The following is a 57,671-nucleotide window of genomic DNA, read 5'->3' on the forward strand; positions in this document are numbered from 1 at the left end:
AAATATGACTCTACAAAAGGGGTAATTTATATATTTGCGTATCGAGAGGATACCAATGCTTTGAAACGAAATACATGCCAATTAGTAAAATTACTTTTAGGAAGATGATACATCTATAGTTTAGTCGAAATATATAAATTTATACTATTTTTTTTTGCTTTTTGAGGGACTTGAAAGAGCCTCAATTTTATCATTTAACTCATCTAATTGCTTTTTAAATTTTTCTTTTACTTTAATAAGTTGTTTTATTTTTGGATCCAAATTTTTTAATAATTTAGTATTATTAGACTGATCATCTTTTAAATTATCTATATCTTCACTAATTGTTTTATAACCAAAATCTAATTCAGAATAGATCTTATCTAGCAATTCAAGTAAATCTTTATCTTCCAATTATAGACACTCCTCTAACTAATAATAAGGCTTATAGTATTAGTATATATTTAATATGTTAAATATAGAATTGAGTTCAATTTTAAGCAACAAATTAATTAAACTTGAATATATAATTATTAAGGAAATTTTTTTACTAAAGAATATACCTTATTATAAACTTTTCACTTTAAGATGTAAGGGGTGAGTCTAATATGGATTTTGTAAGTTTAATTACAGATAATGCACTTATTTTAGTGCCTGCATTATATGTCTTAGGAATGATATTTAAGGGAACTGAAAAGATACAAGATAAATATATACCTTTGATATTATTGCCAATAGGAATAGCTGGTGCAATTGCTTTAATAGGATTTAGTGTACAAGGATTTGTACAAGGGATATTAGTAGTTGGTGCAGCTGTTTATGCTAATCAATTGGTTAAACAATTTAAAAAAGATGAATAATTGGGGAGGATATCCTCCCTTAAACTATGGAATTTTAGTTCTTTATAAAAATATTATTATAATTGACATAAATAATGTTCAAATATTAAAGAGATGAATAATATAGTAGTGAGAATGTATATAAGTATTAAACCTATAAATAAGTTTATAGTAAAAACTTAGGAGGAAAACATGGGAAGAATACTTCTTTTAATAGAAAAAAAAAGATTTGAACTAAATAAAGCTATAGAGATATTTGGGATTAATGATTATAGAGTTTTAATTATAAGTGAAGAGCTTGATAAATTGATAACTATAGAACAACGGATGAGGCTATGGCTAGCATATACTGGATTTTATACTAAAATTAATATGGTAAAATAAAGATACCTTCTTAGCCCTTAGGGGCTATTTTTTTATATACATAATATGGTATAATTAACTTGTTAAGGTGAATAAACTAATTAATTTTGGAGGTGTTATTTATGGATAATCTAAGTACAATAGCAATTTCAAAAATAGCTGATATATTATCAACAGGTGATATACTGGTACCTACAGCAGGGATTTGGGAGAAAATATTTTGCAATTCTGGATTAAGTAGTTATTATGAAGAGAGTAAAGATAATTTAGAGGTTGTTTTTATGAACAATAAATACACACATAATCCTTTATGTTATTCTGAACTTAAGAAAATATTTATAGAATTATATGATAGTAATAATATTATGGAAGTATTACAAAACATAATAGATAAAATAAGTATATATAATGTGTTTCATGAAAATATTAATTTAAAAATGAACATTACGTTTTATATGGTTGATATAGTAGAACATTTAAAGAGAAAGGTGTTAACATATAGATTAAAAATACTTGATAAGTATCCAAGTAAAGAATTTAAAGAATTAAGAAATAATATAAGAGATTTGGGATTTGATTTTATTTTTAAAGAAGGAGAAGATATAAAACTAATTATTGTAGCTAAAGATTTATTACAAGAAAAATTAAATGCAAGTTTAATAAATTCAGCATCCTAATGAAAACATTTACCTATATAAATAGACTAAGAGTACTATAAAAAAGTACTTTTAGTCTATTTTTTTATAATTTAATATATGTGAGTATTTAATTCAATTATGGATAAAATTATATTTAGGAGGTGTTTAAAGTGAAAAAAGAAGAAATTATATCTATTCATATAGATATATTAAGAGAAAGACTTGAGCATTTAATAGAGATAAAGGAAAATAATTTAATAGATGAAGAAGTAATTTATGCTAGTAATCTTTTAAATGAAGCGTTAAATAAATATAATAATTTGGTTCATAACGTAAAGATTTAATTCTGAATAGGTGACGAAATGTTTAAAAATTCATTTAACTTAAGAAAAGTAAAAAAATATAAAGACTTAGGAGCTGGAATAAACCCAAGAAAAGAAGCCTTGAAAATAGCATTAGTTTATTTAATATTAGGAGTATTCTGGATTAAAACATCAGACTTCTTATTAGAAAAACTGGCAAAAGATAATAGAGTTTATTGGGCAATACAAACATATAAAGGGTGGATATATGTCTTAATTACTATGTGCGTAATTTATATTTTAATTGCTAAAAAAATATTGTTATTAGAGAAAGCTTTTGTTGAACTGAATAATAGTAATAGAAAATTAGATAAATTAGCTTATTATGATACCTTAAGTAATCTACCTAATAGTGCTTTTTTTAAACTTACAGTTAATGAGTTAATAAATAATAAAAATATAAAAAACAACAAGTTTGCTTTGGTATATATAGACATTGATGATTTTAAAAACATAAATAATACTTTAGGATACACCTTAGGAGATAAGCTTATAATATATATATCAAATATATTGAAATATCAAGTTAAAGAAGAGGATTTTGCATCTAGGTTTGGTGGAGATGAATTCACAATTCTTTTTACCAATATTGAAAAGAATGTTGATGTTGTTTATAAAATAGAAGAGCTTTTAAATATACTCAGAAGACCTTGGAAACTGGAGGGTCAAGAGTTTTTTATTTCCTATAGCGTAGGAATAGCTATTTATAAAGACCATGGAAGTGACTTTAATGAACTTCTTAAAAATGCTAATACAGCTATGTTTGAAGTAAAGCGTAGAAGTAAAAATGGATATACTTTTTATAATCATGATATGGAAAAAAGAATTTTGGAAAAAATTAATTTAATTAATGAAATGAAACATGCTATTGGTAAGGATGAATTTATGTTGTATTATCAGCCTATAATAAGATTAGAAGACAATACAGTTTATGGTTTTGAAGCCTTAATAAGATGGTATAAACCGAATAAGGGTTTTATATCTCCCATGAATTTTATACCTTTATCTGAAGAGATAGGGTATATAGACCAAATAAGTAGGTGGGTATTAAAGTCAGCTTTTGAGCAAATAAAAGAGTGGAGGGAAAATGGAGTTAGTGGTTTAGTTATAGGAATAAATATATCAGGAAAATTACTAATAAATGATGATATAGTAGATTATATAGCTGAGCTGTTAGATTTATATAAAATAGATAGTAAAAGTATAAAATTAGAGATTACAGAAACGGCAATAATGACTAATTTAGAAGAAGCTATAAAAGTACTTAGAAAAATGAGGTCTATGGGATTACAATTATCTCTTGATGATTTTGGGACAGGATATTCCTCATTAACATATCTAAAAAAGCTACCTATGAATATGGTAAAGCTTGATAAAGAGTTTATTAATAATATTTTTTCAAGTGATCAAGATAAAATAGTTGTAGAGTCTGTAATAAATCTTATAAAGGATTTAAAGTTAAAAATTGTAGCTGAGGGAATAGAGACAAAAGAACAGTTAGATTTTTTGAAGAATAATCAATGTGATTTTGGGCAAGGGTATTATTTTAGTAAACCTGTGCCAAAAGATGAGTGTATACATATTATAACAAACATTAATTGTCTAAAATGATTTTGAGAGACTGCAAGAATTAACTTAGTAGTCTTTTTATTTTTTTCAAAAGATTAATTTTAAAATTTCATAATAAAAACTTAATTTGTCTATATATAATTCGACATTAATTAAAAAGTGCGAATATTAAGCTTAAGCGAAGTGGTTAAAATTTGAGTATTGACTAATTTAAACTAATTGATATATAATAATATTCGTTGATTTTGTTTCTCACACAAATTAAATAGAGTAATTTGTCATATTATGTGTGGAAACACAATATATTAAGAAAAGGGGATTAATAATGGAAAAATTGACTTTAAAGGAAAAGTTTCTTCCTATTTTTACAAATAAGAATGTTGATTTCAAAAAAGAAATAATAGCTGGAATTACAACATTTTTAACAATGGCTTACATAATAGCTGTTAACCCATCTATTTTAAGTGCAACAGGAATGCCTGTAGGGGCATTAGTTACAGCAACTTGTTTAACTGCTGGTGTAACAACTATTTTTATGGGATTATATGCAAATTTACCTTTTGCTTTAGCACCAGGTATGGGGTTAAATGCTTATTTTGCTTTTTCAGTATGTATTACAATGGGAATATCTTGGGAAATAGCATTAACAGCCGTTTTTGTTGAAGGAATTATTTTTATATTTTTATCTTTATTTAAAGTAAGAGAAGCAGTTGTAAATGGTATACCAACTAATCTAAAACATGCAGTTACTGCTGGTATTGGATTATTTATAGCATTTATAGGTTTTACTGGTAGTGGCATTGTTGTGAAAAATGACTCTACATTAGTTGGAATGGGAAGTTTTACAACACCTTCAGTTGTTGTTACCTGTATAGGATTATTAGCTATAGTTATTATACAAAAGAAAAATATTAAAGGAGCAATGCTTCTAGGAATAGTAGTTTCTACAGTGGTTGCATGGGGATATGCATTAATTAATTCAGAAGGTGCCGCTGCATTTAACATATTCTTGCCACAAGGTATCTTTAAGTTTGAATCAATTGCACCAATAGCTGGTAAAGTTGATTTTGGCTACATGATGGATCCAAACAACATTTTAAACTTTGTTGTTATAGTATTTACATTTTTATTTGTAGATTTTTTTGATACAGTTGGAACTTTAGTTGGTGTTGCATCAAGAGCTAAGATGTTAGATAAAGATGGAAACTTACCTAATGCAGGAAGAGCTTTATTAGTGGATGCTATAGGTACTACAGCAGGTGCTTTAGTTGGTACATCTACAGTAACAACATATGTTGAAAGTTCAACTGGAATCAGTGAAGGAGGAAGAACTGGATATACTTCTATAGTAACAGGAGTATTATTCTTAATTGCTATGTTCTTCTCACCATTATTTATAGCGATACCATCTGCTGCTACTGCGCCAGCACTAATTTATGTTGGATTTTTAATGATGGGAGCAGTTAAGGAAATAGAGTTTGATGACTTATCAGAAGGAATACCAGCATTTTTAACTACTGCTTTAATGCCAATGACTTACAGCATAGGTGATGGTTTAACTATAGGTGTTTTAGCTTATGTATTTATAAATGTTTTAGTGAATTTATTTTCTAAAAAAGAAGATAAGAAAAAAGTTTCACCAGTTATGATAGTACTTGCTATAATATTTGTAATAAAATTAACACTTCATTATTTTACTGCAGTATAATACTTAGTAAGTTATTTGATTGGCCATTACATTTTGTGATGGTCAATTTTTTACGAATTTAATTGTAAATTTTCTGTTAACAAACCATTGACCTAAGGTGTCATAAGGGTATATTATCTTAATATAGCTTAATAAACAAACTCTTAAGGGGGATAAAAAATGGCAAGAAGCATGACTGGATTTGGTAGATCCACTAGCGCTGAAGGTAGCGATAAAATATTTACTCTAGAAATGAAAAGTGTAAATCACAGATATTTAGATATAAATATCAGGATGCCTAAGTCTATGATAAGTTTTGAAGATAGAATAAGAAGAATATTATCTCAGAGTTTAAATAGAGGTAAAATTGATTTATTCGTAAATTTAAAAAATTATCATAAAGGAGATCAAGTTACTAAATTTAATGAGAGTTTAGCTGATAGCTATTTTAAATCCTTATTAGAGATAGAAAATAGATACGATGTAAAAAATGATATATCTGTTTCATTAATTGCTAGATTTCCAGATGTTATAATGGTTGAAGAAAAAGAAGAAAACATAGAAGAACTATGGAGATGTCTTGAACCTCTACTTCATGAAGCCGTGACTATGATGGTAGATATGAGGGAAAAAGAAGGAGCTAAGCTTAAGGAAGATATTATCTTAAAAACTAGAGAAATAAAAGAGCTAGTTAAGAGAGTAGAAGATAAATCAGGTACTATTGTTGAAAGTTATAAGATAAAATTGCAAGATAGACTTAAAGAGCTAAAGAATATCGTCGATATTGACGATAGTAGAATAGCGATGGAAATAGCTATCTTTGCTGACAAGGCATCTATTGATGAGGAAATAACTAGACTATATTCCCACATAAATCAAGTTGTTGAAACATTTGATTTAAGTGAACCTATTGGAAGAAAACTAGACTTCATAATTCAAGAAATGAATAGAGAAGCAAATACTATAGCTTCAAAATCATCCGATATTGAAATAACTAACATAGTTATTAATATAAAAAATATAATAGAGAAAATAAGAGAGCAGACTCAAAATATTGAGTAACTAGGAGGAAAGAAATGAGTATTAAATTAATTAATATTGGGTTTGGAAACATAGTTTCTGCTAATAGATTAGTTGCTATAGTTAGCCCAGAATCTGCCCCAATCAAAAGAATCATACAAGAGGCAAGAGATAGGGGTATGTTAATAGATGCTACATACGGAAGAAGAACGAGAGCAGTTATAATTACTGATTCAGATCACGTTATATTATCAGCTGTACAACCAGAAACAGTAGCTCATAGATTATCAGCTAAGGATGAGGTTGTAGATGAGGTTGATGAATAATGACAGAGGTTACTAGAGGTTTGTTAATAGTAATTTCTGGACCGTCAGGAGCTGGGAAAGGTACTATATGTAAGGAATTATTAGATAAAAATGATGATTTATACATATCTGTTTCTGCAACTACACGTAATCCTAGAGATGGGGAAATAGATGGAGTTAATTATTACTTTATAGATAGATCTGAATTTATGAAAAAAATTGAAGCTGATGATTTTTTAGAGTATGCTGAAGTTTATGGTAACTTTTATGGTACTCCAAAATCTAAAGTTGAAGAAATGCTTTTAAGTGGTAAAAATGTTATATTAGAAATTGATATTCAAGGAGCACTTAAAGTAAAAGAAAACTCAAAAGAAGGTATTTTTGTGTTTATTCTTCCTCCATCTATGGAAGAATTAAAACAAAGAATAATAAAAAGAGGTAGTGAAACTACAGAATCTCTTATGACTAGATTTAAATCTGCGTATCAAGAGATTAATTATGTATCAAAATATAATTATGCAGTAGTTAATGACCAAGTAGAAGAAGCAGTTAAAAAGATTGAAGCAATACTTACTGCTGAAAAATGTAGAGTAGACAGAATAAAAGAAAATATATTAGATTCTAAGGAGGGCGTAATCCATGAGCAACTCTATGATTAATCCATCAATAGTAGATTTATTGAAAAAGGTAGATAATAGATATTCACTTGTTATTGTTACTTCAAAAAGAGCTAGACAATTAATAGACGGTCAAGAACCAACTATTAAGGTTGATTCTAAAAAATCACTAACTATTGCTATTAACGAAGTTAATGAAGGTACAATAAGTTTTGAACAAATAAAAGAAGGTTATAAATAAAAATGAATAATAAATGTGTGGTTATTGGAGTTTCAGGAGGGGTAGCAGTATATAAGGCCCTTGAAGTAATATCTAGGTTAAGAAAAAAAGATATTGAAGTTAGAGTAATAATGACTGAATCAGCACAAAAATTTGTAACCCCACTAAGTTTTCAATCTTTAAGTCAAAATATGGTTACTACAGATATGTTTGATGAGCCTAAGGCTTGGGAAATTCAACATATATCTTTAGCTAAAAAAGCAGATCTAATGCTTGTATTACCTGCTACAGCAAATATAATAGGAAAGGTAGCAAATGGAATTGCAGATGATATGTTATCAACTACAATTATGGCCACAAAAGCACCAGTAGTTTTTGCGCCTGCTATGAATACAAATATGTATGAAAATCCTATTGTGCAAAATAATATTGAAAAACTAAAAAGTTTTGGATATGAATTTATTGAACCTGCTTCCGGTAGGCTTGCTTGCGGGGATGTGGGATCTGGAAAACTTGCAGATGTTGAAGATATTTATGAGTTTGTTTTAAAAACTTTATATAAAACTAGCGATTTAGAAGGTAAAAAGGTGTTAATAACAGCTGGACCAACTATATCACCAATAGATCCAGTAAGATTTATTACAAATAGAAGTACTGGAAAAATGGGTTATGCTATAGCTGAGGAAGCAAGAAATAGAGGCGCAGAAGTTACTTTAATTTCTGGACCTACTAATATAAAGCCGCCATATGGAGTAAAGACTATAAAGATTTCTACTAATGAAGAAATGAAAAATGAAGTTTTAAAATATTTTGATAAAGCTGACATAGTTATTAAGTCAGCAGCTGTTGCAGATTATAAAACTTTAACCTATTCAGAGCAGAAAATTAAAAAAGGTGAAGGGAATTTAAACTTGGAATTTACTAGAGATAGTGATATACTTAGTATTCTAGGTGAAAAGAAAACTTCGCAAATATTAGTAGGCTTTGCAGCTGAAAGTAATAACTTAGAAGAAAATGCTACAAGAAAATTAATCAAAAAAAATCTAGATTTAATAGTTGGAAATGATATTACAGCTAAAGAAACTGGATTTGGATCTGATGATAATAAAGTTATATTTATTTCAAAAACAGGAGAGAAAACTGTACTTGATAAGATGACTAAACTGGAAGTAGCAAAGAAACTATTTGATGAAATTATAAAAATTAAGGGTTAGTAAATATTTAAGCTCTCTATGTAACCATAGGGAGTTTTTTTATAAAGGGTGATGAAGTTGTTTGCTCAAGTTGTTATAAATAATGATGCAGTTAGTGTAGATAAGTTATTTACATATAAAATTCCAGAAAAGTTTGTTAATGATATAAAGCTAGGACATAGAGTTCTAGTTCCTTTTGGCATGGGAAATAGGTTTTATGAAGGTTTTGTTATAGGTATTCAGGAGAATAATGAAAGTGGATTTAATAATATTAAGTCTTTAATAAATATTTTAGATAAAGAACCTCTACTAAAAAACGAAAGTCTTCTACTATTTGAATTTCTGGTTAATAGATATCTATGTAAAAAAATAGAAAGTATAAGGCTTCTTATCCCTACAGGAATAATGAGAGGGGTAAAAGAAAAAAAGAAAGAAGTTTTATGCTTTAATAAAGAACTTGACGGCAAATTAGAATCTAAAGATGAATACATAAAAATAGTAGATTTTATAAAAATAAATAATGGGAAATATATGAAAAGTCAGTTAATAAATGACTTTAATTACTCTTCGTATATGATTAATAAACTGATATCTGAAGAATATCTTATTAAATTAGATGAAAAAGTCAATAGATTAGATAATAGAGAATATGACTTTTATGATACTTTTGAGTTAAATGAAGAGCAGCAAAATGCATTTAATAATATAGTTTTTTCAAAAGAAAAGTTATTTTTACTAAAAGGGGTAACTGGAAGCGGAAAAACAGAAGTATATATGAGATTAGCTAAAAAGATGCTTGAAGAAGAAAAAAGCACCTTGATATTGGTTCCAGAAATTTCACTAACTCCTCAAATGATAGAAAGATTTAAAGGAAGATTTGGGAATTCGGTAGCAGTATTTCACTCCAAATTATCTCAAGGAGAAAGATTTGATGAGTGGCACAGGGTATCTGAAGGAAAAGTTAAACTAGTTGTAGGAGCAAGAAGTGCAATATTTCTTCCTTTTAAAAATTTAGGACTTATTGTTGTTGATGAAGAACATGAGGGAACGTATAAATCCGAACAGAACCCTAAATATCATACAAGAGAAGTAGCAGAATATCTTAGTGAGATAAGTGAATGTAAGGTAGTTTTTGCATCTGCAACACCTTCTGTAGAAAGTTATTATTATGGTTTAACTGACAAATATAAATTAATTGAACTTAAAAATAGAGTTGCAAGTAAAAAAATGCCTAAGATGAAGATTATAGATATGAGACAGGAACTTAAAAATAATAATAAGAGCATGTTTTCTAGGGAATTATATGAAAAAATATCTTTGAATCTTAAGGATAAAAATCAAAGTATTATTTTTTTAAATAGAAGAGGACATTCGACTTTCGTGTCTTGTAGGCAATGCGGGTATGTGTATAAATGTCATCATTGTGACATATCTATGACCTATCATAATAATGGATACCTAATATGTCATTACTGTGGAACTGCTAAAAAAATAGATAATAATTGCCCTAAATGCGGTAGTAAGTATATTAAATATTTTGGCGCAGGCACTGAAAAAATTGAAGGTGAAATAAAGAGACTTTTCCCTAAAGCAAGAGTTTTGAGGATGGATGTTGACACTACTAGAAATAAAAATTCTTATGAAAAGATATATAATTCCTTTAAAAATGGAGAAGCAGACATTTTAATAGGAACTCAGATGATAACAAAAGGTTTAGATTTTCCTAATGTTACTTTAGTTGGTGTAATAGCCGCTGATATGTCCTTAAACCTTCCTGATTATAGATCGGCTGAGAGAACTTTTCAGCTTATAACTCAAGTAGGAGGAAGAGCGGGTAGAGGAGATAAAGAAGGAGAAGTTATAGTACAGACTTATACTCCTGAACATTATTCAATTATTCACTCAATGAATAATGACTATGAAGCCTTGTTTAAGGAAGAAATAATAATGAGGAAAGATTTTAATTACCCTCCTTTTGGAAAGATATTTCTTATCCATTGTTCATCAAAAAATGAGGAGCTATTAAAAAACTTTATGAAAGAACTTGGTAATCATCTTAATAAAACTCTAGGAGAATATGACTTAGAAATGCTTGGACCTTGTTCTTCTATAATATCAAAAATTAAAGAGAACTATAGATGGCAGATAGTATTAAAAGGTGATTTACCTGAGGAAACATGTAAATTTATCAAAGATAGGGTTTATGAAATCTACTCTAATGTATATAATGAAATAAGAGTATCTATTGATATAAACCCAAACAGTTTAATATAGGAGGAAATTATGGCTAAAAGAATCATAAGGATAGTCGGAGATGAACTATTAAGAAAAAAAAGTAGAAAAATTGATGAAGTTAATAATAGAATAACTACATTAATTAAAGATATGTTTGAAACCATGTATGCTGCAAATGGAATTGGGCTAGCAGCACCACAAGTAGGTATACTAAAAAGGTTGTTTGTTATAGATATAGGAGAAGGTCCATTAGTTTTTATAAATCCAGAAATATTAAGTACAGAAGGTGCTGTATGTGATATTGAAGGATGTTTATCTATTCCAAATGAGCAGGATGAAGTTGAAAGACCAGAAAAAATAAAAGTTAAAGCTATAAATGAAAAAGGTGAGGCATTCACTTTAGTAGCAGAAGGGCTGTTAGCACGTGCTATATGCCATGAAAATGACCATTTAGATGGTATATTATTTACGGATAAAATTAAAAGTAAGTAGGAGGGAAATAGATGAAAATAGTTTTTATGGGAACACCAGACTTTGCGGTGCCTTCTCTAAAAGCTTTAATAGAAAATCATCAGGTTGAGGCAGTTTTCACTCAACCTGATAAACCAAAAGGAAGAGGAAAAAAACTTTCCTTTTCCCCAGTTAAAGAAGAGGCTTTAAAACATTCTATTAAAGTATATCAACCAGAGAAAATAAAAAATAATGAAGAACATATAAAAGCTCTTAAAGATATTGCTCCAGACTACATAATTGTAGTCGCTTATGGTCAGATATTAACAAAGGAAATACTAGATATACCTAAATATGCCTGTATAAATCTTCATGCATCTATATTACCTAAGTTTAGAGGTGCTGCTCCTATAAACTGGGCAGTTATAAATGGAGAAAAAACTTCAGGAAATACAACAATGCTTATGGATGTGGGATTAGATACAGGAGATATGTTGTTAAAAGATGAGGTGGAAATAACACCTTATATGACATCTGGTGAACTTCATGATATTTTAATGGATAGAGGAGCAGGACTATTATTAGATACAATTAAAGGTTATACTAATAATGAAATTATTCCTATGAAGCAAGATGGTAGCTTAAGTTCCTATGCATCTATGTTAAATAAGGAAATTGCTAAAATAGATTGGAATAAAACTGCTTTAGAAATTCATAACATGATTAGAGGACTAAATCCATGGCCTATAGCATATACAACTTATAAAGAACAAAATATGAAAATCTTTAAAAGTGAAGTATTAGATGAAGATAAAACTTCAGAAGATATAGGTAAGATAATAGATGTAACTAAAGATGGAATAAAGGTTTCTTGTGGAAAAGGAATACTTCTTATAAAAAGAGTTCAATTCCCAAATGGAAAACCACTAGACATAAGTCAATATTTAAATGGAAATGAGATTGAGAAAAATATTATAATAGGAAAATAAGAGGTGATATTTATGTATTGGTTTGATCCAACAATGATTATTTTGTTACCAGCAATAATACTTTCTCTTTGGGCACAAGGAATGGTAACATCAACATTTCAAAAGTATAAAAGAGTAAGGAGCTTTAACGGGCTAACTGGTGCTGACGTTGCTAGAAGTTTATTAGATGCTGCTGGGCTTTTTGATGTAAGAATAGAGCAGGTTCCAGGCTCTTTATCTGATCACTATGACCCTAGAGCTAGAGTTTTAAGATTATCAGGAGATGTTTATGGAAACACATCTGTAGCATCTATAGGTGTTGCAGCTCATGAAGTAGGGCATGCTATTCAACATAACGAAAAATACGCTCCACTATTATTTAGAAATGCTATTGTTCCAGTTGCTAACTTTGGTAACTACTTTTCTTGGATATTAATACTTATAGGGATTTTCTTCTCTATGACTAATTTAATATACTTAGGAATAATATTTTTCCTTGGAGTAGTAATATTTCAATTAGTAACTCTACCAGTAGAGTTTGATGCTTCTAAAAGAGCTATAACTTTATTAGATACAAGAGGTATATTAATAGGTGATGAAGTTAATGGGGCAAGAAAAGTTTTAAAGGCAGCAGCTATGACTTATGTTGCAGCAGCAGCTACAGCTATTATGCAACTAGTAAGACTTTTATATATAGCAAATAGATCGGATGATTGAGGTAAAAATGAATAGTAGAAAAATCGCACTAAAGGTATTAGATGAAGTGCTAAATAAAGGAGCATATTCAAACTTAGCTTTGAATAACGCTTTCAAGGATGCTTCACTAGAACAAAAAGATAGAGGCTTTATTACAGAAATTGTTTATGGAACAATTAAGTATAAAGAATCAATAGACAGCATAATATCCTTGTATGTAAAAGATGTTAATAAGATAGATAGAAGAGTTATAAATATTTTAAGATCTTCTATCTATCAGCTAAAATACTTAGATAAAGTTCCAGAATATGCGGCGGTTAATGAAGCAGTAGGAATTGCAAAGAAATTTTCTCTTTCTACCTCTAAGTTTGTAAACGGAGTGCTTAGGAATTTTATAAGAAACCTAGATAAAGAGCCAGAGTTTAAGAAATTGAACTCAAAACTTGCCTTTAAATACTCATTTCCTTTATGGATGGTAGATTTCTTTATAAGTCAATATGGAAATGAAAAAGCAGAAGAAATCCTAATAGGGCTTAATATGACACCTAAGTTAACCGTTAGAGTTAATAATTTAAAAGGGGATTATCAAGAAGTTTTTGATAGTCTAAAAGAAAAGGGCTACAAAGTAAGTGAAGGATATGCATCGCCAGAAGCTATATCAATAGATCGAGGTAGTTCTATAGAAAATAATGAATTTTTTAAAGAAGGAAAGTTAATAGTTCAAGATGAAAGTGCAATGCTTGTATCTCCACTTCTAGATTTAGAAGAAAATATGACAGTTATGGATTTATGCGCTGCACCAGGGGGGAAGTCTACCCATATCGCAGAACTATTAAATAATAAAGGAAAGGTTTTATCCTTTGATATTCATAAAAATAAGCTTTCCTTAATTAGAGAAAATGCTAAGAGATTAGGAATAAGTATAATTGATGCTAGACAGCAGGATGCTACTAAGTTAAATGAGGACTTAGTTAATACAGCAGATAGAATACTATTAGATGTTCCTTGCTCAGGGCTTGGAATTATTAGAAAAAAACCAGAAATTAAATATCAAAAAACAATAAAAGACTTAAAAGATATAAGAGATATCCAGATAGATATAATGGAAAATGCTTGGAGTTACTTAAAGTCTGGTGGAGTAATGGTTTATTCCACATGTACATTAAATAAAGAAGAAAATGAATATAATGTTAAAGAATTCTTAAGAAAACATGAAAACTGTGAAGTTGAAAAGATATTTATTGGGAATTTACCTAATTTTATTTATAATGAAGATGGAACTTTAACAATATTACCTAATGAATTCATGGATGGATTCTATATGGCTAAGCTTAAGAAAAGGTAGGTGTAAAAATGAAATACCTATTAGATTTTAATCTAGAAGAGTTTAAAGAGGAATTAGTTAAAATAGGAGAAAATTCTTTTAGAGCAAAACAAATATTTCAATGGATATATAAAGAGGTTTATGATTTTGAAAATATGAAAAACATCCCAAGTCCATTGAAAAGTAAGTTAAAAGAGAGTTTTGATTTATCTCTACCTAAAGTAGTTGAAGAATATACATCTTCAAGCGATGGTACAAAAAAGCTTTTAGTTTCACTAAAAGATAACAATCTTATTGAATGTGTTATTATGAAATATAACCATGGAAACACCATATGTATTTCAACACAAGTAGGTTGTAGAATGGGATGTAAATTTTGTGCATCAACAATAGATGGAAGAATAAGAAACCTTACACCAGGAGAAATGCTTGGACAGGTTTTACTAGCTCAAAATCTAATGAAAGAAAGAATTTCTAACATAGTACTAATGGGAAGTGGCGAACCTTTAGACAATTATGATAATGTTATGAAGTTTCTAGAAATAGTTAATGCTGAATATGGGCTAAATATTGGGCAAAGACATATAACTCTTTCCACTTGTGGGATAGTACCTAAAATATATGAACTTGCAGATAAAGGATTAAATGTTACTTTGGCGATTTCTTTACATGCATTTTCAGATGAAAAAAGAAAAGAGATAATGCCTATAGCAAATAAGTATTCCATAAGTGAGATTATGGAAGCTTGTGAATATTACATAAAAAAGACTAACAGAAGAATAACCTTTGAGTATTCTTTAGTTAAAGGAATCAATGACTCCAAAGAAGATGCAAAAGCTTTAGGAAACTTGTTAAAGGGAAAACTTTGTCATGTTAATCTTATTCCTGTAAATGAGATTAAAGAAAAAGAGTACAGAAAATCAACAAAAGAAGACATAGACATATTTGAGAAAACTTTAAGGAAATATGGTGTAGAGGCTACTGTAAGGAGAGAGATGGGAGCTGATATAAATGCTGCATGCGGTCAATTACGAAGAAGTTATCTGGAGATTAGTAATTAAAATGAGGGGGAATTCTCATGATTGGATTAATTAGCGATGTCGGGAAAAGGCGACCAGTCAATGAAGACTATGCTGACTACCATGAAACAGACGAGTATAAACTTTTTATAGTAGCAGACGGCATGGGTGGACATAATGCTGGCGAAATAGCAAGTAAGCTAGCTACTGAAATCATTTTGGAGTATATTAAGGATAATTGGGATACCTTTAAAGAAGATTGTATATTAGAAAATGCAATTAAAGCATCAAACAAAAAAGTCTTTAGCGTTTCAAATAAAGATGAAGAGTTTAAAGGTATGGGAACAACTATAGCAGCATGTTTAATAACAGAATCAAATTTATACGTAGCTAATGTTGGTGATAGTGCTTGCTTTATGCTAGAAGATCATAAGCTTATTAAGGTTACAAAGGATCACTCGCTAGTACAAGAACTCCTTGATAGTGGAAGTATAACAGAAGAAGAGGCATCAACTCACCCAAGGAAGAATATAATAACAAGGGCAGTTGGAGCATATGAAGAGGTTATGGTAGATATCTTTAAATTACCTAAGGTAATGAAGAACAAGTATTTACTGTGCTCAGATGGATTATTAAATGAAGTAACTAATGATGAGATAGAAGATATTCTAAATAGCTATGATAATGAAGAGTCGGCTAAACAGCTAGTTACACTAGCAAATGAAAGAGAAGGCAGAGATAATATTACAGTTTTAGTGTTTGGAGGAGAGTTATAATATGGAGAATATTATATTAGGAGACAGATATGAACTGCAAGAGAAAATAGGAGAGGGTGGAATGTCTTTAGTTTATAAAGCTAGAGATAAAAAACTAAATCGTTTTATTGCAGTAAAGATATTAAAGCATGAATTTATAGATAATGAGGATATAGTAGATAAGTTTAAAAAGGAAGCAACAGCAATTGCTAACTTAAATGACCCTTATATAGTTAATGTTTTAGATGTAGGTTCTCAAGATGATTATAATTATATAGTAATGGAATATGTTAAGGGGAAAACCTTAAAAGAACTAATAAGAGAAAAAGGTAGGATTCCATATGATTTAGCTTTGAATTTTTCTACCCAAATAGCTAAAGCTTTAGATTGTGCACATAAAAATAACATCATTCATAGAGATATTAAACCTCAAAATATATTAGTTACTGAAGAAGGAAGTTTAAAAGTTACTGATTTTGGAATAGCAAAATCAACTAACTCTTCAACTATTACTAATACATCAAATGTAATTGGGTCAGCTCATTACTTTTCTCCAGAACAAGCTAAGGGGAACTATATAGACAGCAGAACCGATTTATATTCTTTAGGTGTGGTTATATATGAAATGGTAACTGGAAGAGTTCCATTTGATGCTGATTCACCTGTTTCTGTGGCCTTAAAGCATATACAAGAAGAGGTTGTACCTCCTAAGAATATAAACTCAGCAGTACCTGAGTCTTTAAATAAGCTTATATTAAAGGCAATGGAAAAAGAACAGATAAAAAGATACCAATCTGCAAAAGAAATGATAGTAGATTTAGACAAAATAAAAAATGATCCTAATGCTATAATAGGTACAGTACCTGTTACAGAGGATGATTTTACAAGAGTCATGCCATCAGTTAACCCAGCAAATGTTGCAGCTGTAAAAAACTCAACTTCTAAAAGTAATGATGATTGGGAAGAAGATGAAGATGACTGGGACGAGGAAGAGGATGACTCCAAGAAAAAGAAAAATAAAACTAAGTTAGGAATTATATTAGCCCTTGTAGCTGTGCTTATTTTAGCAGGAGCAGCTATTACAACATATTTTCTTACAACAAATAATAAAAAGGCTGAGGATCTTAAAATGCCTAAGGTAATAGGGCTAAAACAAGATGATGCTGAAAAAACTCTTAAAGATATGGGACTTGAAATGCTAGTAGCTGGAGAAGAAAAAAGTACTGAACCAGCAGGAACAGTAGTTAAAGCTAACAAAAATGAAGGTGATACTGTTAAAAAAGGTGAAACTATAAGAGTTTATGTAAGTGGTAAAGAAACAAAGAAAAAACTTCAAGATGTAACTGGATTAGACGAAAATCAAGCAATTGCCTTTTTAGGTAATGCTGGTTTAGAAGTTACAGTTAATAGAGAATACTCTGATACTGTAGAAAAAGGTAAAGTAATAAAACAAGATCCAAAGGGAGATACGGAGATAACAGAAGATACTAAAGTTACTTTGACTGTAAGTCAAGGAAAGAAACCTGTTACTGTTCCAAAGCTATTAGGCTTATCGAAACAGGATGCAATAAGTGCACTTAGTGCTGTAGGGTTAAATGGAGATTCTAAGGAAGCTGAAACTACAGATAAGAATAAGGATGGAAAAGTTATAGATTCTAGTGTGAAAGAAGGGAATACTGCGGATGCAGGTTCTACTATAACTCTTACTATAGGAAGATATAAAGATGATAATCCTGACATTGAACTAGGTTTTCTTGTTGGAAAAACTGTTCAAGAAGCAGCTGATTATATGGAATCCAAAGGTATAAACCCAACTACTGATAATAAAAATGGTGATATTGTTGAACGTTTAAGTAAAACTAAAGCTAAAAAAGGTGAGACAATAACAATATATACTAAAAAGTCTGAAACAAAACCACCAGCAACATCATAAGATTAAATAAATTTTAAAAAAGGTATTGCAAAATAATTTGAGTAATTATTTTCAGCAATACCTTTTTATATTTTAAAATCTGAAACTTTAAACTATATGAAAGATATCAATGTAGTTAAAGAAATAAATCATAGATAAAAACAAATCCCTATAAAAATACAGCGGCTCAGCAGGAGCCGTCTGTATTTTTATAGAAGAATTCAAGAAAAGAAGAATTCAAGAAAAAAAGAAAAAAGGAATCTAATGGAGCTTGGGAAGAAGCTCCTACGAGGCAGTAGTGCTAGAATCTAAGAAAAAACTTCTATAAAATTTCTAAATAAATGAGTAATTTATTTGCATTTTATACCTAAAAGTGTTTATTATAAGTATGTAAATAAAAATTTTGGAGGATATATGAAGGGAATTATTATTAAAGGTATTGGCGGTTTTTATTATATAAAAACTAATGAAGGGACATTTGAGTGTAAGGCTAGAGGTATATTCCGTCATAAGGAACAAAAGCCGATGGTAGGGGATTGGGTAGAAATTGAGGTTAATAACGAAGAAGGGGTAATAGAAAAGATTTATGATAGAACTTCTGAGTTAACTAGACCAACAGTTGCAAATGTTACTCAAGCTTTTGTGGTTTTTGCTATAAAGAATCCAGATTTAAATTTTGATTTACTTAACAAGTTTTTATTGTTATGTGAGTATAATTCAATAAAAGCTGTGGTTTGTTTAAATAAAGGTGATTTAATATCTGCAGAAGAGAAAGAAGTTTTAAAAGATAAAATTAATAATATTGGTTATGAAGTTATATTTATTAAGGCTAAGTTTAAAGAAGGAATAGATGAATTAAAAGAAAAATTAAATGACAATGTTACTGTTCTTTGTGGTCCTTCTGGAGCAGGAAAGTCAACTTTAATAAATGTTTTAGGTAAAAGAAAGCTAATGGAAACTGGTGAAGTTAGCGAAAAAATAGGTAGAGGAAAACATACTACAAGACATAGTGAGCTTTTAGAGGCAGCAGAAGGTTTTATTGTTGATACACCGGGATTTTCAACCTTAGATATATCTTTTATAGAAAGAGATCAGTTAAAATATTATTTTCCTGAGTTTAATGAATATAACGATGGATGTAAGTTTACAGGATGTGTTCATCATAAGGAACCAGGATGTCTTGTTAAAGGAGCCCTTGAGGAAGGTCATATTAATAAATCAAGATATGATTTTTATATAAAAACTTTAGAAGAAGTAACAAACGGGAGGAAAAATAAATGGTAAAAATAGCACCATCAATATTATCAGCAGATTTCGCAAAACTTGGAGAGGATATAGTAGCTATAGATAAAGCTGGAGCAGATTTTATACATATAGATGTAATGGATGGAAACTATGTTCCTAACATAAGCATTGGATTACCTGTAATAAAATCAATAAGAAAATATACAGAAAAAACTTTTGATGTACATTTAATGATTGAGGAACCAGGTAGATTTATAGATGATTTTATAGCTGTAGGAGCAGATCTGATTACAGTACATTATGAAGCAGATAGACATGTAGATAGAACTATTCAATATATAAAAAGTAAGGGAATAAAAGCAGGGATTGTTTTAAATCCAGGCACTCCAGTAAGCATGATAAAGGATCTTATTCCAGCTTTAGATATGGTACTTATAATGTCAGTAAATCCAGGCTTTGGAGGACAAAAATTTATAGAGTATTCTTTAAATAAAATTGCTGAAGTTAAGGAATTAAGTGAAAAGTACAACAAAGACCTACTTATACAGGTTGATGGAGGAATTGACGCCTCTAATATAAAGAAGGTAGTAGATGCAGGGGCAAATGTTATAGTTGCAGGTTCAGCTGTATTTAAGGATGGAAAAGTTGAAGAAAATATAGCAGCACTTAGAAAGAGTTTAGAGTAATGAAAATTTTAATTGTCTCTGGAGGTAAAGCACCTTCTAGGGAACTTTTGATGGAACAAGTTGTAACCTCATCTTTAATTCTAGGCGCAGATAGAGGCTGCCAAGTTTTAATAGAAAATGGAATCTTTCCAAACTATATTATGGGAGATTTTGATTCTATAGATAAGGAAGTTTATAAAAAGTTAAGAGATTTAAAGATTGAGATGTTTGAATTTAATCCTGAGAAAGATTTTACAGATAGTGAACTTGCTTTTGAAAAAGCTATTGAACTTGGAGCTACAGAAATTGTGCTTTTAGGATTCACAGGAACTAGATTAGATCATGTTTTAGCTAATTTAGGACTTTTAGATAAAGCTTTAGCTTTAGGGATTAAATGTGAAATCCTAGATGATAATAATAGAATATTTCTAGTAGATAAGGATACCATATTAAAAGGAAAAAAAGGACAAACCATTTCTTTTAATTTCTATAATACCGTGGTGGAAAAATTTAATATTAGAGGAGCGAAATATCCTTTAGTTGATTATAGATTTGATGGATTTACTGGAAGAACTGTATCTAACGAGTTTATAGATGGGGATATATCCATAACATTTAAAAGTGGAAAAGTTTTAGTTTTTTATACAAATGATTAGTAACCAATTTACCTAAACTTTCATATAATAAAACAGGAAGCTATTATATATGGGAGGAAAAATGAAAATAGTTGCAATAAAATTACCTAAGTTTGTATCAAAAATAATAAGAATTTTCTATAGAAAAAAATAATAAACTACATAAGACCCTTAGGGGTCTTTTCTTTTTTTATTTAGAGAAAAAGAAAAAAGCGTCTTTAGACGCTTTGTAAGGCTATATAGCTCTTTGAACTTTTCCTGATCTTAGGCATCTAGTGCATACATGAACAGTTTTAGGAGTTCCGTTAACTATAGCTTTAACTTTCTTTATGTTTGGAGCCCATGTTCTCTTAGAAGCTCTATGAGAATGGCTATATTGCGCTCCAGCAATTACACCTTTATTGCAAACTTCACATTTTCTTGACATACGAAAGCACCTCCTTGCTTTATGAAGATAGGCTTTAAATAAGACCTTATTATTCTAACATATTATGTATAAATTATGCAAGTAAAATATATAATTAAATGAAGAGATAAAAGCTAGAAAATGAAAATCTTGAATATTGCTATCAATTAATATAGAATAGATTATATGGATAAAGATTTAGGAGGAATTACCATGTTAGGATTAATCAATAATAATGGGAATGTGACTTACTCTGAAGAAGTAATCTCAAAGATAGTAGGTCTTTCAACTATGGAATGTTATGGTGTAGTAGGAATGGTTTCCAAGAATGCTACAGAAGGACTATGGGAATTAATAAGAATAGAGAATTTAAGCAAGGGTGTTAAAATAGCTTTTAAAGAAGAAAAACTTAACATAGAAGTTTTTGTTATGATAGAATATGGAACTAATATATCTACTATATCAAATAACATAATCCAAAAAATTAAATATAATGTTGAAAACTATACAGGATTAAAGGTTTCTTCTATTACTGTTAACGTTCAAGCAGTTAGAGTCTAGGAGGTAAAGTTACAATGAAGTACACTAAGATTAATGGGCAGCAATTTTACAATATGGTTGTAAATGCAAGTAATAAACTAGAAGAGCAAAGTGAATATGTAAATTCACTTAATGTATTCCCAGTTCCAGATGGAGACACAGGAACTAATATGTCAATGACTTTTAAAGCTGCCGTAAAGGAAATAGAAAATATAAATTCAACCAATATAGGCGAAGTATCAAAAAAGTTAGCTAAAGGAGCTCTTATGGGAGCTAGAGGTAACTCAGGAGTAATTCTTTCACAAATCCTTAGAGGTATATCTAGAGGATTAGAAGGAAAGGAAGAAGTAACTTCAAAAGAAATTTCATTAGCTATTCAAGAAGGTGCTAAATCAGCTTATAAGGCTGTAATGAAGCCAACAGAGGGAACTATATTAACTATTATAAGAACAGCTGGAGAAGCTGCAGTTTCTAATACTAATGTAGATATAACTGCACTTATGAAAGATGTATGTAAAGAATCAGAAGATATGTTAAATAAAACTCCTGATATGTTACCAGCTTTAAAACAAGCAAAAGTTGTTGACTCAGGTGGTATGGGATTGTTAATAATCCTAAAGGGAATGTATCAAGCTATTGATGAAAACATAGAAGCTAAAATAGGAAATGTAACTAAAGTTCAAGCTGGAGAAGTTAAAAGAGCACAAGAACTAGTAGATCAAGACATCAAGTTTGGATACTGTACTGAATTTATAGTATTAGGTGATGGCTCAAAAGCGAAACAGTTACAAGATAAGATAACTTCTTTAGGTGATTCAATGATAGTTGTTGGAGATGAAGATGTTATAAAGGTTCATATACACTCAAACGATCCAGGAGCTGTTTTATCACATGCAGTTCAATTTGGAGAATTATCTAAGATTAAAATAGATAATATGAGAGAAGAACATAGAGCTTTATTAACAGAAGGATATCAGCCTACAGAGATAGCTGTTGAGGAAGAAGCTGAAAAGAAAAAATATGGTTTTATTTCAGTAGCTATGGGAAGTGGAATTAGTGATATTTTTAAGGATTTAGGTGTTGATTATATTATTGAAGGTGGTCAAACAATGAATCCATCAACTCAAGATATGATTGAAGCTATAGAAAAGATAAATGCTGATCATATATTCATATTGCCAAACAATAAGAATATACAAATGGCAGCTACACAAGCAGCTGAAATATCAGAAAAAGATGTAAGGGTTATCCCAACTAAAACTATACCTCAAGGTATTACTGCTATAACAATGTTTAATCCAGATGGAGAGGTTGAATCAAATGTAGATTCTATGAATGATTCACTTAGCGCAGTTAAGTCTGCATCTGTAACCTACGCTGTAAGAGATACAGAGATGGATGGAATAGAAATTAAAGAAGGTAATATATTAGGATTAGTTGAAGGCAAGATCAATGAAGTTGGAGCTGAGGTAACTTCTGTAACGAAGAATGTTATAGATAACATCGTTGATGAAGATTCGGAACTTATAACTGTTTTTTATGGTGAAGATGTTAAGGACGAGGATGCAGAGAAATTTGCAGCTGAGTTAGAAGCTAAATATGAAGATTTAGATGTTCAATGTTATAAAGGAAGTCAGCCTTTATACTATTATATAATTTCTGTTGAGTAAAAAAGCGACTTTAGTCGCTTTTTTCTTTGTAAAGTGGAGGTAAAAATGAATTTATATAGTGAAATCTCTTCTTTAAAGGGTGTTGGGCCTAAATTAAAGGAAAAACTAAATAAATGTGGTGTCTATACACTTCTAGATTTGCTTTTATATTTTCCTAGAGATTATGAATTCATAAATGGTAATAGTAAATATGAAGAGATTGATGAAAAAGAAAAACAGCTTTTAACATGTAAGGTTGTAGCTTTTAAAAGTGATTATATGTCTAAAAGCAGAAAAAGAATGACAACTATAGAGTTTAGTTATAATGATATAAAAATTACTGGGATATGGTTTAATCAACCCTATATAAAAAAGAACTTTATGCTTGGAAACTCATATAATCTTATGGGAAGATATAAAAAGGTAAATGGGGGCCTTGAGACAATAAATCCTATAATAACTCCTGTAGAAGCTCTAAAGGCTGAAATAATACCTGTATATCCCTTAAAAGGTGATCTTAATAATAAAGTTATAATAAAACTTATAAGTGAAATATTTAAATCTATTGATATTAAGGAAAATTTACCTTTAGAGATTATTTCAAAATATAAGCTAGAATCCTTAGATTTTAGTATTAGAAATATACATTTTCCTAATGATAAAGAGGATTTAAGAAAATCAATAATAAGGCTTAAGTTTCAAGAACTTTTCACTTATTCCTTAAAGCTTATGATGCTTAAATATCATCTGAAAAAATCTTCTAAAGGAATTGAGTTTAAAATGTCAGAGGAACTAGCTCATTTAAAGGAGTCTTTACCATATAGCTTAACTAATGCACAAAGTAAGGTTATAAGAGAGGTTTTATTAGATCAGAAAAAGCCATCACCTATGAATAGGTTAATCCAAGGAGATGTAGGTAGTGGAAAAACCATAGTATCTTTAATTGCCATGTTTAATGTTTATAGAAATGGCTATCAGGTTGTGTTAATGGCGCCAACAGAAATACTTGCAAAACAGCATTATGTTGAAGCAACGAAGCTCTTTAAAGATTTTGATGTTGAAATAGAGCTATTAACAGGAAGCACACCAAATAAAGAGAAGCTTAGAATAAAGGAAAAAATAAAAGAAGATAAACCTATTATGGTTATAGGAACTCACGCCTTAATACAAGATGATGTTGAGTTTAGTAATCTTGGGTTTATAGTTACAGATGAACAGCACAGGTTTGGGGTAGAGCAAAGAAGTAGGCTTATAAATAAGGGACAGGAAGTTGATTGTTTAGTTATGAGTGCAACTCCTATACCAAGAACTATTGCATTATATTTATATTCAGATTTAGAGATTTCTATAATAGATGAGCTTCCTCCAGGAAGAAAAGCTATAGAAACAAAATTTTTCTCCGATAATAATAGAATGCTTGCCTATAATAGAGTTAGAGAAGAAATATTAAAGGGGCGTCAGTGTTATGTTGTATGTCCTCTTATAGATGAAAATGATGAAATTAAGTTAAATTCTGTTGAAAAGGTATATAATGAACTGGCAAGTGACATATTTAAGGACATTAAAGTCCAAATGCTTCATGGAAAGATGACTTCAAAAGAAAAAGAGGATATAATTCAAGATTTTAAAAACAATGAAACTAAGATAATTGTATCAACAACAGTAATTGAAGTTGGAGTAAATGTACCTAATGCTTCGATAATGATAATAGAAAATTCAGAGCGATTTGGATTAGCACAGCTTCATCAGCTTAGGGGTAGAGTAGGAAGAGGAGAATATCAATCCTATTGTTTTCTTATAGGAAAAGCCAATAATCCTGTTACTAAAAAAAGAATGGAAATAATGGTTAAAAGTAATGATGGTTTTTATATATCCGAGCAGGACCTTAAAATAAGAGGAACTGGAGAGATGTTTGGAGTTAGGCAAAGTGGTGAAGATGGTTTAGTTCTTGCTAATATAGTTGAGGATATGGATATTCTTAAATATGCTAATATGGAAGCAAAAAAAGCAGTTCTTTCTACAGAACCTGAATATACAAATTTATGTAACGAAATTCTTAAAAATTTGAAAAGAAGTTCTAAATACATTTGTTTTAATTAAATTAAATTGTAGATTATAAAGCTATATGATAAAATGTTAAGGAAGTAATTAGGAGGAGGTTATTATATGAGAATTATAGCAGGAAAAAGAAGAGGACATAAATTACTTTCTCCCGCAACAGATGAAACTAGACCAACTTTAGACAGAATTAAGGAAGCTATGTTTAATATGATACAAGGTTACATAATTGATGCAACTGTAGTTGATGTATTTGCAGGAACTGGATCCTTAGGATTAGAGTCGGCAAGTAGAGGAGCTAAAGAGGTGTTTTTAGTAGATAAAAGCCCTGTAACATTTCCTATATTAAAAAAGAATATAGAGAATTTAAGGTTTGAAGATTTTTGTCATGCTTTAAATACTGATGCTTATTCTGCATTAAATCACTTAGCGGATAAAAAGAAAGTTTTTGATATTATATTTATAGATCCACCTTATTTAAAAGATATGATTCCAAAAGCACTAGAGATAGTTAAAGAAAGAAATATGCTAGACGATAATGGTATTGTAGTCACTAAAATAGATACCAGTGAGGAAATCTGTCAAGGCTATAAAGATATAAAACTAATAAATGAAAGAAAGTATGGAAATACAACAGTATGTTTCTATAAGTTTGTGGAGGAGTAACATGAGAACAGGGGTCTACCCAGGCAGCTTCGACCCTATAACCAAAGGACATTTAGACATTATAGAAAGAGGCGCTAAAGTTTTTGATAAGTTAATAGTTGGAGTTTTGGTTAATGTTGAAAAAAAGGGGCTTTTTGATTATTCCGAAAGAGTAGAGTTAATTAAGAGAGTAACTAAACATATACCTAATGTTGAAGTGAAATGTTTTGAAGGTTTATTAATAGATTTTATGAAACATGAAAATGCACGTGTTATTTTAAAAGGATTAAGAGCAGTTGCTGATTTTGAGTATGAGTTTCAGATGGCTCTTATGAATAATAAACTAGATCCAGAAGTAGAAACTGTATTTATGATGACTTCGGGTAAGTATTCATATTTAAGTTCTACAGCTGTAAAACAAGTAGCTAAATTTGGTGGGTGTATTGAAGGATTAGTTCCAGATGAAATAATAAAGGATATTTTATTAAAAATTAAAAGGGAGTAGGAGAGTGTAAAGATGGAGAAGATGGATGTTAATATTGTTGAATTATTAGAATATCTTCAAGATATGGTGGAAAATTCTGCAAAAGTGCCTATCACAGGTAAAGTAGTTTTGGATAAAAAAGAAGTTTTAGATGTTATAGAGCAAATAGTTCACTATCTTCCAGATCAGTTTAAGAAAGCACAATGGGTTGTTAATGAGAGGGAAAGAATATTAGAAGAAGCTGGTAAAGAGCTTGAAGAAGCTAGAAAAGAAACCTCTGAACTTATGAGAAAAAATGTAGAAAATCATGATTATGTAAGAGAAGCAAAGGTTAAAGCTCAAGAGATTATCGCTCAAGCGCAAAGAGAAGCTAAGTCTATAAGACTTGGGGCAAGAGATTATGCAGATGAGCTTTTATGCGACGTAGATAGGCAATTAGAAACAAGAAAAGAAGCCTTAATGAATGCTTTAAAAACATCCGTAGAAGGCTTTGCTGTGTCCCTTGATACTTCTTTAGATGGTATAGGAACTACTATAAAGGAAAATATAAAAGAACTTAGAACTATGAAATAATAAAGATTATATAAGTGATAAACAAGGATATTACTCCTTGAAGTAATTTATACATACAAAATCTTGTCATAGAAACTTTATATTTTGAAGAAAAAGAGCTTACTTGTGCCATAACAGATAAACCACTAAAAGAACATATAAAACTTATTAATGATACCTTTGATATTGTTGATAAGGTACTATTAGCTATGATACTGGAGCCATTAGTAATTTCAATCATTCCTAAAAGTAGCCCTTTTATGAGGTCGGAAGAAATATTAAAAAGGGAACTTATATTTTTTATGCTTTCATTAAAAAATGTAGAATTATTGAAAATAGATATTATTACTGAAAATATCATGATATAACCAGCTACGTTAATAGAAGTTAATACAGCATTTTCAATTGAATCTTTTAAGTTAGTCCCAAAGTTTTTAATAACTTTATTTTGAGGGACTAGCTTTTTTTCTTTTAGAGTTTTTTTGCTATCAGAAGTTATTAATGCCATTAAAAACATTGATAAATATCCACTTATTAAAAGGATATAACCAAGATTTTTATCACCAAGCATTACATTGCCAACGGAACCTATTAAAAATAATGGACCGGTGTTAGAAGCTATGGAAATCATTTTAGTATACTCGTCGTAATCATAATAGTTTTGTTCGTAGGCATCTGTTGAATACTTTGCCCCTAAGGGGTTCCCACAAATTATACTTGCTATTAATGGAAAGCTAGCATTTTTGCTAAGTTTTAATGGCGAACATAATAAAGGACCTAAAAGCTTGCTATAGATGTCAATACCACCATAAGCTATAAGGAGGTTACATAAAACCATAAAAGGCAATATGGTAGGGAGAACTGCCTGTACAAATAGTTTAGCTCCAGATAATGATGCATCAATACAAGATTTAGGATTTAAAAGAAAATATAATATTAATATTGAAATCAAAATAGTTGGAAATAAGGTTATTTTTCCTTTTATTTGTATTACTAAAGAAATACAAAGAAGGATAATTATAAAAAATAAAATATAAACACTATACATAAGATTACCTCCTGCTATATAGTATTTATATTAAGTAAAGTCAATAATTATCCATAATTATTATAGGTGATTTTTTATAGTCATCATTAAAATTAATAGATTTACATATAAGGCTATAGGCATTGGTCGCATTAATATCCATAGAAAGCATAGTATTTGGGTATTTAGGTACTTTATTAATTATTTCTAAGTCAGAGTGTTTTTTTATCTCTTTAAGGATTTCTGCACCTCTTTTATTAAGCCCCAGTACTCTAGCATAATCAGGCCTTGATGTTCTTAGAGACTCTATAGGGTATTCTTCAAAACCTAAAAAGAATTGAGAAAGTATTCTACTGATTCTAGTGTAAGTATATCTTTTGCTTTTTACATTCATAATAAGACCGTCTAAAGTTTTAGCTTGTATAAATTCCTTTGAAATCTTATTATCTAAACCTTCTTTAACATCGGGGATATCTTTTAATCTATTAGAAGATGTTGTTAATTTGTATTTTAGGAAAGAAAATATTTTTTCTTTATCTACAAAATCATAATTTTCTTTAAATAAATTATGAAGCATCTTATAAGTTTCAGAAGGTAAATGATTATATAAATCTTCTATATTTCCATGAGCTTTAAGAAACTCTCTTATGGAAGTTGCTGAGGAAATATTATTATCTAGGGTTTTGGAGTTATAGCTACCTCCATTACGTTTAAAAGTAAGAGGAGTTATACTGCTGTTAAGGCGATTTAGAGCTTTAATATATTCAATTCCTAAGATATTATTTGAGGAATTAAGTATTTTATCTAATTCATCTAAATTAATGCTGCCATTAGATTTAGACAAAATTTCTAATACAGTTTTGCTTCTTGAAGTTGTAAGAGATTCACCTTTTTTAAGTTTTTCTTTTAGAAGGCTTTTAAACTCTAGAGACTCATCGGTAAGTAGTGAAGAGATCTCTTTTAAGATAGAAACATCGCCACTTTCACTTCCGAAACATATTGAGTTTACAACTCCTAAAGAATCTAATAATGAAACTGAGCCAAAGGCAAAAAATTCTGCAGAAGATAAAGCAAATACAGTAGGAAGTTCTATAACTAAATCTACTCCATTTCTTAAAGCTATTTCCGCTCTAGTCCACTTATCTATGAAGGCTGGTTCACCTCTTTGCATAAAATTACCACTCATAACACAAATAACCCCATCACAATGAGATAAACTTTTAGTTGTATCTAAATGGAGCTTGTGTCCTAAATGAAAAGGATTGTATTCTGTTATTATACCTGCAATGTTCATTTATCCACCTCTCTCAAAATGTATTATACCTTAAATAATGGCTAAAATACAAAAGAGAAGTAAATTGTTTGAAAATTGATACTTTTGACAATAGTTAAACTATATGGTTTATAGGGGTTTTTTGATGTTTATATGTTGAAATGTGTTGCCAATTAGGAGTATATTAGTAAGTGTGTAGTACAGTGTGGCTATTGAAAGGAGAAATGAACATGGAACTTATGGAAAAAATATGGGGATTAGCACAGGCAGATAGAAAGAGAATTGTGCTTCCAGAAGGAGACGAGGATAGAACAGTAGTTGCAGCTCAAAGAATACATGAGCTAGGACTTGCTGATGTTGTTCTTGTAGGCAACCTTGATAAAATAAATAAGAAAGCCGAAAGTTTAGGAGTTAATTTGGAGGGTGTTGAAATACAAGATCCAGATACTTCATCTAAACTAAATGAATATATTACTGCTTTCTACGAGATTAGAAAAAGTAAAGGTATGACAATGGAGAAAGCTGATAAGATAGTTAGAGATCCATTATACTTTGGAACTATGATGGTAAAATTAAATGATGCAGATGGAATGGTTTCAGGAGCAGTACACACAACTGGAGATTTATTAAGACCAGGTCTTCAGATAATAAAAACTGCACCTGGAGTTTCAGTAGTATCAAGTTTCTTTATCATGATGGTACCAGGTTCACAATACGGCGAAGAAGGAATGTTATTATTCTCAGACTGTGCAGTTAACCCAAACCCAAGCGCGGATCAATTAGCAGCTATAGCTATAGCTACAGCTGATACAGCAAAAAATCTTTGCAAAATAGATCCAAGAGTTGCAATGCTATCATTTTCAACAATGGGATCAGCAGATCATGAAGTTGTAGATAAGGTAAGAAATGCAACTGCAAAAGCAAAAGAGTTAAGACCAGATTTATTAATTGATGGAGAAATGCAATTAGATGCAGCTATAGTACAAAAAGTTGCAGAGCAAAAAGCACCAAACAGTCCAGTATCAGGTAGAGCTAATGTATTAATATTCCCAGATTTACAAGCTGGAAATATAGGATATAAATTAGTTCAAAGATTTGCTAATGCTGAAGCTATAGGACCTATTTGTCAAGGTTTTGCAAAACCTATAAATGACTTATCTAGAGGATGTAGCTCAGAAGATATAGTAAATGTTGTTGCATTAACGGCTGTTCAAGCTCAAAGTACAAAATAATAGTGAAATAAAGGAGAAATAAAATGAACATATTAGTTATAAACTGTGGAAGTTCCTCATTGAAATATCAACTTATAGACATGAAAACAGAAGAAGCTTTAGCTACAGGTCTAGTTGAGAGAATAGGGATAGAAGGATCTATATTAACTCAAAAGGCTAACGGAGAAAAATATATAGTTGAAGAAGCTATGAAAGATCATCAAGATGCAATAAAACTTGTGCTTGCTGCATTAGTTGATAAAGATCATGGTGTAATTAAATCTATGGATGAAATAGAAGCTGTAGGACATAGAGTTGTTCATGGTGGAGAAAAATATGCTGCATCTGTAGTTATAGATGAAGATGTAATGAAACAATTAGAAGAATGTGCAAAATTAGCACCACTTCATAACCCACCAAACATAATAGGAATAAATGCATGTAAGGCTTTAATGCCAAACACACCAATGGTTGGAGTATTTGATACTGCATTCCACCAAACTATGCCAGAAAAAGCATATCTTTATGCACTTCCATATGAATTATATAAAGATCATCATATAAGAAAATACGGCTTCCATGGAACATCACATAAGTATGTATCAATGAAGGCTGCTGAAGCTATGGGAAAAGATATAAAAGAATTAAAAATTGTAAACTGTCACTTAGGAAATGGAGCTTCTGTTTCTGCAGTTAAAAATGGTGAATCTGTAGATACAAGTATGGGATTTACTCCTCTTCAAGGATTAGTTATGGGAACAAGAACTGGAGATATGGATCCAGCTGTAGTTACTTACTTAATAAAAGAATTAGGATATTCAGCTAGCGAAGTTGATGATATACTAAACAAAAAATCAGGAGTTTTAGGAGTATCAGGAGTTAGTTCTGACTTTAGAGATGTAGAAGATGCTGCATGGAATAAAAAAGAACATAGATCTAACATTGCTTTAGATATGTTTGTTTATAGAGTTAAACAATATATAGGTTCATATGCTGCTATTATGGGTGGTGTAGATGCTATAGTATTTACAGCAGGAGTTGGAGAAAACTCAGTTGAAATGAGAGAAAGTATACTAGAAGGATTTGACTTCCTTGGAGTAGATTTTGATAAAGATAAAAATAAGGTTAGAGGAAAATTTGCAGAGATTACAAAAGAAGGATCTAAAGTTAAAGCTTTTGTTATCCCAACTAATGAAGAGCTTATGATAGCTAAAGATACATTAGCTTTAGTATAAAATATTTCCCTTAAGCTACTTGACTTTTATTAGTTGCCTCTATATAATAAATTGTGGTTATGTTGAAATATATTACTAAGGAGTGTGGGTGAAGTTATGATAATTAAACTTTCAGAAATCTTTAGTAAGAGAGAAAAGAAAAAACAAATTAACTGTGAAATTCATCAAGAACCTTTTGAATTTGAGGGTGGTTTAATAACTCCATTAAAAGATATAAGTATTCATGGTGAAATGAAGGCATTTGAGGATATTTTAGAACTTAACCTAAAGGTTAATACTGTTTTAGAAGATTCTTGTTCAAGGTGTTTAGAAAACTTTTCATTTGAGGTAGATACTACTTTAAATGAAAAGTTTACAAATAAATCTACTATAGAGACTGAGGATATTATCCTTGTAGAAGGTGATGTCGTAGATATCGCTGAAGTAGTTATAAATAGTATTATATCAACCTTGCCTATTAAGAGACTTTGCAGTGAGAGTTGTAAAGGTCTTTGTCACAGTTGTGGAATTAACTTAAATCATCATAAATGTAATTGCGAGAATTTGGAAGTTGATTCTAGACTAGAAGTCTTAAAAAGCTTTTTCACTGATAAGGAGGTGTAATAATGGGAAATCCAGCTAGAAAAACTTATAGAGCTAAAAGAGATTCAAGAAGAGCGCAAACTTTCCAAGTAAGTGCTCCTGGAATAGTTGAATGTCCACAATGTCATGAAATGAAACTTGCTCACAGAGTATGTAAAAAATGCGGATATTACAAAGGAAAAGAAGTTGTTGCTTCTGAAAACTAAAGAAAGTCATATGACTTTCTTTTCTTTATATACAAATAAAAGAGGTGTAATTTATGAAATTTGTTGTTGATGGTATGGGCGGAGACAATGCTCCTAAAGCAGTTGTTGAAGGTGTAGTTGAGGCTTTAAACGAATTTAAAGACATAGAACAAATATACATAACTGGACCAGAAGAAAAAATAAAAGAAGTATTATCTAATTATACCTATGATGAGAAGAGACTTAAAATTGTTGATTGTACTGAAGTCATAACACCAGATGAACATCCGGTTATGGCTCTTAGAAAGAAAAAAAATTCTAGTTTAGTAAAAGCTCTTAACTTGGTTAAAAGTGGAGAGTGTGATGGAATTATTTCTGCAGGGAGTACAGGAGCCTTTTTAGCAGGTTGTACATTGATTGTAGGAAGAATAAAAGGGATAGAGAGACCTGTACTTGCACCTATTATGCCAGGTAAAAACGGACGTTTTATGGTGGTAGATGCAGGAGCTAATGTAGACTCAAAACCTCATTATCTACCTCAATTTGCTTTAATGGGAGAAATATACTATAAAAATGTTATGGGTGTAACTAAGCCCTCAGTAGGATTGGTCAATATAGGAACAGAAGAAGGAAAAGGAAATGAGCTTACAAAGGCTGCATATCCTCTTTTAAAAGATATGTCTATTAACTTTATAGGAAACGTTGAACCAAGAGAAGCTTCAAAAGGAGATGTAAATGTCCTAGTTTGTGATGGCTTTGTTGGAAATACATTGCTTAAAACTTATGAAGGGGTTGCATCCACTTTGTTAGGAATAATAAAGGATGAAATAAACTCATCTTTGTTAAGTAAAATAGGAGCAGTATTTTTAATACCAGTGTTTAAAACAATAAAAAAACGTTTTGATTATAAAGAAGAAGGTGGGGCACCTTTTTTAGGTGTTGATGGTGTATGTATAAAAGCTCATGGAAGTTCTGATGGCAGAGCCTTCAAAAATGCTATTAGGCAAGGGAAAATTTTCTGTGAAAATGATATTTTAAATAAGATTAAATTAGAAATTCAGAAATAATAAAGCAATTTACTTAATTATTAGCAAAAAAATCATATTTAAAATATAGAATATTGACGTGTAAATCTATATATAATATTATCTAAATAGACAGAAGTGGAGGTGATATTTATGGTGTTTGATAAAGTTAAAGAAATTATAGCTGATAAGCTAAGTGTTAATGGAGACGATATAACAAAAGAATCATCATTTATAGAAGACTTAGGTGCAGATTCACTTGATATAGTTGAGCTAATTATGGCATTAGAAGATGAGCTTGAAATGGAAATACCAGACGAAGAAGCAGAAAAGTTTGTAACTGTTGGTGATGTAGTAGATTATATTAAATCACAAACTGAAGAATAAACAATATCCCGCTATGGCGGGATTTTAATTTTAATCTAGTTTATTCTTGAATTTGTTAATTCAGCAAATTGAAGAATAAACTTCAAGGAGAGATATTTATGAATATAAGAGACTTTGAAGTTAGAAATGGAATTGTTTTTGAAAACAAGAGGCTTATAGACACAGCATTTACCCATTCTTCTTACGCTCACCAGTATAAGAACTTTGAGCACAATGAAAGACTGGAGTTTTTAGGAGATGCTGTTTTACAGCTAACTATTACTGAATATTTGTATAAAAAGTTCAAAGACAAAAGTGAAGGTGAGTTAACGAAAATCAGAAGTTTAATTGTATGTGAAAATTCTTTATTTCAAGTAGCACAAAGTTTAGGTCTTTCAAACTTTATCAAGATGAGTAAAGGGGAAGAGATGACTGGCGGAAGAGAAAGAACAGCATTACAAGCAGACTGTGTAGAGGCGGTAATAGCTGCTATATATCTGGATAAGGGAATAGAGTTTGCTAAAGAATTCATCCTTAATAATTTTAACGATATAATAGAAAAGGCTATTAAAAATGAAATTGTTTTAGATTTTAAAACAAAGTTACAAGAACTTCTTCAAAAACAGGGGGAAATTGATATAAGTTATGATCTTATAAAATTTGAAGGTCCTCCTCACAGGAGAAAATTCTTTACTAAGGTTCTTATTAATAGTGAAGACATGGGGTATGGAGAAGGTTATTCAAAAAAAGAGGCTGAGCAAAATGCAGCTAGACATGCTTTAAGTGTTTTGGGGGATGACCATGAGTAAAAAACATTATATAATCCCACTATTTGTTCCTCACGAAGGTTGTCCTCATGATTGTGTGTTTTGTAATCAGTCAAAGATAACAGGTAAGGAAGAACAAGTTACTAGAGAAACAGCAGTTTCTATAATAGAGGAATACCTAACGACAATAGATTATAAAAACTCAACAGTTGAAGTATCTTTTTTTGGAGGAACTTTTACAGCTATAAAAGAGGAGAAGCAAAAAGAACTTCTTAGTGTAGCTAAGGGGTATAAGGATAAAGGTTACATAAAATATATTAGATTAAGCACAAGACCTGATTATATAAGCACATACATATTAGATTACTTAAAAGACTACGGAGTAGACATTATTGAACTAGGAGTTCAATCATTAGATGAAGAGGTTTTAAAATATTCTGGAAGAGGTCATGATGTTTGTGATGTTGAAAAAGCCTCTAAATTAATAAAGGAATATGGATTTACTTTAGGGCATCAACTTATGATAGGTTTACCTCATGATACGTTTGAAAAGGATATTAAATCCGTTTTGAAATCCATAGAGATGAAACCTGATATTGCAAGAATATATCCAGCCTTAGTTATAAAAGACACTCCTATGGAGCTTATGTATAATAGAGGGATTTATAAACCATATTCTTTAGATGATGCTGTTGAAGTAATAGGAAAAGTTTATGAACATTATAAAAATAATAATGTTCAAGTTATAAGAATAGGTCTACAACCTACCGATAATATTACTGAGGGAAAAGATATGATAGCAGGTCCATTCCATCCAGCCTTTAGAGAGCTTGTAGAAAGCAAGATTATAAAAGATAAACTAATTTCTAAAAAGCATGAAATTGGAGCAGATATAACTATAGAAATAAATTCAAGAGATTTATCTAAACTTTATGCAAATAAAAAAACATATTTCAATGAAATGAAAAAAGAATTTAAAAATATAAATGTAGCTGTTAATGAAAATATAAAAAGGGGAACCCTTTTTATTAAAGCTCAGGAATTTAATGAACTTTTAGAAATTTAGAAATTTAGAAATTTACAAACGTAGAAACGTACAAATTTAGAAATTTAAGCCCTATGGTTAGCCAAAGGGCTTAAATACTATTGTTTAATATTTACTTTTTTATTAGATTAATTTAAACTTATTAAAGAATGGAGTGTTTATAATGAAAAAGAAAACTAGGGAAAAAGCTCAATATATATTAGTTATTTTTATTATTATTACTTTCTTAATTGGTTTACTTCCAATGGTTTTAAGATAAGGAGTGCTATATGTTTTTAAAGTCGTTAGAAATAAGAGGATTTAAATCCTTTGCAGACAAAACAGAATTAAAATTTGATAAAGGGGTTACTGCTGTTGTTGGACCTAATGGGAGTGGTAAAAGTAATATTTCTGATGCTGTTAGATGGGTTTTGGGTGAGCAAAGCATTAAAACCTTAAGAGGCGGTAAGATGGAGGATGTTATTTTTGCAGGAACCCATTATAGAAAACCTGTGGGAGTAGCACAAGTATCTTTAACTTTAGATAATTATGATAAGGAATTACCTTTAGACTATTCAGATGTAACTATAACAAGAAGAATATATAGATCTGGAGAGAGTGAATATCTTATTAATAACTCTCAATGCAGGTTAAAGGATATAACTACTTTATTTATGGATACTGGTATAGGTAAAGAAGGGTATTCTTTAATTGGACAAGGTAAAATTGACGCAATCTTAAGTGGTAAAGCTGATGAGAGAAGATCTTTATTAGAAGAGGCAGCTGGTATTGTTAAGTTTAAATCTAGAAGAGATGAATCAGAAAAAAAATTAGCTAATACAGATGAAAACTTAATTAGAATTAATGACATAATATCTACTTATGAGGAACGTATAGAGCCTTTAGAGATAGAATGTATAAAGGCTGAAAAGTTTATTGATTTTTCAAATTCACTAAAGGAAAAAGAAATTGACTTACTCATATATCATATAAATAACATAGAAAAAAATATAAAAGTATATGCTGAAAATATATATGATATAGAAATGAAAAACAATTCTTTAAGAGAAGAAATAAAAGATAAAAGAAGTAAATTAAATATCTATCAAAATGAAATTGAGAAGATAGATAGTCAAACAAATCAAGAAAGAATTGAGTACTTTCAAGGAAAAGAGAAAATAGGGGAACTTAATTCTGAAATTGGGATTTTAAAAGAAAGAATTACAAACATAGAAGAACTTATAGAAAATAATAATAAAGAAAAGATAAGTCTTTTAGAAAAAAGTGAAGAACTTAAAAAAAGTAAGGTTGCACTTTTAGAAGAGATAAGTAAGGAAAAAGAAAATATATCAAAAATAGAAGAAGTTATAAAGAATTTAGATAAAGAAACAAACATTTTTTTAGAAGAAATATCTAAAGAAGAAGATAAGGTAAATAGTTTAAAACAACAAGAAATTGATACCTATAAAAAAGTTGCAGAACTAGAAAAAGAAAATAATATAATAGAGAATTCTATTGAAACAATTAAGGAAAGAATAGTTAACCTTAAAACGGATAAAGAAAATTTAAGTAGCTCAATAGCTATTAATTACTCTACTCGACTAATGATAAATGAAAAAGTAGAGAAGTTTAAGGAAAAAACAGAAATTTTAGATAAAGAAATACTAGAAAATAAAAACTCTATGACAAAACTTCAAGGAAATTTAAATGCAAATGAAAAAAAGTATAGAGAAATAAACATAGAGATAAATAGAACAGATGCAACTTATAAAATGCTTAATAATTTAGAAAAGCATTTTGAAGGATATAATAAATCTGTAAAGCTTCTTATGGAGCATATGTCTAAAGGTAGTATTGGGAATTTAAGCGATAAGTGTGTAATCCTCGGTGAAATTATTTCTGTTCCTAAAAATTTAGAAACAGCCATTGAAATTGCCTTAGGAGGAACTATTTCTAATATTATTACTGAAGATGAAGTTATAGCAAAGAGATTAATTAATTATTTGAAGGATAACAAACTAGGAAGAGCCACCTTTTTACCTTTATCTATAATAAAGGGGAAAAAGGCTTCAATAAACGAAAGAATAACCAAAATTCAAGGGTATATTGGATTAGCTTCTGACTTAATTAGTTATGATAAAAAATACGATAATGCTATTAATTATTCTTTAGGAAGAACTATAATAACAGATACTATGGATGGAGCCTTAAGGGTTGCAAAGGAAACCTCTTACTCTTATAAGATAGTTACCTTAACTGGAGAAATTGTTAATCCAGGTGGAGCATTAACAGGTGGAAACTATGGAGGGAAAAACAGCTCTATAATAAGCAGAAAAAGAGAACTTGAAGAGTTAAAGATAAGATATGCATCTTTAGAAGAGGAATCAGAAAAGTTGAAAACTGAACTGGTTTCATTAAGAGAGAATCTTAAAAAATTAGATGAGGATAATTTAAATAAAAGAGATCAAATTCATTTTAATAATATAGAAATTGCAAAACTTCAAAATGAAATTAAAAACATTCAAAATGAAGAACTAAAATTGCAAAGTTCAATAGAAGATATAGAAGTTAAATATGAGGGATTAATTAAAGAACAGTTAGAATTAAATGATAATTTTAAAGTTATAAAAGAGATTATTATTAAAACTTCTGAAAGTAAGGAAGATAATAAGGTTTTAATAAAATCAATTGAAGAAAACTTAAAAGATGCAAAGGCTTCAATAACTGAAAATCGTGATGAAATAACTGATAATAGAATAAAAAAGGCTTCTTTAGAAGAATTTATATCAGGTAAACTTAGAGAATTAAATAGGTTAGAAGAAGAACAAAATTCCTGTGTAAATAGAGTAAGGGAAATAGAAACCTCTATAAAAAATGGTATAGCTACTAAAAAGATATCTAACGAAGATATAGATAAAAACACTAAAGAAATAGAGAACTTAAGGTCTTTAGTAGAAAAGTTTGAAGAAATATGGAAGCAAAGTGAAATCAAAAGAATTTCTATAAAAGAAAATATGAACAAGGTACAAACTGAAGTTGATGAATTAAATCAAATTCTTCAAAAATCAGAAAATGAATATCATAAATTAGAGATGGGTAAAGCTAAATATGATATAGAAAAAGAAAATTATTATAACAGATTAAATGAAGAATTTTCTTTAACTTATGCAGAAGCTTTTGAAAAAGCTAATGATGTTATAAACGAAGTTGACCATAAAAGAGAAATAACAACATTGAAAAGTCAAATTACAGCTCTTGGAGTTGTTAATGTTGGTGCTATTGAAGAATATAAAGAAGTTAAAGAAAAATATACTTTTATGAGTAGTCAAAAAGAAGATTTAGAAAAAGCAAAAGAAGACTTATTAGAAGTTATAAGTGACATGACCTCAAAAATGAAAGAGGTATTTATAGAGAACTTTAAGATATTAAATGGATATTTTAGTGAAACCTTTAGAGAATTATTTAAAGGTGGAAGTGCAGAACTTATACTTGGAGAAGGTGATGAATTAACTTCAAATATAGAAATTAACGTTCAGCCCCCAGGAAAAAAAGTTCAAAATATAAATCTTATGTCTGGTGGAGAGAAAGTTTTATCAGCAATTGCATTATTATTTGGTATACTTAAGATGAAACCAACTCCATTTTGTATATTAGATGAAATAGAAGCAGCTTTAGATGATGCAAATGTATATAGATATGCAGAATTTTTAAGAAAGTTCTCTGAAAACATTCAATTTATAGTAGTTACGCATAGAAAGGGTACTATGGAAGCATCAGACATAATGTACGGGGTTACTATGGAGGAAAAAGGAATATCTAAAATAGTTTCAGTAAATTTACAAGGCAGATAGGAGGATACGCAGTGTTTGGAGGAATTTTTGACAAACTAAAACAAGGCTTAAGTAAAACAAGAGATAATTTTACAGATAAAATAAATGAGGTATTAAATCTTGCTGTAACCATTGATGAAGATTTATATGAAGAATTAGAAGAAATACTAATTACTTCAGATATAGGTATGGAAACCACAATGGATATAATAGAAGAGCTAAGAGCAAAAATAAGAAAAGAAAAAATTGCAGATCCACAGATGGTTAGACCAGCTCTTAAGGAAGTTATTAGAGATATGCTTCTAAAAGATGTTGAAGATAAAAAAGAACCTGATAATAAAATAATTTTAATTATAGGTGTAAATGGAGTAGGAAAAACTACTTCTATTGGAAAACTTTCATCTAAAATGAAAAATGAAGGACAAAAGGTTTTATTAGCAGCAGCAGATACTTTTAGAGCAGCAGCTATAGACCAGTTAGAAATATGGAGCAAAAGATCAGGGGTTGATATTGTTAAACATCAAGAAGGATCTGACCCAGCAGCAGTTGTGTATGATGCTCTACAAGCTGCAAAGTCTAGAAAAGTAAATAGATTATTAATAGATACAGCTGGAAGACTTCATAACAAAAAAAATCTTATGAATGAGCTTGAAAAGATAAATAGAGTTATAGACAGGGAAATGGGAGATACTGAAAGGGAAACTCTTTTAGTATTAGATGCAACCACAGGTCAAAATGCTGTTATTCAGGCTAAACAATTTAAAGAGGTATGCCCTATTGATGGCATAATATTAACTAAATTAGATGGAACAGCTAAAGGTGGAGTTGTAATTTCTATCAAACAACATTTAAATGTTCCAGTGAGATATATTGGTGTAGGTGAAGGTATTGATGACCTTCAAGAGTTTGATGCTGAAGGTTTTGTTGAAGCTTTATTTTAAATTTTATGGTGTTAAGTAAAAATACTTGACACCATTATTTTTATCTGTTATTATCATTTAGGTAGGTAAGGTGGTTATATGGAAGACAGGTTTGAAGTTTCTATTCTGCTAGATCACTACGGCAATTTATTGACTCCAAAGCAGAAGAATATAATGGATCTTTATTATAATGAAGACTTTTCTCTTTCGGAGATATCTGAGATAAATGAAACCTCAAGGCAGGCTACTCATGATTTAATAAAAAGATGTTATAAGATTTTATTAGAATATGAGAAAAAGCTTCAATTGATGAGTAAAAATAATTCAAGAATTAACATAACTAAAGATGCTATAAAAGATCTAAAAGAGAAATTTAATGCATCAGATGAAATCATAGATTATATGGGTAAAATTTTTGAGAATATAAATAGTCTATAGGAGGTTTGTCATGGCTTTTGAAGGTTTATCAGAAAAGTTGCAAGACGCTTTAAAAAAGCTAAGAGGAAAAGGAAAATTAAATGAAAAAGATATAAAAGAAGCCATGAGAGAAGTTAAGCTTGCTCTATTAGAAGCAGATGTTAACTTTAAGGTAGTAAAATCTTTTATATCAAAAGTTAGTGAAAAATGTGTTGGAGAAGAAGTTTTAGGAAGTTTAACTCCAGGACAACAAGTAATAAAAATAGTTAATGATGAATTAACAGAATTAATGGGTACAGCTGAAAGCAAGATATCTTATGCTGATGCAGGTCCAACAGTAATTATGCTTGTAGGACTTCAAGGGGCAGGTAAAACTACCATGTGTGGTAAGTTAGCTTTATCCTTAAGAAAGAAAAATAAAAAACCTCTATTAGTAGCTTGTGACGTTTATAGACCAGCAGCTATAAAACAACTTGAGGTTGTAGGTAAAAGCATAGATATTCCAGTCTTTACTATGGGAGACAAGATAAGTCCAGTAGACATAGCTAAAGCTGGTATAAAGAGTGCAAGAGAAAATGGTAATAATATAGTTATAATAGATACAGCTGGTAGACTTCATATAGATGAAACTCTTATGGAAGAACTACAAGATATAAAGTCAGGAGTAAAACCTAATGAAATATTATTAGTAGTAGACTCTATGACAGGACAGGATGCAGTAAATGTAGCTGAAACCTTTAATAACTCTCTAGACATATCAGGAGTTATTTTAACAAAACTTGATGGTGACACAAGAGGTGGAGCTGCACTTTCTATAAGAAGCATGACTCAAAAACCAATTAAATTTGTTGGTGTTGGGGAAAAAATGAGCGACTTAGAAGTATTTTATCCTGACAGAATGGCATCAAGAATATTAGGAATGGGAGATGTATTATCTCTTATAGAAAAAGCTCAAGCAGCTATAGACACTGAAGATGCAGAAGCTTTATCAAAGAAAATGTTAACTTCGGACTTTAACTTTGAAGATTACTTAATGGCAATGGAACAAATGAATAAGTTAGGTCCTATAAATAAAGTTTTAGAAATGATACCTGGAATGAATTCTAAACAACTTGAAGGAGTTGATTTGGAAGCTGGAGAAAAGCAAATGGCTAGATCTAAAGCTATAATTCAATCCATGACATCAAAAGAAAGAAAAAATCCACAGCTTGTTTCATCATCTTCATCTAGAAAGAAGAGAATAGCAAATGGTTCAGGAACAAGCATACAAGAACTTAATAAACTTCTTAAAGGTTTCGAAGCTATGAGAAAACAAATGAAGCAATTTAAGGGTTTAACTCAAAATATGAAAAAAGGTAAAAAAGGCAAAAATGGATTATTTGGTAATCTTCCCTTTTTGAAATAGTATACCTTAACTTTTAAAGGAGGTGAAAAGCATGGCAGTAAAAATAAGACTAAGAAGAATGGGTGCAAAAAAAGCTCCTTTCTATAGAGTAGTAGTTGCAGACTCAAGAAGTCCAAGAGATGGTAGATTCATCGAAGAAATAGGATACTACAATCCAGTAGCTAAACCAGAAGCAGAAATCAAAATTGATGCTGATAAAGCAGCTGCATGGTTAGGTAATGGTGCTCAACCAACTGATATAGTTAAAAAGTTATTCGTTAAAGCAGGAATTAACAAATAATATCTGGGAGGTGAACTCTGCTAAGGATATCCCTAGCAGTCAATATGAAAGATTTAGTAGAAATAATCGCCAAGTCTTTAGTTGACAATCCAGATGCTGTTGAAGTTAAGGAGGTTGCCGGTGAGCAATCCCTTATCCTTGAACTTAAGGTTGCCCCAGAAGACATGGGTAAAGTTATAGGAAAACAAGGAAGAATAGCCAAAGCAATAAGAACAGTTGTAAAAGCAGCAGCAGTTAAAGAAAACAAAAGAGTAGTAGTAGAAATTATTTAATAAGAGTTAGGTATTGGCCTAGCTCTTTATTTTTAATTAAGGAGGAATATCCTTGGAACAATTTTTAAATGTTGGTCAAATAGTAAATACTCATGGGGTTAAGGGAGAAGTTAAGGTATTCCCATTAACTGATGATCCTATGAGATTTAAAAAATTAAAAAAAGTTATTATAGATAACAAAGAGGTACAAATACTTAGCTATAAATTCCAAAAAGATCGTGTTATATTGAAGCTTGAAGGTGTAGATACTATGGATGACGCTATTAGACTTAAGGGAAAGTATCTTAAAATATCTAGAGAAGATGCTGTTAAGTTACCTAAGGATACTTATTTTATAGCGGATTTAATAGGCTGTTCTGTATTTGATACAGATGAAACTCCATTAGGTGAGGTTTATGATGTAATAAAAACAGGAAGTAACGATGTTTATTGGGTTAAGGGGATAAAAGAATTATTAATTCCTGTGCTTAAGGAAATAGTATTAGACATTAATGTAGAAGATAAAAAGATAGTCATTAAACCTGTGAAGGAATGGCAAGATGAAGATTAATATATTAACTTTATTTCCTGATATGTTTAATATCTTTAATCACTCTATAATAGGTAAGGCTCAAGAGAAAGAAATATTATCTATAAAGCCAATAAATATTAGAGATTATAGCTTAAACAAACATAAAAAAGTTGATGACTATCCTTATGGTGGAGGTGCTGGAATGGTTATGGCACCTCAACCAATAGTATCTTCCATAATAGAAACAAAAAAAAGCAATAATGGTAAAGTGATTTTTTTAGGACCAAAAGGAAAAACATTTAATCAAAGCCTAGCTAAAGAGTTATCAAAAGAGAGTGAACTTATTTTCTTATGTGGACATTATGAGGGGATAGATGAAAGAGTCTATGATTATATAGATATGGAAATATCCCTTGGAGATTTTGTTTTAACTGGTGGAGAAATGGCTTGTATTCCTATTGTAGATAGCATAGTAAGACTTATTCCAGGAGTTCTTGGAAAAGAGGAAAGTTATCAAGAGGAGTCTTTTTATGATGGATTATTAGAGTATCCTCAATATACTAGACCAGAAGTATTTGAAGGAAAAAAGGTACCTGACGTATTAATATCAGGACATCATGAAAACATTCGAAAATGGAGAAGAAAGCAGTCTTTAATAATAACCAAAGAGCGAAGAGCAGATATGTTTAAAAAAATAACTTTATCAAAAGAGGATATAAAACTTTTAAAAGAAAACTGATTGTAAAATTATGTTGCACATTGCATTTTCATATGTTACAATTATCGTTGTGCTAGTACGGGCGGTCCTCTGGCAAAATAATTTGTTAAGAACGTCAAATTAATATTTAGGAGGGAATGCACATGAACGAAATAATTAGATTAATAGAACAAGAACAATTAAGAAGTGATTTACCAAACTTCAGTATAGGTGATACTGTAAAAGTTCACGTAAAAGTTAAAGAAGGTAACAGAGAAAGAATACAAGTATTCGAAGGAACTGTTATAAAGAAACAAAACGGTGGAACTAGAGAAACTTTCACAGTAAGAAGATTAGCTTATGGAGTTGGAGTTGAAAGAACTTTCCCAATTAACTCCCCAATCATAGAAAAAGTTGAAATCGTAAGATACGGTAAAGTAAGAAGAGCGAAACTTTACTACTTAAGAGACAGAGTGGGTAAAGCTGCTAAAGTTAAAGAGTTAATAAAGAAATAATTGAACTTAAAAATGGGGCTTTAGAGTTCCATTTTTTTATTTATAAAAAGAATTTAAAATATTCATGAAAAAAATTGTGAATTATGAATAAATGCTCTAAACCCGCATGAACACTATATATAGTTATATAGTTAAAAATATTTCTTCTTATATTCTTATATTTTTAAGAATATAAAAGAATTTAATGAGTTTAGATAATACTAAAGAAGATACATTTTAATATTAAAACATAAAAGATAGATTTTAACAAAAAGGAGATGATATCATGGCTATAAATTGGTTCCCAGGGCATATGGTAAAGACAAAAAGAGAAATAAAAGAAAATTTAAAACTTGTAGATGTAGTAGTTGAAATAAGAGATGCCAGAATACCTAGAGCTTCTGCCAATCCAGATATAGATGTTTTATGTAAAGATAAACCCAGATTAATAATACTTAATAAAAGTGATTTAACAGATGTTCAGTTAACTAAAAAATGGATTGAATTTTTATCCAAAGGAAATACAAAAGCAATTGCCTTAAATTCTTTGAAAGGCGAAGGGATACGATCAATAAAACCTGCTTTAGATGAACTTCTAAAAGAAAAACACGCTAGATTAAGAGCTAAGGGTTTGGTAAAAATTACTACAAGAGTAATGGTTGTTGGAATTCCTAACGTAGGAAAATCTACATTTATTAATAAAATGGCAAAAAATAATATAGCTAAAACAGGTGATAGACCAGGGGTAACAAAAAGTAAACAATGGATTAAAACATCTATTGGTGTAGAACTTATGGATACACCAGGAGTTTTATGGCCTAAATTTGAGGATGAAGAAGTTGCTTTAAATTTAGCTTTTACTGGAGCTATAAAAGATGAAATTATGGATATTGAAGAACTTGCGCTTAAATTAATAGAAAGACTTCAAACTAATTATCCTGAAAATCTAAAACTAAGATATAAGCTTGAGAATCTACAAGAAACTCCTCTAGAAAATATGGATATGATAGCTAGAAAAAGAGGATGTATAATCTCAGGTGGAGAAATAAATTACAATAGAATTTCTGTAATATTATTAGATGAATTTAGAGGTGGAAAAATAGGTAATATAACTTTAGAGTTACCTTAAAGGAGTAATGATGTTTTTATTTAATGAAGATTTAGATAAACTTCCATATAAAAGTTTAAATGATTTATTAAAAGATATATCAATTAAAGATTATTATAATAATGAAGAATTTAAGTTTCTTATGGAGGATCTTATAAAGGACAAAAGAAAAAATGTATCTTCTTTAGGAAGTAGACTTCTAAAAAGATGTGAAAACCACATATTGGAAATAAAAAGAGTACAAGGAATGTATTCTTTTGATAAAGGATTTGGAGATTATAAGTATGTTGCAGGAGTTGACGAGGTAGGAAGGGGTCCTTTAGCAGGTCCCATAGTATCTTGTGCTGTGATTTTAGATTTAAATGCATCTACTGAAGATTTATTATTAGAAATAAAAGATTCTAAGCAGCTTTCACATGAAAAGAGAGTAGAGTTATCTGAAAAAATAAAGGAAAAAGCCCTTGCCTATTCAATAGCTTTATGTACAAATGAACAGATAGATAATATAGGAATTGGTGTCTGCAACAATAAGATATTCATAGACGCTTGTGATAATCTTAAAATAAAGCCAGAATTAATATTATCAGATGGATATCCGATTAAGGGAATAAAAGTAAAAAATCAAGCGGTTATAAAAGGGGATACAAAAAGTGCGTCAATAGCTTGTGCATCAATAATTGCTAAAGTGTATAGAGATAATCTTATGGAAGAACACCATAAAAAATATCCTCTATATAATTTTGATGAAAATGCAGGTTATGGCACACCTAAACATGTTGAAGCAATTAAAACCCATGGTCCTTGTGATATACACAGAATGAGTTTCCTGAGAAATATATTAAATACTTAATTAAAGTCTAAAAGCATCCTCATAATGTTGGATGTTTTTTTTATTTTCTTCTAGATTTAAGTCTATATTTATAATATCGTAACGAACATTTAGGTCGTATAAACTTTTAAGGTGAATATAGAACTTTGAGGATGATATAATTCTTTTAACTTTTGTAGAATTTATGGATTCAATTCCAACGCCATAATTTAATGAATATCTACATTTTACCTCTATAAAAACAAGAAGTCCTCTATACATACAAATTATATCTAATTCTCCCAGTCTACAGTTAAAATTTCTTTCTAATATTATATAGCCTTTCTTAATGAGAAATTCACAAGCTAAATCCTCACCGTAATTTCCTAAAGATTTTTTATTTATCATAATTTTATACCTCCTTTAAAATTATTGACTAAAAAAATATTTTTAAGTTAATAATGTAGAAAAATATTAGTATTAAAGTTTAGAGGTGGTTTTATGGCGGTAATTATAAATAGTGCCACAATAAATAATTTAAATGGTTTTGTTATAAAGGTAGAGGTAGAAATATTCAAAGGCTTGCCTTCTTTTACCATAGTAGGTTTAGCGGATCAATCTATAAAAGAATCTAAAGAAAGAATTAGGGCGGCTATTGTTAATTCAGGGTTTAAGTTTCCACTAGGAAGAATAGTAATAAACCTAGCACCTGCTAACTTAAAGAAGATAGGTTCTTTATTAGACTTACCTATGAGCATAGGCATACTTATTTCAAGTGGACAAATTGAAGCAGAGCATGTGGAAGATTATTTAATAGCAGGGGAACTTAGCTTAAGTGGTGACATAAAAGAGATAAAGGGATTATTTCCTATATTAGAGGCAGGAATAGATGGCGGATTTAATAAATTTATTATTCCAAGAGAAAACTCTTATCAAAGCAGTTTCTTCTACAAGGGAGATATATTTGATTTTGATGAATTAAAAGGTGTAATAAATTATTTAACTTACAAAGATCAGCTTCCCTCTGAAAAAATACCCTTCAAAATTAATAAAGTCTCTTCAGAAGATTTAAGTGAGATAATAGGTCAGGAAAGTGTGCTTAGAGCAGCAGAAATTGCCGCAGCAGGTTTTCATAATATATCTTTTTATGGCCCTCCAGGAGCAGGAAAAACCTTAATAGCTAATAAAATAGCTAATATTCTACCAGAAATGTCCTATGAAGAGGCGGCTGAAATATTCAAAATATATAGTACAACAGATATATCAGAAGAGATGTTTAAAAATGTGAGAAGACCATTTAGAAATCCTCACCATTCCTGTACTTCAGCAACACTTATAGGTGGAGGCATAGGGAAAGTTGGAGAAGTAACATTAGCTCATAATGGTGTTTTATTTTTAGATGAATTTTTGCAGTTTAATAAAGAGTGCATAAACCAACTGAGAGAACCTCTTGAAAATAGAGAAGTTCAAATAAGTAGACTAAATAACAATGTTAAGCTTCCAGCTAATTTTATGTTAATAACCGCCTTTAATCCATGCCCCTGTGGTTGGAATTTAAGCTTTAGTAAGGATTGCATGTGTTCTGATTTAGAAAAAAAGAGATATTTAAGTAAGTTGTCTAAACCAATACTAGATAGAATAGATATATTTACTTATGTTCCTAGAGTTGATATAAGTAAGAGAAATATTAAAAATCAGAAGGCTTTAAGTAAAAAGATAATAAAAAATATAAAATCGGCTACGGAGATACAAACTATAAGATACCAAAATGAAAAAGTTAAACATAATGCTAATGTAAAAAGTAAGGATATAATGAGACTTTTTAATGTTGATAATGAGGCTTTAGATAAATTAGAAGCAATATATGATAAATTTAATTTATCAATGAGGGGATATTATAAAATACTTAAAATATCAAGAACTATAGCAGACTTAAGTGGAGAAGAAGCATTAAAAGCTAGTCATATATATGAGGCTTTAAGCTATAGAAAATTTATAGATGGTGAGGTGATATAAATATGAAAAGAGAAGAAATGTTTTATAAAATCTGGATGGCTATCTCAAATGTGCCTGAGAGTTGCAAAAGATTTTTAAAAGACAGATATAATAATGAAGAGGAAATCTATAATCTTTATAAAATATCTAAATCAAATTATATAAAAGAAGATTATTCTGACAGAATAAAAAGAGTCAATGATGAAGAAGTTGAAAAACTATTAGATATTATGCACAAGAATAATATTGGTGCTGTATTTTATAGAGATGAAGATTATATGGATGAATTATATCATGTTTATGAGCCTCCATATGTACTTTTTTATAAAGGGGATATCTCTAAAATTAAGTCTCATAAGAAAGTATCTATAGTTGGTTCAAGAAAGGCCACTTTGCAAGGAACTCAGTTAACAGAACATATATCAAAAGAGTTAGTTGAAAATGGAGTCATGGTAATAAGCGGGGGAGCGTATGGAATAGATACAGCAGCACATAGAGGGGCTTTAAGAGGTAATGGTGTTACATGTGCAGTACTTGGATGTGGTATAAATGTAGTCTATCCAAAATCAAACTACAAATTATATAATGATATTATAAAAAATGGAGTAATTATATCAGAGTTTTTACCATATGAAAAACCTGCTTCTTATAATTTTCCAAGAAGAAATAGAATAATTGCTGCATTATGTGAAATATTAATTGTTACAGAAGCGGCTGAAAGAAGTGGAAGCTTAATAACTACTGGATACGCTTTAGATCTTGGAAAAACAATATTTGTATCTCCAGGAAACCCTATAAACCCTCAGGCTAAAGGTTCAAATAGACTAATAATAGATGGAGCTAATCCATTATATGAAGTACAAGATGTCTTAAAGGAGCTAAATATAACATCAAAAGATCCTTCAAGTAAGAATTTTTCGGGTGAAAAAGGGGTAGTACTAAAAGAAATAGGAGTGAATCCAATACATATTAATGATTTAATTAGAAGATGTAATATTGACATTTCTCTAATTTATGGTATATTATTTGAATTGCAACTTGAAAATGAAATTATTAGTTTATCAGGAAACTATTATGCAAGGATTAGTTGATTTATAAGGGGGTGAAGACTCCTAATTTAGGAGTGAGAAATGGGACAAAATTTAGTAATAGTTGAGTCGCCAGCTAAAGCCAAAACCATAGGAAAGTATTTGGGAAAAAATTATATCGTTGAAGCATCAATGGGACATTTACGTGACTTACCAAAGAGTCAATTAGGAGTTGATGTAGATAATGAATTTTCTCCTAAGTATATAACAATAAGAGGTAAAGGTGATCTTTTAGATAAATTAAAGAAGTTAGCCAAAAAAAGTGATAAAGTATATTTGGCAACTGACCCTGATAGGGAAGGTGAAGCTATTTCTTGGCATTTAGCTCACATATTAAAGATACCTACTACTGAAAAATGTAGAATTGAGTTTAATGAGATAACAAAAGAAGCTGTTAAAGGCTCAATAAAGAAATCAAGAGAAATAAATCAAAATTTAGTAGATGCTCAACAAGCAAGAAGAATTTTAGATAGACTTGTGGGATATGAAATAAGCCCTATACTTTGGAAGAATATTAAATGGGGTTTAAGTGCAGGAAGGGTTCAGTCTGCTGCACTAAAATTAATTTGTGATAGAGAAGAAGAGATAAAAGCATTTGTACCTAAAGAATATTGGACAGTAGAATGTAAATTAATAAAAGATAAAAAGAAGTTTCCTGTAAATCTTGTTCAATATAAAAATAAGAAATTAGAAATAAATACTGAAGATGAAGCTGACAAGGTAATTAAAGATTTAAAATCTGGAAATTATGTTGTAAAGGATGTTAAAAAAGCAGATAAACAAAAAAATCCACTACCGCCTTTTACAACTTCCACTTTGCAACAAGATGCCAATAAAAAATTAAACTATATGACAAAGAAAACTATGATGATAGCTCAGCAACTTTATGAAGGAGTTGAGATAAAGGGTCATGGAACTATAGGTTTAATTACCTATATGAGAACAGATTCTGTTAGAATATCAAGTGAAGCTCAGGAAAAAGCTTTAGATTTTATAAAAGGAGCTTACGGAGAAAAATATACTCCAGATAAACCTAGAGTGTATAAAGGTAAAAAGAATATCCAAGATGCTCATGAAGCTATAAGACCAACATATATAGAGATTACTCCTGAAATAGCTAAAGAAAATCTTACAAATGATGCCTATAAACTTTATAGTTTAATATGGAAGAGATTTGTAGCAAGCCAAATGAGTTCTTGTTTATTAAATACCAATACCATAACTATAACTAATGGTGATTATAAATTAAGAGCAACAGGCTCAATAGTTAAGTTTGAAGGATTTATGAAGATATATGAGTATAGTACAGAAGAAGAAAATCAAGATGTATTACTTCCAGAGTTAGAGAAGGATGAGGTTTTAGAGGAAGATTCATTAACCCCAAAACAGCATTTTACTCAACCTCCTAGTAGATATACTGAAGCATCTTTTGTTAAATTACTAGAGGAAAAGGGTATAGGAAGACCAAGTACCTATGTTCCAACTATATCAACCTTAACTAGTAGCAGAAACTATGTTGTAAGAGATAAAAAACAATTAGTGCCTACGGAATTAGGTTTTATTGTTAATAATATAATGTCTGAATATTTTAAAGAAATAGTTGATACAGATTTTACAGCTGAAATGGAACTTAAGCTAGATTCTGTAGAAGAGGGAACAGAAAACTGGACTAAGATTGTTGGTGAGTTTTTTACTCCATTAAAGACATCGCTTGAGAAAGCAGAAAGTGAAATGTCTAAAATAGTTTTAGAAGATAAGGTGTCTGATGTACCATGTGATAAATGTGGAAGAATGATGGTTATTAAGCATGGTAGGTTTGGTGACTTTTTAGCTTGTCCTGGTTATCCAGAGTGTCAAAATACAAAACCTATAGTACATGAAGTTGATGCACCGTGCCCTAAATGTGGGGGGAAGGTATTACTTAAAAGAAGTAAAAAGGGTAATAAATTCTATGGCTGTTCTAACTACCCAGAATGCGATTTTGTAAGTTGGCATGAACCAGCTAAAGAGAAGTGTGATAAATGTGGTTCATTTATGGTATATAGATTCTCAAAAGCTAAAGGTAAATACTTGGAATGTACTAATGGAGAATGTAAAAATAAAGTTCCTATAAAGAGTGAAGAAAAAGAATGATTTGTCGAAAATAGAAAAAGGGTGTTGAAAATAAAAAAATCCTATGATATATTAATTGATGTAGAACTTTTTTAAAAATTTTAAAAATTTTAAAAATTCAAAAATTTTAGAATATTTTATGGTTAAATGAATTATGGATAATGAATATGGATACATGAGGAGGAGTTTTATGTCTACACTACTTTCTAAGACAAGAAAACTTAATAAGATTTTACAAAAATCAGGTACTGAACCAGTAGCATTTGAAGACATATGTGAGTTATTAAGTGACGTTTTAGAATGCAATGTTTATATTGTTAGCAGAAGAGGAAAAATGTTAGGACATACATTCGCTAGTGGATTTGAATGCGAAATAATGAAAAAGAAGGTTCTTGAGGATAAAAAATTCCCAGAAGAATACAACAATAAACTACTAAATGTACAAGAATCACTTTCAAATCTTTATAATAGAGGAACTTGCGTTTTTGAAGGTGAAATTAAATGCGATATGGATAACAAAATATCTACTATAGTGCCTATAATAGGCAATAGAGAAAGATTAGGAACTTTATTACTAGCTAGATTTGGTAAGCCATTTACTGATGATGACTTAGTTTTAGCAGAATATTCTGCTACGATTGTAGGAATTGAAATGTTAAGAGGTAAGCAAGTTGAATTAGAAGCAGAGGCTAGAAAAAAAGCTGTGGTTCAACTTGCAATTGGTACCCTTTCTTATTCAGAATTAGAAGCTGTAGAACACATCTTTGACGAATTAAAAGGTAGTGAAGGACTTCTAGTTGCATCGAAAATTGCGGACAAGGTTGGTATAACAAGATCTGTTATAGTAAATGCATTAAGAAAATTTGAAAGTGCAGGGGTAATAGAGTCAAGGTCTTTAGGTATGAAGGGAACTCATATTAAGATTTTAAATGACAAGCTATTAGACGAATTAAAGAAGATAAAATAGATAAAAAGAAGGCTTTTGCCTTCTTTTTATGTTTTAAAAGTAAAATTATGATTATTTTATTAAAAAATATGTAAATAATTAAAAAAGTATATTGAATGATAAAAAACACTGTGATATACTATCAGAGGTAAGAAATACACACATTATCTTATTTGTAGAGTGGTGCCTTTATAAAAGGAAGATCTACAATGGATGAAGATAATGGAGGGCTTAACCATAAGGAGGTAACAAAATGTCAGTAATTTCTATGAAACAATTATTAGAAGCAGGTGTTCATTTCGGACATCAAACAAGAAGATGGAACCCTAAGATGGCTCCATATATATTCACAGAAAGAAATGGAATATATATAATAGATCTTCAAAAAACAGTTAAAAAGGTTGAAGAGGCTTATCAGTTTGTTAAAAGCGTTTCTGAAGAAGGAAAAGATATTCTTTTCGTTGGTACTAAGAAACAAGCTCAAGAAGCTATACAAGAAGAAGCTGTTAGATCAAACATGCACTTCGTTAACAATAGATGGTTAGGTGGAATGCTAACTAACTTCAACACAATCAAAACTAGAATAGCAAGATTAACAGAATTAGAAAAAATGGAAGAAGAAGGAATATTTGAAGTTCTTCCTAAAAAAGAAGTTACAAACCTAAAGAATGAAAAAGAAAAATTAGTTAAAAATTTAGGTGGAATAAGAAACTTAAATGTTAGCAACGTAGGTGCTATGTTTGTTGTAGACCCAAGAAAAGAAAAAAATGCTATATCTGAAGCTAAAATTCTTGGTATTCCAGTTGTAGCTATTGTTGACACAAACTGTGATCCAGATGAAGTTGACTATGTAATTCCTGGTAATGATGATGCTATAAGAGCGGTTAAATTAATAACTGCTAGACTTTCAGATGCAATAATTGAATCAAGACAAGGTGAACAAGTAACTGAATAATTTTAGTAAAGGGTAGGTGGATATATTCCATTTACCTTTTACCTTAATGATATTAAGGAGGAATAATAATGATTACTGCTCAATCAGTTAAAGAATTAAGAGAGAAAACTGGTGCAGGGATGATGGACTGCAAAAAAGCCTTAACTGAAACTAACGGAGATATGGAAAAGGCTATAGAAGTATTAAGAGAAAAAGGATTGGCAGCAGCAGCTAAAAAAGCTGACAGAGTTGCAGCAGAAGGTGTAGTTAAAACTTATATATCAGAAGATCAAAAAGTTGCTGGTATAGTTGAATTAAATTGTGAAACGGATTTCGTTGCAGCTAATGAAGAATTTGTAGGTTTTGCTGGAAAATTAGCAGAAATGGCTTCAACTAGCACAGCTAAAGATATAGAAAACTTTGTTGCAGAAAAATTCAATGAAACTCAAACTGTTCAAGAAGCGTTAACTGCTTTAATAGCTAAATTAGGCGAAAATATGACAGTAAGAAGATTTGAAAAATTTGCAGTTGAAAATGGAGTAGTTCAAAGCTACATACATGGTGGCGGAAGAATAGGAGTTGTAGTTGAATTAGCATGTGATACAGCTTCTCCAGTTCTTGCAGAAGTTGCTAAAGATGTTTGTATGCAAGTTGCAGCTGCAAATCCATCATTCTTAAGCAAAGATGATGTTGATAACGAAGCTTTAGATAAAGAAAAAGAAATATATAGAGTTCAAGCTTTAAACGAAGGCAAACCAGAAAATATAGTTGAAAAAATGGTTATGGGAAGAATTCAAAAATATTATAAAGAAGTGTGTCTTTTAGAGCAAGCTTGGGTTAAAGATGGAGATAAGTCAATAACTAAACATCTTCAAGAAAAATCTAAAGAAGTAGGTTCTCCAATTACAATAAACAAATTTGTAAGGTTTGAAAGAGGAGAAGGTATAGAAAAGAAAGAAGAAAACTTTGCTGAAGAAGTTGCAAGACAAATCGGTGCAAAATAATTTAAAAGAGAACACAAAGTGTTCTCTTTTTTTAAAAATAACTTGAAAGATATGGAGGTTAACTAATGTCTAAATGTAAATTTAAAAGGGTAATGTTAAAATTATCAGGTGAAGCTTTAGCAGGAGCTAATGGATTTGGTATAGATTTTAATGTTGCACAAAGAATAGCTATGGAAATAAAAGAATTAGTAGAAATGGGTGTTGAAGTAGGCGCTGTTGTTGGTGGTGGAAACATATGGAGAGGCAGAGATGGATCTGATATGGACAGAACTACAGCGGATTATATGGGTATGTTAGCAACATGCATAAATGCTTTAGCATTACAAGATTCCTTAGAAGGTTTAGGGGTTATGACAAGAGTTCAAACTGCTATAGAAATGAAGGAAGTGGCTGAACCTTTTATTAGAAGAAGAGCTATGAGACATTTAGAAAAAGGTAGAGTAGTTATTTTTGCTGCAGGTACTGGAAATCCATATTTTTCTACTGATACAACAGCTGCATTAAGAGCTGCTGAAATAGAAGCGGAAGTTATACTATTAGCTAAGAAGGTTGATGGGGTTTATGATAAAGATCCACATAAATATTCAGATGCTAAGAAATATGATTCTCTATCTTACATACAAGTTTTAGAGCAGGGTCTTCAAGTTATGGATTCAACTGCAACTTCATTATGTATGGATAATAATATTCCTATTTTAGTATTTGCTTTAGATGAGCCTGGAAACATTAAAAAGGCTATAATGGGTGAAGAAATAGGAACTATGGTTTGTAAATAATAAAGGAGGTTCTCTTTATGATAAAAGATGTTATTAAGTCTGCTGAAGAAAAAATGAGTAAATCTATTAAGGTATTAAAATCTGATCTTTCAACAATGAAGGCTGGAAGAGCTAATCCAACTATGTTAGACAGAATTGAAGTTGACTATTACGGAAGTATGTGTCCATTAAGTCAGGTGGCTAGTGTTTCTGCTCCAGAACCAAGACTTCTTATGATAACACCTTGGGAAAAAACTTTGCTAAAAGATATAGAAAAAGCTATATTAAAATCAGATTTGGGAATAAATCCATCTAATGATGGTTCTGTGATAAGATTATTAGTTCCTGAATTAACTGAAGAAACTAGAAGAAATCTAGTTAAGAATGTTAAGAAGGCTGGAGAAGATTCTAAGGTAGCTATAAGATCAATAAGAAGAGATGGGAATGATAAATTTAAGTCTTTAAAGAAAGATGGAGATATATCAGAAGATGAATTCAAAAAAGCAGAAGATGATATCCAAAAGGTAACAGATAGCTATGTTAAAGAAATAGATAAGATTATAGCGGACAAAGAGAAAGAGATAATGTCAATATAAAGCCTGCTTTCTAGCAGGTTTTTTTACCATATTCATTATGGAGGAATAGTAAATGTTTAAGTGGCTAAAAGGTAAAAAAGATAATAAACCTAATGATGTAAATATAGATTATAATAGAATTCCTAAGCATATTGCAATTATAATGGATGGTAACGGTAGATGGGCAAAGGCTAAAGGTTTGCCTAGAACTTTTGGACATAGAGCAGGGGTTGAAACCATAAGAAAAATAATAAAAGAATGTGATAAAATTGGAGTAAAATACCTAACTTTATATGCATTCTCAACAGAGAATTGGAAGAGACCTAAGGATGAAGTTGGTGCACTTATGAACCTGCTTGTAGAGTATTTGAAAAATGAGTTCGAAGAATTAAATAGTAATGGAGTGGTAATAAATCATATTGGGGATATAACTAAGTTACCAAAGCCATGTAGGGATGAATTGGTTTCAGCTTATGAAAAAACCAAAAATAATTCTGGTGTTGTAATGAATCTTGCACTTAACTATGGCGGTAGAGATGAAATTATTTCAGCTGTTAAGGATATAATTGAAGACATAGAAGATAAAAAAATATCTAAATATTCTTTAGATGAAAATCTTTTTTCAAATTATCTTTATACTAAAAAAATGCCTGATCCAGATTTAGTCATAAGACCTTCTGGAGAACAAAGGCTAAGTAATTTTCTATTGTGGCAATGTGCATATTCTGAGTTCTGGTATTCTAACATAAATTGGCCAGATTTTACAGAGGAAGATTTACATAGAGCTATTTTTGATTATCAGAACCGAGATAGAAGATATGGGGGAATCAAATAGTGGAGGTATCCTTATGAAATCGAATAATAGGTATTTAGGAGCGTTAATAATTGCACCTTGTGTAATATTTGTTTATCTAGGGGGGGATTATTTAAAATACCTAATACTTTTGTTATCTATAATGGGACTACATGAATTTTATAAAGCGCTTAAATCCAAAAATTATAAACCTATAAACATAGCAGGATATGTACTTTTAGTAGCATATTATATGTTTAATAATGATTTTTTGATTTTAATGTATATGCTTATCTTAGCTGCTTTTATATTATTGTGTATACCAGTAATAAACTTAGAAATAACATTTATAGATGTGGCCTTAACTCTTTTAGGTTTTATGTACGTTTGTGTACTATTTTCTTTCATATACCTTGTAAATCAAAGTTATGGAGGTAAATATTTAGTTTGGCTCATATTTATAGGTTCATGGATGTGTGATACTACTGCTTATTATGCTGGAAGATACTTAGGAAAACATAAACTTAATCCTAAAGTCAGCCCTAAAAAAACCATAGAGGGATCAGTAGGCGGACTTTTAGGAGCTACTATATTTTGTGGGATATTTGGATATTTTATAAGTAGCTATGTACCTGGCATTGCTATATATCACTACTTTCTTATAGGAGCATTTTGTGGAGTTTTCTCTCAATTTGGAGACTTAGTAGCATCTTCAGTTAAAAGATATGTAGGAATTAAGGATTATTCTAATTTAATTCCAGGTCATGGAGGGATTTTAGATAGATTCGACTCCATACTTTTTTCAGCAACAGTTGTATTTTATTATTTAACATTTATAATAAGATTGTAGTTTAAGTTTGCAGTGTTTTAACTGCAAGCTTTTTTATTTTTCTTTTAAATTGGAACATTTTTGATATAATAAGAATATGATTGACTTTTTAGAAAGGCAAATATAGGAGGCAAAATATGAAAAAAATATCGATATTAGGGGTTACTGGATCC

At 30.0% G+C, this 57,671-nt stretch carries 65 protein-coding genes (1 of these 65 running past the window's edge); 60 read left to right on the plus strand and 5 right to left on the minus strand.

What is annotated here, in order from left to right; genetic code table 11:
• Positions 1–144: 144 nt before the first annotated feature.
• The gene (locus BUA92_RS01165; RefSeq protein ID WP_073015930.1) at positions 145–393 is read right to left on the minus strand and encodes a hypothetical protein; all 249 of its coding nucleotides are present in this window, start codon (positions 391–393) and stop codon (positions 145–147) included.
• Between the two features lie 194 nt (positions 394–587).
• Between BUA92_RS01165 and BUA92_RS01170 the strand changes: the two genes are divergently transcribed.
• The 23 genes from BUA92_RS01170 (at position 588) to spoVM (ending at position 20,850) form a co-directional block, all read left to right on the plus strand.
• Positions 588–839 carry a phage holin family protein gene (locus BUA92_RS01170; RefSeq protein WP_073015931.1) on the plus strand — a complete coding sequence of 84 codons (252 nt, stop codon included), beginning with the start codon at positions 588–590 and terminating at the stop codon, positions 837–839.
• 171 nt (positions 840–1,010) lie between these two features.
• Positions 1,011–1,202 carry an aspartyl-phosphate phosphatase Spo0E family protein gene (locus BUA92_RS01175; RefSeq protein ID WP_021802167.1) on the plus strand — a complete coding sequence of 64 codons (192 nt, stop codon included), beginning with the start codon at positions 1,011–1,013 and terminating at the stop codon, positions 1,200–1,202.
• 101 nt (positions 1,203–1,303) lie between these two features.
• A complete protein-coding gene (locus BUA92_RS01180; RefSeq protein WP_073015932.1) occupies positions 1,304–1,858 on the plus strand; it encodes a hypothetical protein in 555 nt (184 codons plus the stop codon).
• Positions 1,859–1,989: 131 nt separating this feature from the next.
• Entirely contained in the window at positions 1,990–2,163 is a 174-nt protein-coding gene (locus tag BUA92_RS01185; RefSeq protein ID WP_021802165.1) for a Spo0E family sporulation regulatory protein-aspartic acid phosphatase, read from the plus strand.
• A gap of 18 nt (positions 2,164–2,181) precedes the next feature.
• Positions 2,182–3,792: a putative bifunctional diguanylate cyclase/phosphodiesterase gene (locus tag BUA92_RS01190; protein ID WP_073015933.1), complete on the plus strand. Its 1,611-nt coding sequence runs from the start codon at positions 2,182–2,184 to the stop codon at positions 3,790–3,792.
• A gap of 283 nt (positions 3,793–4,075) precedes the next feature.
• Positions 4,076–5,458, plus strand: coding sequence for an NCS2 family permease (locus tag BUA92_RS01195; RefSeq protein ID WP_073015934.1), 1,383 nt, complete (start codon positions 4,076–4,078; stop codon positions 5,456–5,458).
• Between the two features lie 159 nt (positions 5,459–5,617).
• Positions 5,618–6,499 carry a YicC/YloC family endoribonuclease gene (locus BUA92_RS01200; protein ID WP_073015935.1) on the plus strand — a complete coding sequence of 294 codons (882 nt, stop codon included), beginning with the start codon at positions 5,618–5,620 and terminating at the stop codon, positions 6,497–6,499.
• A 14-nt stretch (positions 6,500–6,513) separates the two neighbouring features.
• Positions 6,514–6,783 carry an extracellular matrix/biofilm regulator RemA gene (remA, locus tag BUA92_RS01205; RefSeq protein WP_021802161.1) on the plus strand — a complete coding sequence of 90 codons (270 nt, stop codon included), beginning with the start codon at positions 6,514–6,516 and terminating at the stop codon, positions 6,781–6,783.
• Positions 6,783–7,421 carry a guanylate kinase gene (gene gmk, locus BUA92_RS01210; RefSeq protein ID WP_073015936.1) on the plus strand — a complete coding sequence of 213 codons (639 nt, stop codon included), beginning with the start codon at positions 6,783–6,785 and terminating at the stop codon, positions 7,419–7,421. Before remA ends, gmk begins: the two co-directional genes overlap by 1 nt.
• On the plus strand, positions 7,402–7,620 hold the full coding sequence (gene rpoZ, locus BUA92_RS01215) for a DNA-directed RNA polymerase subunit omega (protein ID WP_073015937.1): 219 nt from the start codon (positions 7,402–7,404) through the stop codon (positions 7,618–7,620). Before gmk ends, rpoZ begins: the two co-directional genes overlap by 20 nt.
• A gap of 2 nt (positions 7,621–7,622) precedes the next feature.
• A complete protein-coding gene (gene coaBC, locus BUA92_RS01220) occupies positions 7,623–8,813 on the plus strand; it encodes a bifunctional phosphopantothenoylcysteine decarboxylase/phosphopantothenate--cysteine ligase CoaBC (protein ID WP_073015938.1) in 1,191 nt (396 codons plus the stop codon).
• Positions 8,814–8,864: 51 nt separating this feature from the next.
• A complete protein-coding gene (gene priA, locus BUA92_RS01225; RefSeq protein ID WP_175550826.1) occupies positions 8,865–11,066 on the plus strand; it encodes a primosomal protein N' in 2,202 nt (733 codons plus the stop codon).
• A 9-nt stretch (positions 11,067–11,075) separates the two neighbouring features.
• On the plus strand, positions 11,076–11,519 hold the full coding sequence (gene def / locus BUA92_RS01230) for a peptide deformylase (RefSeq protein ID WP_073015940.1): 444 nt from the start codon (positions 11,076–11,078) through the stop codon (positions 11,517–11,519).
• 11 nt (positions 11,520–11,530) lie between these two features.
• Positions 11,531–12,466 (plus strand): methionyl-tRNA formyltransferase, encoded by a 936-nt coding sequence (gene fmt, locus BUA92_RS01235; RefSeq protein ID WP_073015941.1) that lies wholly within the window; start codon positions 11,531–11,533, stop codon positions 12,464–12,466.
• A gap of 12 nt (positions 12,467–12,478) precedes the next feature.
• On the plus strand, positions 12,479–13,162 hold the full coding sequence (locus tag BUA92_RS01240) for a zinc metallopeptidase (protein ID WP_073015942.1): 684 nt from the start codon (positions 12,479–12,481) through the stop codon (positions 13,160–13,162).
• 7 nt (positions 13,163–13,169) lie between these two features.
• Complete coding sequence (gene rsmB, locus BUA92_RS01245; RefSeq protein WP_073015943.1) at positions 13,170–14,486, plus strand: 16S rRNA (cytosine(967)-C(5))-methyltransferase RsmB; 1,317 nt, start codon at positions 13,170–13,172, stop codon at positions 14,484–14,486.
• Between the two features lie 8 nt (positions 14,487–14,494).
• A complete protein-coding gene (rlmN, locus tag BUA92_RS01250; protein WP_073015944.1) occupies positions 14,495–15,526 on the plus strand; it encodes a dual-specificity RNA methyltransferase RlmN in 1,032 nt (343 codons plus the stop codon).
• 17 nt (positions 15,527–15,543) lie between these two features.
• Positions 15,544–16,260: a Stp1/IreP family PP2C-type Ser/Thr phosphatase gene (locus tag BUA92_RS01255; RefSeq protein WP_073015945.1), complete on the plus strand. Its 717-nt coding sequence runs from the start codon at positions 15,544–15,546 to the stop codon at positions 16,258–16,260.
• A 1-nt stretch (position 16,261) separates the two neighbouring features.
• On the plus strand, positions 16,262–18,172 hold the full coding sequence (pknB, locus tag BUA92_RS01260) for a Stk1 family PASTA domain-containing Ser/Thr kinase (protein WP_073015946.1): 1,911 nt from the start codon (positions 16,262–16,264) through the stop codon (positions 18,170–18,172).
• 393 nt (positions 18,173–18,565) lie between these two features.
• The gene (rsgA, locus tag BUA92_RS01265) at positions 18,566–19,435 is read left to right on the plus strand and encodes a ribosome small subunit-dependent GTPase A (protein WP_073015947.1); all 870 of its coding nucleotides are present in this window, start codon (positions 18,566–18,568) and stop codon (positions 19,433–19,435) included.
• Positions 19,429–20,082, plus strand: coding sequence for a ribulose-phosphate 3-epimerase (gene rpe / locus BUA92_RS01270; RefSeq protein ID WP_073015948.1), 654 nt, complete (start codon positions 19,429–19,431; stop codon positions 20,080–20,082). Before rsgA ends, rpe begins: the two co-directional genes overlap by 7 nt.
• On the plus strand, positions 20,082–20,717 hold the full coding sequence (locus BUA92_RS01275; protein WP_073015949.1) for a thiamine diphosphokinase: 636 nt from the start codon (positions 20,082–20,084) through the stop codon (positions 20,715–20,717). Before rpe ends, BUA92_RS01275 begins: the two co-directional genes overlap by 1 nt.
• 61 nt (positions 20,718–20,778) lie before the next feature.
• Positions 20,779–20,850, plus strand: a complete 72-nt coding sequence (gene spoVM / locus BUA92_RS23855; protein WP_390888103.1) for a stage V sporulation protein SpoVM — start codon at positions 20,779–20,781, stop codon at positions 20,848–20,850.
• A gap of 81 nt (positions 20,851–20,931) precedes the next feature.
• On the opposite strand, the gene rpmB is transcribed toward spoVM, so the two are convergent.
• Positions 20,932–21,123, minus strand: a complete 192-nt coding sequence (gene rpmB / locus BUA92_RS01280) for a 50S ribosomal protein L28 (protein ID WP_021802147.1) — start codon at positions 21,121–21,123, stop codon at positions 20,932–20,934.
• 192 nt (positions 21,124–21,315) lie between these two features.
• Between rpmB and BUA92_RS01285 the strand changes: the two genes are divergently transcribed.
• The 6 genes from BUA92_RS01285 to BUA92_RS23510 all read left to right on the plus strand — a co-directional run bounded on the left by BUA92_RS01285 (position 21,316) and on the right by BUA92_RS23510 (position 27,051).
• Positions 21,316–21,663: an Asp23/Gls24 family envelope stress response protein gene (locus tag BUA92_RS01285; protein ID WP_021802146.1), complete on the plus strand. Its 348-nt coding sequence runs from the start codon at positions 21,316–21,318 to the stop codon at positions 21,661–21,663.
• 14 nt (positions 21,664–21,677) lie between these two features.
• The gene (locus BUA92_RS01290; protein ID WP_073015950.1) at positions 21,678–23,312 is read left to right on the plus strand and encodes a DAK2 domain-containing protein; all 1,635 of its coding nucleotides are present in this window, start codon (positions 21,678–21,680) and stop codon (positions 23,310–23,312) included.
• A gap of 45 nt (positions 23,313–23,357) precedes the next feature.
• Positions 23,358–25,391 carry an ATP-dependent DNA helicase RecG gene (recG, locus tag BUA92_RS01295; RefSeq protein WP_073015951.1) on the plus strand — a complete coding sequence of 678 codons (2,034 nt, stop codon included), beginning with the start codon at positions 23,358–23,360 and terminating at the stop codon, positions 25,389–25,391.
• Positions 25,392–25,457: 66 nt separating this feature from the next.
• Positions 25,458–26,015, plus strand: a complete 558-nt coding sequence (gene rsmD / locus BUA92_RS01300) for a 16S rRNA (guanine(966)-N(2))-methyltransferase RsmD (protein WP_073015952.1) — start codon at positions 25,458–25,460, stop codon at positions 26,013–26,015.
• A 1-nt stretch (position 26,016) separates the two neighbouring features.
• Positions 26,017–26,499, plus strand: coding sequence for a pantetheine-phosphate adenylyltransferase (gene coaD / locus BUA92_RS01305; RefSeq protein WP_073015953.1), 483 nt, complete (start codon positions 26,017–26,019; stop codon positions 26,497–26,499).
• A 12-nt stretch (positions 26,500–26,511) separates the two neighbouring features.
• Positions 26,512–27,051, plus strand: a complete 540-nt coding sequence (locus BUA92_RS23510; RefSeq protein WP_073015954.1) for an ATP synthase subunit B family protein — start codon at positions 26,512–26,514, stop codon at positions 27,049–27,051.
• Here BUA92_RS23510 and ylbJ read toward each other — a convergent pair.
• Together ylbJ and BUA92_RS01320 are read right to left on the minus strand one after the other, a co-directional pair.
• Positions 27,041–28,078 carry a sporulation integral membrane protein YlbJ gene (ylbJ, locus tag BUA92_RS01315; protein WP_073015955.1) on the minus strand — a complete coding sequence of 346 codons (1,038 nt, stop codon included), beginning with the start codon at positions 28,076–28,078 and terminating at the stop codon, positions 27,041–27,043. The two genes, BUA92_RS23510 and ylbJ, sit on opposite strands and share 11 nt — an antisense overlap.
• Positions 28,079–28,118: 40 nt before the next feature.
• The gene (locus BUA92_RS01320; RefSeq protein ID WP_073015956.1) at positions 28,119–29,351 is read right to left on the minus strand and encodes a nucleotidyltransferase; all 1,233 of its coding nucleotides are present in this window, start codon (positions 29,349–29,351) and stop codon (positions 28,119–28,121) included.
• Positions 29,352–29,560: 209 nt separating this feature from the next.
• Between BUA92_RS01320 and pta the strand changes: the two genes are divergently transcribed.
• The 20 genes from pta (at position 29,561) to BUA92_RS01415 (ending at position 46,509) form a co-directional block, all read left to right on the plus strand.
• Positions 29,561–30,562: a phosphate acetyltransferase gene (gene pta / locus BUA92_RS01325; protein WP_073015957.1), complete on the plus strand. Its 1,002-nt coding sequence runs from the start codon at positions 29,561–29,563 to the stop codon at positions 30,560–30,562.
• A gap of 23 nt (positions 30,563–30,585) precedes the next feature.
• The gene (locus BUA92_RS01330; protein ID WP_021802137.1) at positions 30,586–31,776 is read left to right on the plus strand and encodes an acetate kinase; all 1,191 of its coding nucleotides are present in this window, start codon (positions 30,586–30,588) and stop codon (positions 31,774–31,776) included.
• Between the two features lie 96 nt (positions 31,777–31,872).
• Positions 31,873–32,379: a YceD family protein gene (locus BUA92_RS01335; protein ID WP_073015958.1), complete on the plus strand. Its 507-nt coding sequence runs from the start codon at positions 31,873–31,875 to the stop codon at positions 32,377–32,379.
• Between the two features lie 2 nt (positions 32,380–32,381).
• Positions 32,382–32,564 carry a 50S ribosomal protein L32 gene (gene rpmF / locus BUA92_RS01340; RefSeq protein ID WP_021802135.1) on the plus strand — a complete coding sequence of 61 codons (183 nt, stop codon included), beginning with the start codon at positions 32,382–32,384 and terminating at the stop codon, positions 32,562–32,564.
• Positions 32,565–32,617: 53 nt separating this feature from the next.
• Entirely contained in the window at positions 32,618–33,610 is a 993-nt protein-coding gene (gene plsX, locus BUA92_RS01345; RefSeq protein WP_073015959.1) for a phosphate acyltransferase PlsX, read from the plus strand.
• Positions 33,611–33,721: 111 nt separating this feature from the next.
• The gene (gene acpP, locus BUA92_RS01350) at positions 33,722–33,955 is read left to right on the plus strand and encodes an acyl carrier protein (RefSeq protein ID WP_021802133.1); all 234 of its coding nucleotides are present in this window, start codon (positions 33,722–33,724) and stop codon (positions 33,953–33,955) included.
• Positions 33,956–34,053: 98 nt separating this feature from the next.
• On the plus strand, positions 34,054–34,743 hold the full coding sequence (gene rnc / locus BUA92_RS01355; protein ID WP_073015960.1) for a ribonuclease III: 690 nt from the start codon (positions 34,054–34,056) through the stop codon (positions 34,741–34,743).
• Positions 34,736–35,767 carry an elongator complex protein 3 gene (locus BUA92_RS01360; RefSeq protein ID WP_073015961.1) on the plus strand — a complete coding sequence of 344 codons (1,032 nt, stop codon included), beginning with the start codon at positions 34,736–34,738 and terminating at the stop codon, positions 35,765–35,767. The genes rnc and BUA92_RS01360 overlap by 8 nt, the downstream gene beginning before the upstream one ends.
• Positions 35,768–35,909: 142 nt before the next feature.
• Entirely contained in the window at positions 35,910–36,005 is a 96-nt protein-coding gene (locus BUA92_RS23460) for a DUF4044 domain-containing protein (RefSeq protein WP_197283172.1), read from the plus strand.
• A 10-nt stretch (positions 36,006–36,015) separates the two neighbouring features.
• Positions 36,016–39,576, plus strand: a complete 3,561-nt coding sequence (gene smc, locus BUA92_RS01365; protein WP_073015962.1) for a chromosome segregation protein SMC — start codon at positions 36,016–36,018, stop codon at positions 39,574–39,576.
• A gap of 11 nt (positions 39,577–39,587) precedes the next feature.
• Positions 39,588–40,496, plus strand: a complete 909-nt coding sequence (ftsY, locus tag BUA92_RS01370; RefSeq protein WP_073015963.1) for a signal recognition particle-docking protein FtsY — start codon at positions 39,588–39,590, stop codon at positions 40,494–40,496.
• 78 nt (positions 40,497–40,574) lie between these two features.
• Positions 40,575–40,913 (plus strand): putative DNA-binding protein, encoded by a 339-nt coding sequence (locus tag BUA92_RS01375; protein WP_073015964.1) that lies wholly within the window; start codon positions 40,575–40,577, stop codon positions 40,911–40,913.
• A gap of 10 nt (positions 40,914–40,923) precedes the next feature.
• The gene (gene ffh, locus BUA92_RS01380) at positions 40,924–42,297 is read left to right on the plus strand and encodes a signal recognition particle protein (RefSeq protein WP_073015965.1); all 1,374 of its coding nucleotides are present in this window, start codon (positions 40,924–40,926) and stop codon (positions 42,295–42,297) included.
• A 31-nt stretch (positions 42,298–42,328) separates the two neighbouring features.
• Positions 42,329–42,577, plus strand: coding sequence for a 30S ribosomal protein S16 (rpsP, locus tag BUA92_RS01385; RefSeq protein ID WP_021802126.1), 249 nt, complete (start codon positions 42,329–42,331; stop codon positions 42,575–42,577).
• A gap of 44 nt (positions 42,578–42,621) precedes the next feature.
• A complete protein-coding gene (locus BUA92_RS01390) occupies positions 42,622–42,849 on the plus strand; it encodes a KH domain-containing protein (protein WP_021802125.1) in 228 nt (75 codons plus the stop codon).
• Between the two features lie 52 nt (positions 42,850–42,901).
• On the plus strand, positions 42,902–43,399 hold the full coding sequence (gene rimM / locus BUA92_RS01395) for a ribosome maturation factor RimM (RefSeq protein ID WP_073015966.1): 498 nt from the start codon (positions 42,902–42,904) through the stop codon (positions 43,397–43,399).
• Entirely contained in the window at positions 43,389–44,099 is a 711-nt protein-coding gene (gene trmD / locus BUA92_RS01400; RefSeq protein WP_073015967.1) for a tRNA (guanosine(37)-N1)-methyltransferase TrmD, read from the plus strand. The genes rimM and trmD overlap by 11 nt, the downstream gene beginning before the upstream one ends.
• Before the next feature lie 122 nt (positions 44,100–44,221).
• Positions 44,222–44,572, plus strand: a complete 351-nt coding sequence (gene rplS / locus BUA92_RS01405) for a 50S ribosomal protein L19 (RefSeq protein WP_021802122.1) — start codon at positions 44,222–44,224, stop codon at positions 44,570–44,572.
• Positions 44,573–44,837: 265 nt separating this feature from the next.
• Positions 44,838–45,680: a ribosome biogenesis GTPase YlqF gene (ylqF, locus tag BUA92_RS01410; protein ID WP_021802121.1), complete on the plus strand. Its 843-nt coding sequence runs from the start codon at positions 44,838–44,840 to the stop codon at positions 45,678–45,680.
• Positions 45,681–45,690: 10 nt separating this feature from the next.
• A complete protein-coding gene (locus tag BUA92_RS01415) occupies positions 45,691–46,509 on the plus strand; it encodes a ribonuclease HII (protein WP_073015968.1) in 819 nt (272 codons plus the stop codon).
• Here the strand turns inward: BUA92_RS01415 and BUA92_RS01420 are convergent, their stop codons facing one another.
• Complete coding sequence (locus BUA92_RS01420; protein WP_073015969.1) at positions 46,510–46,875, minus strand: YraN family protein; 366 nt, start codon at positions 46,873–46,875, stop codon at positions 46,510–46,512.
• 93 nt (positions 46,876–46,968) lie between these two features.
• Between BUA92_RS01420 and BUA92_RS01425 the strand changes: the two genes are divergently transcribed.
• The 11 genes from BUA92_RS01425 to BUA92_RS01475 form a co-directional block, all read left to right on the plus strand.
• On the plus strand, positions 46,969–48,483 hold the full coding sequence (locus BUA92_RS01425; RefSeq protein WP_073015970.1) for a YifB family Mg chelatase-like AAA ATPase: 1,515 nt from the start codon (positions 46,969–46,971) through the stop codon (positions 48,481–48,483).
• Between the two features lie 2 nt (positions 48,484–48,485).
• The gene (dprA, locus tag BUA92_RS01430) at positions 48,486–49,553 is read left to right on the plus strand and encodes a DNA-processing protein DprA (RefSeq protein ID WP_083553361.1); all 1,068 of its coding nucleotides are present in this window, start codon (positions 48,486–48,488) and stop codon (positions 49,551–49,553) included.
• A 39-nt stretch (positions 49,554–49,592) separates the two neighbouring features.
• A complete protein-coding gene (gene topA, locus BUA92_RS01435; RefSeq protein WP_073015971.1) occupies positions 49,593–51,683 on the plus strand; it encodes a type I DNA topoisomerase in 2,091 nt (696 codons plus the stop codon).
• 169 nt (positions 51,684–51,852) lie between these two features.
• Complete coding sequence (gene codY, locus BUA92_RS01440) at positions 51,853–52,629, plus strand: GTP-sensing pleiotropic transcriptional regulator CodY (RefSeq protein WP_073015972.1); 777 nt, start codon at positions 51,853–51,855, stop codon at positions 52,627–52,629.
• A gap of 232 nt (positions 52,630–52,861) precedes the next feature.
• Positions 52,862–53,563 (plus strand): 30S ribosomal protein S2, encoded by a 702-nt coding sequence (rpsB, locus tag BUA92_RS01445; RefSeq protein WP_073015973.1) that lies wholly within the window; start codon positions 52,862–52,864, stop codon positions 53,561–53,563.
• Positions 53,564–53,631: 68 nt separating this feature from the next.
• Positions 53,632–54,546: a translation elongation factor Ts gene (gene tsf, locus BUA92_RS01450; protein ID WP_073015974.1), complete on the plus strand. Its 915-nt coding sequence runs from the start codon at positions 53,632–53,634 to the stop codon at positions 54,544–54,546.
• Positions 54,547–54,611: 65 nt separating this feature from the next.
• Positions 54,612–55,322: a UMP kinase gene (pyrH, locus tag BUA92_RS01455; RefSeq protein ID WP_073015975.1), complete on the plus strand. Its 711-nt coding sequence runs from the start codon at positions 54,612–54,614 to the stop codon at positions 55,320–55,322.
• 17 nt (positions 55,323–55,339) lie between these two features.
• Complete coding sequence (frr, locus tag BUA92_RS01460; RefSeq protein ID WP_073015976.1) at positions 55,340–55,897, plus strand: ribosome recycling factor; 558 nt, start codon at positions 55,340–55,342, stop codon at positions 55,895–55,897.
• Positions 55,898–55,949: 52 nt separating this feature from the next.
• Entirely contained in the window at positions 55,950–56,711 is a 762-nt protein-coding gene (locus BUA92_RS01465; RefSeq protein WP_073015977.1) for an isoprenyl transferase, read from the plus strand.
• 13 nt (positions 56,712–56,724) lie between these two features.
• A complete protein-coding gene (locus BUA92_RS01470; protein WP_073015978.1) occupies positions 56,725–57,519 on the plus strand; it encodes a phosphatidate cytidylyltransferase in 795 nt (264 codons plus the stop codon).
• Between the two features lie 116 nt (positions 57,520–57,635).
• Positions 57,636–57,671: the start of a 1-deoxy-D-xylulose-5-phosphate reductoisomerase gene (locus BUA92_RS01475; RefSeq protein ID WP_073015979.1), read on the plus strand. The gene runs 1,119 nt beyond the window's last position; the window shows 36 of its 1,155 coding nt (coding positions 1–36); the start codon lies at positions 57,636–57,638; the stop codon falls past the right edge of the window.

The sequence above is a fragment of the Clostridium intestinale DSM 6191 genome, assembly GCF_900130055.1.
Taxonomy (GTDB): Bacteria; Bacillota; Clostridia; order Clostridiales; family Clostridiaceae; genus Clostridium_T; species Clostridium_T intestinale.

Bases quoted from the DNA above. Each gene is read 5' to 3' on its own strand.
- BUA92_RS01170 (WP_073015931.1), top strand. From the start codon at position 588: ATGGATTTTGTAAGTTTAATTACAGATAATGCACTTATTTTAGTGCCT.
- BUA92_RS01175 (WP_021802167.1), top strand. From the start codon at position 1,011: ATGGGAAGAATACTTCTTTTAATAGAAAAAAAAAGATTTGAACTAAAT.
- BUA92_RS01180 (WP_073015932.1), top strand. From the start codon at position 1,304: ATGGATAATCTAAGTACAATAGCAATTTCAAAAATAGCTGATATATTA.
- BUA92_RS01190 (WP_073015933.1), top strand. From the start codon at position 2,182: ATGTTTAAAAATTCATTTAACTTAAGAAAAGTAAAAAAATATAAAGAC.
- BUA92_RS01195 (WP_073015934.1), top strand. From the start codon at position 4,076: ATGGAAAAATTGACTTTAAAGGAAAAGTTTCTTCCTATTTTTACAAAT.
- BUA92_RS01200 (WP_073015935.1), top strand. From the start codon at position 5,618: ATGGCAAGAAGCATGACTGGATTTGGTAGATCCACTAGCGCTGAAGGT.
- remA (WP_021802161.1), top strand. From the start codon at position 6,514: ATGAGTATTAAATTAATTAATATTGGGTTTGGAAACATAGTTTCTGCT.
- gmk (WP_073015936.1), top strand. From the start codon at position 6,783: ATGACAGAGGTTACTAGAGGTTTGTTAATAGTAATTTCTGGACCGTCA.
- rpoZ (WP_073015937.1), top strand. From the start codon at position 7,402: ATGAGCAACTCTATGATTAATCCATCAATAGTAGATTTATTGAAAAAG.
- coaBC (WP_073015938.1), top strand. From the start codon at position 7,623: ATGAATAATAAATGTGTGGTTATTGGAGTTTCAGGAGGGGTAGCAGTA.
- priA (WP_175550826.1), top strand. From the start codon at position 8,865: ATGAAGTTGTTTGCTCAAGTTGTTATAAATAATGATGCAGTTAGTGTA.
- def (WP_073015940.1), top strand. From the start codon at position 11,076: ATGGCTAAAAGAATCATAAGGATAGTCGGAGATGAACTATTAAGAAAA.
- fmt (WP_073015941.1), top strand. From the start codon at position 11,531: ATGAAAATAGTTTTTATGGGAACACCAGACTTTGCGGTGCCTTCTCTA.
- BUA92_RS01240 (WP_073015942.1), top strand. From the start codon at position 12,479: ATGTATTGGTTTGATCCAACAATGATTATTTTGTTACCAGCAATAATA.
- rsmB (WP_073015943.1), top strand. From the start codon at position 13,170: ATGAATAGTAGAAAAATCGCACTAAAGGTATTAGATGAAGTGCTAAAT.
- rlmN (WP_073015944.1), top strand. From the start codon at position 14,495: ATGAAATACCTATTAGATTTTAATCTAGAAGAGTTTAAAGAGGAATTA.
- BUA92_RS01255 (WP_073015945.1), top strand. From the start codon at position 15,544: ATGATTGGATTAATTAGCGATGTCGGGAAAAGGCGACCAGTCAATGAA.
- pknB (WP_073015946.1), top strand. From the start codon at position 16,262: ATGGAGAATATTATATTAGGAGACAGATATGAACTGCAAGAGAAAATA.
- rsgA (WP_073015947.1), top strand. From the start codon at position 18,566: ATGAAGGGAATTATTATTAAAGGTATTGGCGGTTTTTATTATATAAAA.
- rpe (WP_073015948.1), top strand. From the start codon at position 19,429: ATGGTAAAAATAGCACCATCAATATTATCAGCAGATTTCGCAAAACTT.
- BUA92_RS01275 (WP_073015949.1), top strand. From the start codon at position 20,082: ATGAAAATTTTAATTGTCTCTGGAGGTAAAGCACCTTCTAGGGAACTT.
- rpmB (WP_021802147.1), bottom strand. From the start codon at position 21,123: ATGTCAAGAAAATGTGAAGTTTGCAATAAAGGTGTAATTGCTGGAGCG.
- BUA92_RS01285 (WP_021802146.1), top strand. From the start codon at position 21,316: ATGTTAGGATTAATCAATAATAATGGGAATGTGACTTACTCTGAAGAA.
- BUA92_RS01290 (WP_073015950.1), top strand. From the start codon at position 21,678: ATGAAGTACACTAAGATTAATGGGCAGCAATTTTACAATATGGTTGTA.
- recG (WP_073015951.1), top strand. From the start codon at position 23,358: ATGAATTTATATAGTGAAATCTCTTCTTTAAAGGGTGTTGGGCCTAAA.
- rsmD (WP_073015952.1), top strand. From the start codon at position 25,458: ATGAGAATTATAGCAGGAAAAAGAAGAGGACATAAATTACTTTCTCCC.
- coaD (WP_073015953.1), top strand. From the start codon at position 26,017: ATGAGAACAGGGGTCTACCCAGGCAGCTTCGACCCTATAACCAAAGGA.
- BUA92_RS23510 (WP_073015954.1), top strand. From the start codon at position 26,512: ATGGAGAAGATGGATGTTAATATTGTTGAATTATTAGAATATCTTCAA.
- ylbJ (WP_073015955.1), bottom strand. From the start codon at position 28,078: ATGTATAGTGTTTATATTTTATTTTTTATAATTATCCTTCTTTGTATT.
- BUA92_RS01320 (WP_073015956.1), bottom strand. From the start codon at position 29,351: ATGAACATTGCAGGTATAATAACAGAATACAATCCTTTTCATTTAGGA.
- pta (WP_073015957.1), top strand. From the start codon at position 29,561: ATGGAACTTATGGAAAAAATATGGGGATTAGCACAGGCAGATAGAAAG.
- BUA92_RS01330 (WP_021802137.1), top strand. From the start codon at position 30,586: ATGAACATATTAGTTATAAACTGTGGAAGTTCCTCATTGAAATATCAA.
- BUA92_RS01335 (WP_073015958.1), top strand. From the start codon at position 31,873: ATGATAATTAAACTTTCAGAAATCTTTAGTAAGAGAGAAAAGAAAAAA.
- rpmF (WP_021802135.1), top strand. From the start codon at position 32,382: ATGGGAAATCCAGCTAGAAAAACTTATAGAGCTAAAAGAGATTCAAGA.
- plsX (WP_073015959.1), top strand. From the start codon at position 32,618: ATGAAATTTGTTGTTGATGGTATGGGCGGAGACAATGCTCCTAAAGCA.
- acpP (WP_021802133.1), top strand. From the start codon at position 33,722: ATGGTGTTTGATAAAGTTAAAGAAATTATAGCTGATAAGCTAAGTGTT.
- rnc (WP_073015960.1), top strand. From the start codon at position 34,054: ATGAATATAAGAGACTTTGAAGTTAGAAATGGAATTGTTTTTGAAAAC.
- BUA92_RS01360 (WP_073015961.1), top strand. From the start codon at position 34,736: ATGAGTAAAAAACATTATATAATCCCACTATTTGTTCCTCACGAAGGT.
- BUA92_RS23460 (WP_197283172.1), top strand. From the start codon at position 35,910: ATGAAAAAGAAAACTAGGGAAAAAGCTCAATATATATTAGTTATTTTT.
- smc (WP_073015962.1), top strand. From the start codon at position 36,016: ATGTTTTTAAAGTCGTTAGAAATAAGAGGATTTAAATCCTTTGCAGAC.
- BUA92_RS01375 (WP_073015964.1), top strand. From the start codon at position 40,575: ATGGAAGACAGGTTTGAAGTTTCTATTCTGCTAGATCACTACGGCAAT.
- ffh (WP_073015965.1), top strand. From the start codon at position 40,924: ATGGCTTTTGAAGGTTTATCAGAAAAGTTGCAAGACGCTTTAAAAAAG.
- rpsP (WP_021802126.1), top strand. From the start codon at position 42,329: ATGGCAGTAAAAATAAGACTAAGAAGAATGGGTGCAAAAAAAGCTCCT.
- BUA92_RS01390 (WP_021802125.1), top strand. From the start codon at position 42,622: ATGAAAGATTTAGTAGAAATAATCGCCAAGTCTTTAGTTGACAATCCA.
- trmD (WP_073015967.1), top strand. From the start codon at position 43,389: ATGAAGATTAATATATTAACTTTATTTCCTGATATGTTTAATATCTTT.
- rplS (WP_021802122.1), top strand. From the start codon at position 44,222: ATGAACGAAATAATTAGATTAATAGAACAAGAACAATTAAGAAGTGAT.
- ylqF (WP_021802121.1), top strand. From the start codon at position 44,838: ATGGCTATAAATTGGTTCCCAGGGCATATGGTAAAGACAAAAAGAGAA.
- BUA92_RS01415 (WP_073015968.1), top strand. From the start codon at position 45,691: ATGTTTTTATTTAATGAAGATTTAGATAAACTTCCATATAAAAGTTTA.
- BUA92_RS01420 (WP_073015969.1), bottom strand. From the start codon at position 46,875: ATGATAAATAAAAAATCTTTAGGAAATTACGGTGAGGATTTAGCTTGT.
- BUA92_RS01425 (WP_073015970.1), top strand. From the start codon at position 46,969: ATGGCGGTAATTATAAATAGTGCCACAATAAATAATTTAAATGGTTTT.
- dprA (WP_083553361.1), top strand. From the start codon at position 48,486: ATGAAAAGAGAAGAAATGTTTTATAAAATCTGGATGGCTATCTCAAAT.
- topA (WP_073015971.1), top strand. From the start codon at position 49,593: ATGGGACAAAATTTAGTAATAGTTGAGTCGCCAGCTAAAGCCAAAACC.
- codY (WP_073015972.1), top strand. From the start codon at position 51,853: ATGTCTACACTACTTTCTAAGACAAGAAAACTTAATAAGATTTTACAA.
- rpsB (WP_073015973.1), top strand. From the start codon at position 52,862: ATGTCAGTAATTTCTATGAAACAATTATTAGAAGCAGGTGTTCATTTC.
- tsf (WP_073015974.1), top strand. From the start codon at position 53,632: ATGATTACTGCTCAATCAGTTAAAGAATTAAGAGAGAAAACTGGTGCA.
- pyrH (WP_073015975.1), top strand. From the start codon at position 54,612: ATGTCTAAATGTAAATTTAAAAGGGTAATGTTAAAATTATCAGGTGAA.
- frr (WP_073015976.1), top strand. From the start codon at position 55,340: ATGATAAAAGATGTTATTAAGTCTGCTGAAGAAAAAATGAGTAAATCT.
- BUA92_RS01465 (WP_073015977.1), top strand. From the start codon at position 55,950: ATGTTTAAGTGGCTAAAAGGTAAAAAAGATAATAAACCTAATGATGTA.
- BUA92_RS01470 (WP_073015978.1), top strand. From the start codon at position 56,725: ATGAAATCGAATAATAGGTATTTAGGAGCGTTAATAATTGCACCTTGT.